This is a genomic window from Bradyrhizobium sp. WCU1 (genome assembly GCF_053474805.1).
On record NZ_CM130280.1, the window covers coordinates 1,602,419 to 1,657,537 of the forward strand.

The following is a 55,119-nucleotide window of genomic DNA, read 5'->3' on the forward strand; positions in this document are numbered from 1 at the left end:
TTGTCCTCGTCGCCGACGATCTCGTTGGCCGTGTTGATCTCCGCAAAGCGGGCCGCGGCCTTCGGGTCGTTCTTGTTGTTATCCGGGTGATGTTTCTTGGCGAGCTTGCGATAGGCGCTCTTGATCGTCGCAGCGCTGGCGCTCCGCTGCACCCCCAAGACCTCATAGGGGTCGCGCATCCGTCACGTCTCCTTCACGGGAAAAGTCCGTCCTGACCGGGAACCCATCGGGGCCCACTTTGCCTCTATCTGGGGGCTCAGTGGCATTTTTGCAACTAGGGAGGTGCCGGCTTCTGCCGGAACTCTCAGGACTTTCTCCAAGGCTTCAAACTATGGATTTCCCACCGTCCCTGTCCCGCCTTGCAGGCGGCCCCCTGCAGCCAGCTCTCGGTGGCTCCATTGACATAGCTGGCGAGGAAATCCCGGCACGTCTTGCCGTCCTCGCCGGAATAGGCCTGGGCCAGCGGCGTCACCGAGCCGCGCGCACCGGTTTCGGGATTTTCCCAGGGCTGGCTGGAATCCTTGTCGCCCTTGGTCAGCACGTCGGAGGCCGCGTTGCGGGCGAAGGCGAGATCGCTGTCGGTCGGCATGACAGCACTCACCGGCGTCGGGCTGATCGAGCCCGTCACGTCCTTGTCGTCGATCTTGGCGAAGGCATCGCTGCGCGACAGGCTACAGCCGCCGGCGCCGACGCCGATCAGGATCAATGTCACCACCGCGCCCGCGGGGTGGATCGCCGATAGGCCAACGCGCTCCCATGCCCTATATAGGGCCAGCAGCGCGTTCTCGGACGCGGGCGGATGCAAATCGGGACTCCTGACATGACCGACACGACCTCCATCAAACACCCGACACCGTTAACATCGGGTGATTTCACCGCGGCGGAGGAGCCGTTCGCCCTGTTCGCAGAATGGTTTGCGGAAGCGGTCAAGTCCGAGCCCAACGATCCGAACGCGATGGCGCTCGCAACGGTCGATGCCGATGGCTTGCCCGACGTGCGCATGGTGCTGATGAAGGGCTTCGATGCCGACGGCTTCGTGTTCTACAGCCACATTGCGAGCGCCAAGGGCCGCGAATTGGCCGCAAATCCTAAGGCCGCTTTACTGTTTCACTGGAAATCGCTGCGCCGCCAGGTGCGGATCCGCGGGCCGGTGACGCCTGTGACCGACGCCGAGGCCGACGCCTATTTCGCCACGCGGCCGAAGCAGGCGCAGATCGGCGCCTGGGCCAGCAAGCAGTCGCAGCCGCTGGAGAGCCGCTTCGCCTTCGAGCAGGCGATCGCCAAGACCGGCGCGAAATACGTCATCGGCGAGGTGCCGCGGCCGCCTGGCTGGAGCGGCTGGCGGATCACGCCGCAGCGCTTCGAGTTCTGGCACGACCGGCCGTTCCGCCTGCACGACCGCATCGAATTCCGTCGCGATGGCGCGGGTCACGCGTGGTCGAAGGTCCGGCTCTATCCCTGAAACACTGCGACTGTCATGGAAGGGCGAAAGCGCGAAGCACGTCTTCGTGTAAGATGCGCCCTGCCATCGACGTCCTGATCTCTTACCGTTCGAAGACGTCGATGCCCGGCACGGCGCCGCGCATGGCGAAAACGAAAGAAACCGTCGATGACCCGCCCATCCAATGCACCGCGGCGCACGCTGCTCCTGACCGGCGCGAGCCGCGGCATCGGCCATGCCACCGCGATCCGGTTTTCATCCGCCGGCTGGCGCGTCATCACCCTCTCGCGGCATGCGTTTCCGGAGGTTTGCCCGTGGGGCGCCGGGCCGGAAGATCACATCGAGGTCGATCTCGGCAGCCATGACGACACCGTGCGCGCGATCTCGGAGATCCGGCAGCGGCTGGACAATGACGAGCTGCATGCGCTGGTCAACAACGCCGCGATCTCGCCGAAGGCGGTGGGCGGCGGCCGGCTCGGCACCATGGACACCGACATCGAGACCTGGACCCACGTTTTCCACGTCAACTTCTTCGCGCCGGTCATGATCGCGCGCGGGCTGATCGAGGAATTGAAGCACGCCAGGGGCGCGGTGGTGAACGTCACCTCGATCGCCGGCTCGCGCGTGCATCCGTTTGCCGGCGCGGCCTACGCAACGTCGAAGGCGGCGCTTGCGGCACTGACGCGCGAGATGGCATCGGACTTCGGCCGCGTCGGCGTTCGTGTCAACGCGATCGCCCCCGGTGAGATCGACACTTCGATCCTGTCGCCGGGCACCGAGAAGATCGTCGACCAGCAAATCCCGATGCATCGCCTCGGCACCCCCGACGAGGTCGCCAAGATCATCTACGTGCTGTGCACGGAAACGAGCTCCTACGTGAACGGCGCCGAGATCCACATCAATGGTGGCCAGCACGTCTGAGCTTCGGCTTGGATGTGATTTCGGGGGAGAGAGGTTCGAGGCGATCCCGGCCGCCGCCGCGGCCGTAGTTTGAGGGATTGCTTCGATGGCAGGCGTAACGACGCAGACGAGGCTTCTGCCTCCAGAAGGCCTCAGCCTCTAGTCCGCATAGAACCGACGCGACTTCTTCTCAGTCCGCTGCAGCGCGACGTCATTCAGCGCGCTGGAGCAGTCGTCTTCGTCCTCGCCATCAAGCAGCGCAGCGTCACAGTAACGGCAAAGTCTCGGCGAGATCGCCTGCACCCTGCCTGCGGCGCGGTCCTGTTGATAGCGCGCAAAGTCGATGACGTTACGCCGTGGCGTTATGATCTTCTCAACCATTGCTGTCCTCCGGCTTCGAGGCGGGCGTTATCGCAGACAAAATTCGCCCAAACGTTCAGCGCAACGCTCAAATTTTAGGAGAGGAAATAAGGCAGAAAACGCGTCCCAAAACGCGACGTATGGAACTGTGTTTACAGCCACTTCTTCCACTTGAAGATCCAGTACGGCACAACGGCTGCGATCAGCATCATCACCAGCGCCAGCGGATAGCCGTTCACCCATTCGAGTTCCGGCATCACCTTGAAATTCATGCCGTAGATCGATGCAATCAGCGTCGGCGGCATCAAGACTACCGCCATCACCGAGAACAGCTTGATGATGTTGTTCTGTTCCAGATTGACCACGCCGAGCATGGCGTCGAGCACGAAGGTGATCTTGTTGGAGAGATAGGAGGCGTGGTCGGTCAGTGAGGCCACGTCACGCTGCATGGTCTTGAGCTGCTCGCGCATGTCCTTGGACCACTTCACCCCTTCCACGACCGCCGAGAGGAAGGTGACGAGGCGGCCGATCGAGACCAGGCTTTCGCGGATCTTCGAGGTCAGGTCGCCTTTGCGGCCGATCGCGATCAGGATCTGCGAATATTGCTTGGCGTGGCCGTGGCGCGCGCTCTCGGGCTCGAAGATGTCGTGCGAAACCTGGTCGATGTCGGCCCCGCAGCGCTCCAGGAGATCGGCGCAACGGTCGATCACCGCATCCAGCAGTTCCATCAGCACCTGCTCGCCGGTGATGCCGGGGGCGCAGGCGCGAGCCAGCTTGTTCTCGACCAGCGCGAACGGCTTCGGCAGATCGTAGCGCACCGTGACCAGCCGGTGGCTGGTCAGGATGAAGGTGACCGCGGTGGTGCGCGGCATGTCGGTGTCAGACTGGCACATCAGCGTCGCGGTCATGTAGCGGGCGCTGTTCTCGATATAGAGCCGGCTGGAGATCTCGATCTCCTGCATGTCTTCCCGGGTCGGAACCGCGATCCCCGCCAGCCTCTCGACGGCCCGGTCCTCCTCGACGGTCGGGTTCACCAGATCGATCCACACCGCGCCCTCCGGCAGCGCGCCGAGGTCGGTGGCGGCGGCCTTCTTGAGGGAAAGGTCGGAGGGAACGAACACCGACAGCATCACGAACTCCGAGATAAAGGGCTGGAAACAGGAGGCAGGGCCCGCCGGCTTAGCGCGATTCTGGCTGGCGCTTCATGACCGGGGCATTAACCGGGCGTCCATATTTGGGGCAGCCGGTTGGGAATACGTTAGCCTCCCCTCGACGACCGTTGCCTGTTTGCACAAAAAACCAACCCGCGCCAGAACAGTTGCGGCAAAAAAGCCACAGATCACGTCCCGCGATGCAGGAAAGCCATCTAAAGTCTGGGAAGAATGGCGGGTTTCAGGCAATAATGCCGCTCATGGAATCGTGGCGTTTGGGGCGTATTTTTGGCGCTTTCGGGCGCGGGTTTTCGATTGGAATGTAATCATGTCGTCGTTCAAAATTACCCTCGGAATCCTGGCCGCGGGCCTGATGTTGTCGGGCTGCATGCAGGCCACGACCTATGAGGCAACCAATACTGCAGCCTTCAAGCCGCGTGACAAGGAACTGCTGGCCAAGACCACCTACGTCAAGACGCCGGTGGCCGAACCGTTCCGCCGCGCCATCGTCGAATATCACCGCAAGGAAGCCGCCGGCTCGATCGTGGTCGATTCCGACAATCATTACCTCTACTACGTGCTGAACGACGGCAAGGCGATCCGCTACGGTATCACCGTCGGCGAAGAAGCCATGGCCTGGTCCGGCATTGCCAAGGTCGGCAGCATGACCGAATGGCCGGCTTGGCACCCCACCCCCGGCGAAATCTCGCGCCTCGGCGTTCCGACTTTCGTGGCACCGGGCCCGGACAATCCGATGGGCTCGCGCGCGATGTACCTCTACTCGGGCGGCAAGGACACGCTGTTCCGCATCCACGGCACCAACCAGCCGGAATATATCGGATCGTCGATTTCCTCGGGCTGCATCCGCATGACCAACGAGGACGTCATCGACCTCTACAACCGCGTCAAGCTCGGCACCATCGTCGTGGTGCTGGAGCCCAAGCACGGCGACTCGCCCTACAAGCCGCAGATGGCGCTGCAGGGCGGCGGCAACGTCCCCTACTGACGCCGATCACGTCGCAACCGCGATCAAAAGCGCCGGCTTTGCCGGCGCTTTTTTGTTGGCTGCGGCTTGGTCTCCGCCGCACTCTCGGGCGCGGCTGCATCATCTGATTTCGCGGCGTCCGGCTCATCGGCCTTGCCGTGATCCGCCTTGGGAGCGTCCGGCCTGGATGCATCCGATTTCTGGGCGACCTCGCGCGGCGGCGCCTCTTCCGGTCGCTCGGCCGGCAACAGCGGCGCGACCTGCGGCAGCGGGTCGTACACGTTCCATTGGCAGATCCGGTAATTGCTGCGGCGCTCCGCGAGGTCGAGATGGATGTGGTCCTCATGGTACCAGTCCGAGCCCGGACCGAGCACGGTGGAGAAGCGAGCGCACACCGAATGCAGCACGGTCTCGCGCAGATCACGCGGCACGCTGCGGTCGGTCAGCGAGATCGATTTGCCGTTGGCAAGACCGAACGCGCGCACGTCGAGCGCATTGGCGCGGCCATGCTCGGAGAGCTGCGCGCCGACGATGCGGTTGCGGCCGCGGCATTCGAACGAGTCGAAATTGTCGAGATTGCTGATCCCGCCCCCGAGGCGCTGCGCCAGCGGCGCGATATCGGTGCGGACCCAGTCGGCGACCGCAGCTGCCATCTTGCAGCGGAGGATCGCCGCGGGCTTGACCGCGACCTTGCGCTTGTCCGGCAGCACGATGGCCTCGAGCCGCACCAGATCCTCGCCGCCGCAGCCGCCGGCGCCGTGGATATCGGGAATGCTCGGCGCGAGCGCGACGTCCTCCGAGAGCGCCTGCCGGCAGGCCGAAAGCTGTGGCCTGGGCGGCTCGGTCGATTTTGTCACTTCAGCCGGCTTGGCGGTCTCGGCGGGCGCGCCAGGTCGTTGCGTCTCGGCTGCGGGCGGCTCAGGCGCTGCGGCCGGCGGCACTTCCGATGCCGCCGGCGTCTCGTTTGCCGCCGGTGCCTCGGCAGGCCTGGGCTTCGGCAGCGGCACCGCTGAACGGCGCACCGCCTTGTGTGACCGCTGCGGCCGGGTGCCGAACAAATCGTCCCACGGAAGGCTCGGCCCACCGCGGGCGGCTGCTGCGGGGCCTGCCTGCATGCCAAGGCAAAGCAGCCCGGCGGCGGTAACCATTGCCGCACCCCCGCGACGAAACGCGCCAACAGGCCATTTTCGGCTTGCTTTCTCCGCGCTACAGTTCATGTCAATTCCATGATTTTACTGCCGGCCGTCCAAGATGCCGGCAGATCATGCGTGAGGATCGAGGAGGGATTTGCGTATGCTTGGTTTGATGCAAGATTGGCCCTTGCTGTGCCACAAGATTATCGAGCACGCCGCGAAATATCACGGCACGCAGGAAGTCGTGACCCGGTCGGTCGAAGGCCCCATTCATCGCACCAACTACGCCCAGATCCATGCTCGCGCACTGAAGGTTTCGCAGAGCCTCGAACGCGACGGCATCAAGCTCGGCGACCGCGCCGCCACCATCGCCTGGAACACCTGGCGCCACCTCGAGGTCTGGTACGGCATCATGGGGATCGGCGCGATCTGCCATACCGTCAATCCACGGCTGTTTCCGGAGCAGATCGCCTGGATCGTGAACCACGCCCAGGACCGCATCGTCATCACCGACCTCACCTTCGTTCCGGTGCTGGAGAAGATCGCGAGCCAGCTGCCGAGCGTCGAGCGCTACGTGGTGCTGACCGACAAGGCGCACATGCCGCAGACCACGCTGAAGAACGCGGTCGCCTATGAGGACTGGATCGCGGCGTCCGACGGCAAGTTCGAGTGGAAGACCTTCGACGAGAACACCGCCGCGGCGATGTGCTACACCTCCGGCACGACGGGCGATCCCAAGGGTGTACTTTATTCGCACCGGTCCAACGTGTTGCACGCGCTGATGGCCAACTCGAAGGACGCGCTCGGCACCTCCGCCTCGGACACAATGCTTCCGGTGGTGCCCTTGTTCCATGCCAACAGCTGGGGCATCGCGTTTTCCGCCCCGTCGATGGGCACCAAGCTGGTGATGCCGGGCCCGAAGCTCGATGGCGCCTCGGTGTACGAGCTGCTGTCGACCGAGAAGGTCACCCATACCGCGGGCGTCCCGACGGTGTGGCTGATGCTGCTGCAATACATGGCCGCCAACAATGTCAAGCTGCCGGATCTGCAGATGGTGATCTGCGGCGGCTCGGCGATGCCGCGCTCGATGATCAAGGCGTTCCTCGACATGGGCAGCCAGGTGCGCCACGCCTGGGGCATGACCGAGATGAGCCCGCTCGGCACGCTGGCGACACTGAAGCCGCCATTCACCGAACGCACCGGCGAGGAGCGGCTCGACATCCTGCAGACCCAGGGCTATCCGCCGTTCGGCGTCGAGATGAAGATTACCGACGATGCCGGCAAGGAGCTGCCGTGGGACGGCAAGACCTTCGGCCGCCTCAAGGTCTCGGGTCCGGCGATCGCGAAGGCCTATTTCCGGGTCGATGCCAACATCCTCGACGATGCCGGCTTCTTCGACACCGGCGACGTCTCGACGATGGACGAGCACGGCTACATGCGGATCACCGACCGCTCCAAGGACGTGATCAAGTCCGGCGGCGAGTGGATCTCCTCGATCGATCTGGAGAATCTCGCGGTCGGTCACCCCGCGGTCGCGGAAGCCGCCGTGATCGGCGTCCATCATCCCAAGTGGGACGAACGGCCGCTGCTGATCGTGCAGCTCAAACAGGGCGAGAGCGCGACGCGCGAGGACATCCTGAAGTTCATGGACGGCAAGATCGCCAAATGGTGGATGCCCGATGACGTCGCCTTCGTCGACGGCATTCCGCACACCGCGACCGGCAAGATCCTGAAGACGGCGCTGCGCGACCAGTTCAAGGACTACACCTTCCCGACCGCCGCGGCGTAGGCGGATTCTCCCTCTCCACCCTTCTCCCCTTGTACAAGGGGAGAAGGGAAGAAGGCACCCAAATCCCTTGAATTCGCCGCAGGTCCGTGGTCTCACACGGACATTGGCGGCGGCTGAGGTCGCCCAAGGACATCTCAACCGGCAGATTTTTCGACGATGGCGCGCAGGTTTTCCGCTCCCTACCAGCAGGAGCCCGTGTCCGGTCTCGCCACCTGGTCGCGCAATCTCGCGATCTTTTCCATCGTTGCCGTGGTGGTCTCGATCCTGATCGTCCGGTTCGGGTTCCTGGAGGTCAAACCGGCGCTCGCGACTTTCTTCGGCGCGCTGGGCCTCGCCGGCCTGTCGATCCTGCTCGGCCTCGCCGCCTTCGCGGCGATCTGGCAGAACGGCACCCGCGGCATGGGCCGCATCCTGCTCGCGTTCCTGATCGACGCCGCGATCCTCGCCTACCCAGCCTACCTCACCTATCAGTACAACAGGCTGCCGCGGCTCTACGACGTCACGACCGACCCAATCGACCCGCCGCGCTTCGAGGCGCTGGCGCGATTGCGCACCGGCGAAGGCACCAATCCCGCCGCCTACGCCGGCCTCGCTTCGGCCGAGCGGCAGCGTATCGCCTATCCGGATATCGAGACCGTCGAGCTCGAGGTCCCGGCTGACCGCGCTTATGAGATGACGCTGCGGCTGGTGAACCGCCGCAAATGGCTTGTCATCGACGCACGCGCGCCGCAGCCGCCGCGCAATGTCGGCCGCATCGAGGCGGTGGCGCGCACGCCGATCATGGGCTTTCGCGAGGACGTCTCGATCAGGGTCACGCCCGACGATGAGGATTCGCGCATCGATATCCGCTCGGCCTCGCGCTATTTCGACACCGATCTCGGCAGCAACACCGCGCGGGTGAGGAAGCTGATCGAGGACCTCAATTCCGCCGCCGAAAACGACAATTCCAAGCCGGCGAAGAAGGCGGCGCCTGCCGCACCGAAGGCGCCGCCGGCGAAGACGGTGAAGAAGTAATCTCTCCCCGTCATTCCGGGGCTCGCGAAGCGAGAACCTGGAATCCATTTTGCTGCAGAACCTGCGGCCCGATGGATTCCGGGTTCGTGCTTCGCACGCCCCGGAATGACGAATGAGGGAGGCTTACACCATCCGATACGTGCCGCCGATCACCGGATCGCCATCGGTTGCCACGACCCCGCGCGCGACCAGGTCTTCCAGATGCGCCAGCACGGAATAGCCGGCGGCATTGGCGAGGCGCGGATCGAGCCCGATATAGATCGCCCGCACCATGGTCGGGATGTCGGCCTCGCCCTTGCCGAGACGGTGCAGGATCGAAGCCTCGCGCGCCCGGCGGTGCCGCGCCAGGAAGCGGACGTAGCGCGGGCCCTCCGGAATCTCCGGGCCATGGCCCGAGAAATAGAGCTGCTCGGGGCGCTGCTCCAGCCGTTCCAGCGAGGCCATGTAGTCGATCATCGAACCGTCGGGCGGCGCCACGATCGAGGTCGACCAGCCCATCACATGGTCGCCGACGAAATTGATGCTGCGTTCGGTCCAGGCAAAGGCCAAGTGATTGGCGGTGTGGCCGGGGGTGGCGACCGCCTCCAGTGCAAAGCCCGCGCCTTCGATGACGTCGCCGTGCTTGACCTCGACGTCGGGCCGGAAATCGCGGTCGGCGCCGGATTCCGGATTGTGCTTCTCGCTCTCGAAACGCGGGCGCGAGGCGCGGTGCGGGCCTTCGGCGTAGACCGGCGCGCCGGTCGCGGCCTTGATCCGCGGCGTGTTCGGCGAATGGTCGCGATGGGTGTGGGTGACCAGGATATGCGTCACGGTCTCACCCTTGACCGCGTCGAGCAACGCCTTGGCATGCGCCTCGTCGTCGGGACCGGGATCGATGATCGCGACCTTGCCCTCGCCGACGATATAACTGACCGTGCCGGTGAAGGTGAACGGACTCGGGTTGTTGCAGAGCACGCGGCGCACGCCGGGCCGGACCTGTTCGACCACGCCGGACTTCAGCGGGAAATCGCGGTTGAACGGGATGTCGTCATTGTCGGCCATGGGACCGCCCCTATTGGCTCTCGTAGGATGGGTAGAGCGAAGCGAAACCCATCACGCGACCGCGCGCTGGGCGGCAAGATGGGTTTCGCTGCGCTCTACCCATCCTACGCTGTCGGTGCGGCGCGTCCTTACGAGAACGCCTGGATGCCGGTGATGGCGCGGCCGAGGATCAGCGCGTGGACGTCGTGCGTGCCCTCATAGGTGTTCACCGTCTCGAGGTTCGCGGCGTGACGCATCACGTGATACTCGATCTGGATGCCGTTGCCGCCGTGCATGTCGCGCGCCATGCGGGCGATATCGAGCGACTTGCCGCAATTGTTGCGCTTGACGATCGAAATCATCTCGGGCGCCATCTTGCCCTCGTCCATCAGGCGGCCGACGCGCAGTGAAGCCTGCAGGCCGAGCGCGATCTCGGTCTCCATGTCGGCGAGCTTCTTCTGCACCAGCTGGGTGGCGGCGAGCGGCCGGTTGAACTGCTTGCGGTCGAGCGTGTACTGCCGCGCGCGATGCATGCAGTCCTCGGCGGCGCCGAGCGCGCCCCAGGAGATGCCGTAGCGGGCGCGGTTGAGGCAGCCGAACGGGCCCTTGAGGCCGGAGACGTTCGGCAGCAGCGCGCTTTCCGGCACCACCACGTTGTCGAGCACGATCTCGCCGGTGATCGAGGCGCGCAAACTGAGCTTGCCGCCGACCTTCGGTGCCGACAGGCCCTTCATGCCCTTCTCGAGGATGAAGCCGCGGATCTGGTTGTCGTGTGCGGTCGACTTGGCCCACACCACGAACACGTCGGCGATCGGCGCATTCGATATCCACATCTTGGCGCCGTTCAGCTTGTAGCCGTCGGCGACCTTCTCGGCGCGGGTCTTCATGCCGCCGGGATCGGAACCGGCGTCCGGCTCTGTCAGGCCGAAGCAGCCGACCCATTCTCCGGTCGCGAGCTTGGGGAGATATTTCTTGCGCTGGTTCTCGTCGCCATAGGCGTAGATCGGATACATCACCAGCGACGACTGCACCGAGTTCATCGAGCGATAGCCGCTATCGACGCGCTCGATCTCGCGCGCGACAAGGCCATAGGCCACGTAGCTCGCATTGGCGCAGCCATATTCCTCGGGCAGCGTCACGCCGATCAGGCCGAGCTCACCCATCTCGTTGAAGATCTCGCGATCGGTCTTCTCTTCCAGATAGGCCTTGGTGACCCGCGGCAGCAGCTTGTCCTGCGCATAGGCCCGCGCCGTGTCGCGGATCAGGCGCTCGTCTTCGGTGAGCTGGTCGTCGAGCAGGAACGGATCATCCCACTGGAAGCTGGCGGCAGCCGGCTTGTCCTTGGCCTGGGGGCGCACGCTCATGAAACATCCTTTCGCATCGTCACTCGGAAATTGGCGGATAAATTAAAGCGCTATGCCGCGAAGCGCAATTGAATTGGGCGAATGCCGTGGCCGGGGGCAATGCGCGCATCACCCCGGAATGACCCGCATCAGACGTCGAACTTCTCGTTCGACACGATCTCGATGCCGAAACCGGACAGGCCCTTGTAGTCGTGCACCGACGAGGTCAAATGCCGGATCGAGGTGATGCCGAGATCGCGCAGGATCTGTGCACCGACGCCGACCTCGCGCCATTGCTTGTTGCGATCGGCCTCCGCGGTCTTCTGGTCGCCAACCGGCTGGACCGGAACACCGGCGGCACCATCGCGCAGATAGACCAGCACGCCGCGGCCGGCATCCTTGAAGTGCCGCAACACGGCTTCCATCCGCGCCGGCCCGGTGAACAGGTCCTTCACGATGTTGGGCTTGTGCAGCCGGGTCAGCACGTCCCGGCCATCGCCGATGCCATTATAGACGAAGGCGGCATGCATGATCTCGTCGAACGGCGAGCGATAGGCATAGCCCTGCAACGGACCGATCGGGCTTTCGGTGGTGAAGGTCGCGACCCGCTCGATCAGCTTCTCGCGCGCCTGGCGATAGGCGATCATATCAGCAATCGTGACATGCTTGAGCTTGTGCGCGGCGGCGAATTTCGCGACCTGTTCGCCCTTCATCACGGTTCCATCGTCGTTCATCAGCTCGCTGATGACGCCGACCGGCGGCAGGCCGGAGAGCCGGCACAGATCGACCGCTGCCTCGGTGTGGCCGGAGCGCAGCAGCACACCACCGTCGCGCGCGATCAGCGGGAAGATGTGGCCCGGCCGCGCAAAATCATTGGCGCCGGCGTTGGGGTTGGCGAGTGCGCGGCAGCACGAGGCGCGTTCCTCGGCCGAGATGCCGGTGCCCCCATCGGGCTTGTAGTCGATCGAGACGGTGAAGGCCGTGGTGTGGTTGGACTCGTTGTGCGCCACCATCGGGTCGAGCCGCAGCCGGCGGGCGTCCTCGGTGGTGATCGGCGCGCAGACGATGCCGGAGGTATGGCGGATGATGAAGGCCATCTTTTCCGCTGTGCAGAACGACGCCGCGACGATCAAATCGCCCTCGCCTTCCCGATCGTCATCGTCGGTGACGACGACGAGTTCACCCTTCGCAAAGGCTTGCAGCACTTCCTGGATCGTATCGGCCATTGTCCTGACATCTCGCTTTATGCAGGCAGTGGATTAGCCGGGTTCCGATGTCGGCGCCAGTATCATTATGCAACCCGCCATGCGTCCGGCAGGCATACCAGGGCGGTATCGGCACCCGTTGGCTCCATCCGGACTACGCAGCGGCCTCTAAGGCAGCACCTCGCGCCGGTCGGCGAGCTGGGCGTCCATTTCGGCGCGCTTGTCGTCGAGAAGGCCGGCGTCGGCGGCCTCGATCACCGAATAGAGCTCGCCGGCGTCGCTGAGCCGCGTCACCGTGACATAGTCGGCACCGGCCTCGTAGAGATCCGCGACGCCGGACAGCAGGTCCGCGGTGGCGACGATCCGCGCGTCCGGATTGAGGGCGCGGACGTGGCGCACCAGCTTCTCATTGTCGGCGCCGACCAGGAGGAAATCCGGCACGCTCAGGATGATGATCTCGGCCTTGCCGATGCCGGCATGCACCAGCGTATCGACATTGCTGATGTCACCATAGATCACGTGCATGCCGCGGTCGGACAGCGTGCGGAACACCAGCGGGTTGAAGTCGATGACGCTGATCTGCTCGAGCAGCGACTGGTTCTGCCGCTCGATCTGGCTGATCAGCGCGCTCGCGGCGCGGAAAAAGCCGAGGATGACAATGCGCCGGATCTCGCCATGTCCCCCCTCCTGGCTGCCCTCACCGCGGCCTTCGCCCACGTGGTCGAGATCGCGCAGCCCGATCCGCTTCAGCGGCCCGATCAGGCCGCGTACGATCTGGTCGCTGCGGCCCATCGCGAAGGTCGAGAGCACCGCCAGCACCACGAAGGCGAACGAGGCCGCGCTCGCGGTCTCGGTCCCGATATGGTTGGCGGCGACGCCGGTCTGGATCACCACCAGCGAGAACTCGGAGATCTGCGCCAGGTTGATCGCCGGCAGCAGGCTGGCGCGCAGGCCCTGCTTCATCAGGTAAAGCGGTGTGAACGTCGTGACCAGGCGGCTCACCACCGTGAAGGCTGCGATGACGAGCGCCAGTCCGATCACCTGCAGGCCCGGGATCGGGATCGTCATGCCGAGCGCCACGAAGAACAGCGTGATGAAGAAATCCCTGAGCGTCGTGACCTTGGCGGTGACGTCGAGCGCGTAGGGAAATGTCGAGATCGAGACGCCGGCGACCAGCGAGCCCATCTCGCGCGACAGATGCAGCCGCTCGGCGATCTCGCCGATCAGGAAGCACCAGGCGAGCGCGCCGAGCAGCACGAGTTCGGGCCTGCGCGCGATCTGGTGGAACAACCGCGGCAGCACATAACGGCTCAACACCAATGCGGTCGCGACCAGTACCGCGACGCGGGCGATCGACAGCAGCACGACGCCGATCTGCAGATTGTCGAGGCTCGGCTGCACCGCCAGGAACAGGATCGCGAAGATGTCCTGCAGCACCAGCACGCCGAGCGTGATCCGGCCTGGCAGCGTGTCGAGCTCGCGCTTCTCGTAGAGCACCTTGACGATGATCACGGTCGAGGACAGCGCACAGGCGACGCAGAGATAGACCGCGTCGAACCTGCCGCCGCCGATCGCGAGCCCGATTCCGGCAAAGAACGCGATGCCGATCAGGCAGCCGCCGAGGAGTTCGCCGGCGCCGGCGAACAGGATGACCTTGCCGGCGCGGATGATCTTCTTGAGGTCGATTTCCAGCCCGATCATGAACAGCATGAAGATCAGACCGAGCTCGGAGATGACGCTGATCGACTCCTGGGACTTGACCCAGCCCATCCCGAATGGACCAATGAAAAAGCCGGCGATAAGATAGGCCAGTATCAGCGGTTGCCGGGAGAAATGGGCGAGCAGCCCGATCCCCCAGGCAAACAGGATACAGAGCGTGATATCGCGAATGAGTTCATGCATGCGTCAAAGACTTCCGTTGCCGCAACCTAGAGGGCCGGGCGTGAGGATCAACCGAGCAATGTGTCACATCCGCGCAGGCGGCATTTTTCTGGCAGTTTTGCTCTGCCTGCTCACCGTGCGCGTGACCGAGGCGCTAGCACAATCCTCCGCAAGTATTGAACAAAATTTCGCGAACTCGCTGACCGCGGTACCATCGGAGGGCCTCACCGCAACAGGTGCATTCTATGTGCCGGTGTATTCCAGCGTGTCGATGAGCCAGGGCAAGCTTCGGGCCGATTTCTCGGTGACGCTCAGCGTGCACAACGCCTCCGAAACCAGGCCCCTGGTGCTGAAGCGGATCGCCTATTTCGACACATCAGGCAAGATGGTGGAGAGCTACCTCAAATCGCCGATCGCGCTAAAACCGTTTGCTACGATCGAGGTCGCGATCGCCACCACCGATACCCGCGGCGGCACCGGCGCGAATTTCATGGTCGATTGGGCGGCCGCCGGCGAAATCGCGGAACCCGCGGTCGAGGCCCTGATGGTCGGCAGCGTCGGCGCCGGGCATTACGCCTTCATCAGCCAGGGCCGCCCGATCCGGCTGGTCGGCAAGAACTGAATTGAACTGACTTCACGGAAGGCCGCTTCCCGCGGACCTTCTCAACGACAACAACACGGAGCGAAACGTCCATGTCCACCTCAGCCCAGTTCGACTTTGCACCGCTGCTCCCGGCCGGCCTGCCTGCGCCGGCCGCGCGCTGGACCGGGCTCGCCAAATACAGCTTCGTCGGCGGCAACAACGATCCCGAGCAGGTGCCGGTCGACGGCTTGCTCGAAGCAATGAATGCCGTGCTGAAGCGTGAGGGAAGGAGTCTTGCGACCTACAACCTCGCGCATGGACCGCAGGGCTATCTGCCGTTGCGCCAGTTCCTGACCGAGAAGCTGAAGCGCGATGCCGGGATCGCCTGCACGGCGGACGAGATCATGATCGTCTCCGGCTCGCTGCAGGCGCTCGATCTGGTCAATCAGACGCTGCTTGCCAAGGGCGACACCGTGCTGATCGAGCAGGAGACCTATCAGGGCTCGCTGAACCGGCTGACCCGGCTCGGCGTCAATGCGGTCGGCATTCCCCTCGACGGCGAGGGCATCCGGATCGATGCGCTGGCCACAGCGCTCGCCGATCACAAGCGACGCGGCATCACGCCGAAATACATCTACACCATCCCGACCGTGCAGAACCCCACCGGCTCGATCCTCCCCGAGAGCCGCCGCGCCGAGATGCTGAAGCTGTCCAGGGAATACGGCGTGCCGATCTTCGAGGATGATTGCTATGCCGACTTGATCTGGAACGGCGAACGGCCGCCCGCGATCTACGCCATGAGCCAGCATGGCGGCGTGATCCATATCGGCTCTTTCTCGAAATCGATCGCACCGGCGCTGCGGGTCGGTTTCATGGTTGCGCCCTGGGAGATCATGTCGCGGATGCTGCCGCTGAAGACCGATGCCGGCTCGGGTGCGCTGGAGCAGATGGTGCTCGCCGAATACTGCGCGCCGCATTTCGCGACCCACGTGCCCAAACTGACACGAGGACTGCGCGCAAAACTCGACACGCTGATGGAGGCGCTCAACGAGCAGTTCGGCACCGCGGCCGAGTTCGAGGCGCCCAAGGGCGGCATCTTCCTCTGGGTCAAGCTGCCCGACAATGTCGATACGTTGAAGCTCTACCAGGCAGCGCTCGCCGCCGGGGTCTCGATCAATCCAGGCCCGGAATGGTCGACCAGCAAGGCCCATTCCGGCAGCCGGCTCCGGCTCTGCTTCGCGAGCCCCTCGCACGACCAGATCCGCGAAGGCGTCGCCGTGCTGGCGGAAGTGTGCCGCAAGGAATTCGGCGTGCCCGCGCGCAGCGGCAATGTGGAGAAGCGCGGCTAGAGCGTTTTCGAGCGAAGTGGATACCGGTTCGCGTGAAGAAAACGCGTCTAGATAAGAATCTAGAGTCCCGTTCCGATTCAATCGGAACGGAGCTCTAGGCAGACACCGCCGAGCCAAGTTCACGGGGCCAAGTGAAACTCCACGTTCACCTGGCCGCTTCCGCTCGACGGGAAGTAGTCGCAGAGTTGCTCGGCGGGGCCACGGAAATCGTACCAGCCGAGCGCCGCGAACAGCATGATGGTGTCGGCCATCCCGCCTTCGCCGTGGCACCGCGTGGCGTAATCGGGAAGCATATCGAGAAACTCCCGATAGCGACGCTGCTGCCAAAGCTCCAGCACGCGCAAATCGACCTGGCGGTTGAACTCGCTGGCGATCGACGTCCAGGCATCGGCGCCGAGCTTCTTGTTCGGCAACAACCGATGCGACAGCGATCCGCTGGCAAGCAGCGCAACCCGCTCGCCGGATCGGGCGATCGCACGGCGGGTCGCTTCGCCCAGCAGCCGGCTCTCCTCGATCGATGTGAACAGCGGCGACGCGACCGAGACCACCTTCGCCCAACCCTCCGGGTTGAGGTAGTGCATCGGGACGATGGTGCCGTATTCCAGACCAAGGCTCTCGATCTGATGCGCCATCACATTGAGGCCGTCGCTTGCCGCCTCGCGTGCGATCGCTTCGGCAAGCGACGTGTTCTCCGGCAAATCGTAGCCCAGATCCTTGATCATCTGCGGCGCTTCGTGGCTCGTGAACGAGCCGCGATGCCAGGCATTGGCGTTGATGTGGTAGCCGAAATTCGATAGCCAATGGGTATCAAATACCACAAAGGACGATACCCTGCGATCCCTGGCTCGGCGGCCGAGTTCGCACAATGCTGCCACCGCGCCCGCTCTCACATCGTGCAGCGGGTGATCGGCAGGCTCCGATAGCATCAGAGACGGTACATGGCTGACTTTGGCGGCAAGTACGAGTTCGCCCATCGAAGCAATATCCTCTTCCGGTCAGGCTGCCTTGGTGGCGACGTCGCGGAACGCGTTCAAGATGCGCAGCAGCAGCACGATCGAGACGTTGCCCTTGCCCGCTTCTATGAGCGCAATATAGCGCTGCGACACGCCAGACCGGCGGGCCAGTTCGCGACGCGTCATACCGGCATTCGCCCGCGCGCCGCGGACAGCCGCGCCCAGCTGCAGCAGGAAATCACTTTCGGAGAACGGTGCGCCCGGCGCGGAAGAACGTACCGATCGGTCGATGGAGGAATGATTCCCGGTCACGACGTGCCCCTTTATGATTGCTCATCATCGACCAGCGGGATTTGCTGTCGTTGATGCGGATCAATGACAGGGGTCGCCGGGGCAGGCGGCCTACCGCACCGAAAATGGCGCCTGGTAGGGCCGGCCGAACGGCACGCCGTTGACCACGGTCTGCACCGGCTTCAGCTGCAGGTTGCCGTCGCGCTTGTTGTTGCGGGTGTCGACGAAGGTGACCGGGCCCTCGACGAGGTCCATGATCGCGACATCGGCGGGCGCGCCACGCTGCAGCGTGCCGATCTTCGGGGTGCGGTTGATGATCCGCGCCGGCACCGAGGTCGCCATCGCGACGACCTGATCCAGCGACGAGCCCATCGCCAGGAACTTGCTCATCACGTTCGGCAGGAACGGGACGCCCGGCGAGTTGCCTGAAAAGACGTGGATGTCGGACGAGATCGTATCGGGCGTGCAGCCGGCAGGGATCGCGACCTCCGCCACCGTAAAATCGAAGCTGCCGCCGCCATGGCCGACATCGAACAGCACGCCGCGCTGCTTGGCCGCGAGCGCCGCCGGCAACAGCTTGCCGTCCTGCACGATGTTGGTGAAAGCCCCCGACATGTTCGGCGCGCCCGAATAGGCATGGGTGAGGATATCGCCCGGCCGCAGCAGATCGAGGATGGCGGACATCAACTCTCTGGTCTCGACGCCGCCGATATGCACCATCATCCGCGCCGGCCAGCCGCACATCTCGCAGGCCTGGATGCCGCGCTTCAGCGGCTCGATGCCGTGCTTGAAGATGACGTTTTCCGACATTCGCACCTTGACCCCGATCAGGAAGTCCGGGTTCTCGGCGAGTGCCATTGCGCAGGCTTCGACCTGGGCGTTGTCGATGTTGTAGAGCTCGGCCACCGGAAAGGCCGACAGGCCGTTGTTGGCGATATGGACGAAGGCGTAGATCCGCGTCCGCGACTGCGCCACGATGAAGCGCCGCAGCGCCGCAAGATTGTTGACGCCGGCATCGCCGGCCGAGACCACGGTCGTGGTGCCCTGGAATTGCACCAGCTCGTCGGCGGGAATGCCGATCGCCGATCCGTAAGGGTAGACGTGGCAGTGCAGATCGACCAGCCCCGGCATCACGAGCTTGCCCGACGCGTCGATGGTCTTGCTGGCGCGGGCGACCGGGATCTCGTCGTCGATCGCCTCGATCAGGCCCCAGCGGATGCCGATATCGCGCTTGCCGCGCAGCGACTGGCTTGGATCGATCACGTCGCCGCTCTTGATGACGAGGTCGAACTTGTCGTCCGGCCCCATCGCCGCAGCGGCCGGTCCTGCAATGGCGGCGGCAGCGGCCGATCCCGTAGCTTTCAAAAAAACGCGGCGCGAAATTCCACTCACGGCAACGTCCCCCGAACATTGATTTTTATGGTGTGATGATGCGTCGGACGCAGAAGTTAGGCAAGGCCACCTGAACAGCCGTTAAGAAAACTCCGCCAGTTCCTGAGGAACGTTTCGATGCCTGCACGGTTTCCTCCTCGCATCATTTGAGGAGGACGAAATGAAAAAGATTGGTTTTGTTCTTGCAGCGATCGGCACGCTTGCAGTGGCCGTTCCGTCGATCGCGAACGCCGAGACCGTCGTGATCAAGCGCGGCCATCACCATCACTGGGATCGCGGCTGGGGCACGCGCGCCGAGATGCGCCACGACCGTGGTTGGCATCGCGGCTGGCATCACGACCATGACCGAGCGGTCGTGATCCGGCGCGACCGCTACTAACCACCGACACGTCCAAGAGGTCGACACAACGGAAAATGGCTCCTTGCGGAGCCATTTTTCTTTTTCAACATTCACATCGGATGGTCGACGGCTCAATCCCACGCCGGGGCAAAACCCGGATTGACGCAGCGCATGTCCTTGCGCAGCGCGGCGATCACCTTGCGGTCGTCGTCATCGAGCTCGACCTTCAGCGCATCGAGATTGGCGCTTTGGCTTTCTGCGCGTGACGCTTTCGGGATGGCCGCAACGCCATCCTGATCGAGCAGCCATTTCAACGCCACCTGGGCTGCGGTCGCATCATGCTTGCGGCCGATCTTTGCCAAGGTCTCGTCGGTCGCGAAACGGCCCTGCGCCAGCGGACAATAGGCCACCAGCGGGATCGATTTCGCGGCGAGATATTTCCGCACCGGCGTCTGATCCAGCATCGCGTGATACTCGATCTGGTTGCAGGCGATCGGCGCCCTGATATCCTCGACCACGGTCTTGAGCAGCGCGGTGGTGAAATTCGCGACGCCGATCGCGCGGGTGCGGCCCTCTTCCTTCAGCTGCATCAGCGTCTCGAACACGGCGGGCAGCTTCATGCTCTTCGACGGCCAGTGTACCAGATAGAGATCGACGTGATCGAGCCGCAGCTTGTTCAGGCTGGCATCGAACGCCTTCCGGATTGCATCGGGCGCCAAATTCTCGTGCCAGACCTTGGTGGTGACATGCAGGTCCTTCCGCGCGACCTTGGAAGCCGCGATCGCCTCTCCGATCGCTTCTTCGTTGCCGTACATCTCGGCGGTGTCGATGTGCCGGTAACCGAGCCCGAGCGCGCTCTCGACCGCCGCGCGGCAGGCATCGCCCTGCATGCGGAAGGTGCCGAGCCCGAGCTGCGGCAGGCTGATGCCCTGTGTCTGCAGATTGTCCATGGATAGCTCCTGACGCGTGGGACGCCGATGAAATCGACGACGCCACGCCAGCAAATCAGCTGAAAGGAATGAAATTGGCAGAACTGCCGAGACGCAGTCTGCCCGTAAACCGGCCCTGCGGGCAAGGCGCCTGCAATCAAGATGTCGCGACGGGATAAGGGACGGCTCTAGATGTGCTGCGCCATGATCTGGCCGGGCCGCGCGTCCGGCCGCGGTTCGATGTCGACCGACCAGAGATCATGATTGTCGACGTCCTTCAGCGTCACTTTCATCACGCCGGTCTTGCCGTCGATGTCGACACGGCCGAAGAATTGCAGGCCGAAGCACGGCGCGAGATTGTCGCCCTGCTCGGCCGAACAGCCCTTCTGGTACATCGCTTTCGGGCCGAAAGTGTTGTCGAGCTCGCCGGGCGACCAGGTGCCGGCATGCAGCGGGCCGGAGACGAATTCCCAGAACGGCTCGAACTCCTGGAACACCGCGCGGTTCGGATCGTAGTGATGCGCCGCGGTGTAGTGCATATCGGCGGTGAGCCACACCGTGTTGCGCACGCCGGCGCGCTTGATGAAGGACAGGAGATCGCCGATCTCGTGCTCGCGCCGCTCGGGCGGGCCGTCACCGAGCGCGACGGCATCGAGGCTCACGAGCCCGATCGGCAGGTCGGCCGCGATCACCTTCCAGACGGCGTCCGACGCCGCCAGCTCCCGCTTCAGCCAGCCAAGCTGGCTCTCGCCAAGGATGAAGGCCTGGTCCGGATCACCCTGCTTGTTCCAGCTGGAATCGCGATAAGAGCGCATGTCGATGATGAAGACGTCGAGCAGCGGCCCGTAGGCGATCTTGCGATAGACCCGGCCGTCGCGCTCCGGCATCAACCGCATCGGCATGAATTCATGGAAGGCGCGGCGTGCCCGCGCCACCAACCGCGAATTGCCGTCCGCATCATAGCCGGTCGAATCCGCAGTGCCGATCGGCGCCCAGTCGTCGGCCACCTCGTGGTCGTCCCATTGCGCGAACATAGGCACCTCGGCGTGGAAGGCGCGGAAATGCTCATCGAGCCAGTTGTATTTGTAGTTGCCGCGAAACTGCTCAAGAGTCTGCGCAACGACGGATTTCTCCTCGGTGACGATGTTGCGCCAGACCTCGCCGTTCGGCAGCGCCTGTTGCGGCGGCACCGTGCAATCCGCATAGATGTGATCGCCGGAATGGATGAAGAAATCCGGGCGCTCGTTCCGCATGGTGCGATAGCTACGCAGGCCACCGCGCGCAGGGTCGATGCCCCAGCCCTGCCCGACGACGTCGCCCGACCAGACGAACGAGACCGAGCGGCGGTCGATAGGCGCGGTGCGGAAATGCCCGACCCGGCTTTCGCCGACCAGGCCGTCACGATCCTCGAAGCTGACGCGATAGAACAGGTCCTGGCCCGGCGGCAGGCCGTCGAGCAGCAGTTTTGCGGTGAAGTCGCGCTCGGGCAGCGCATCGACCGACGCACTGCGCAGGACGGTGGCAAAGCTCTCGACGGCCGCGCATTCGATCCGCATGCGCGCGGCACGATCGGCGCGAGCCCAGATCACAGCGGAATCGCTTGCGACGTCACCGGACTGGATGCCCGCGATCGCGGGACGATCGGCGGCGCGGCTCAGATACGGTCTTGTCAGCGAGCCCAGCCCTGCCAGCGCGGCCGTCGACGCCGAGCGCACCAGAAGCTGACGCCTTGTGAGGCCTCGCCGCCTCGCGGAGATCGCTGTCGGCATTCAGTAACCTTCGTCATATCCTGACGAGGGTTTTGCCTGCGCCGTTTGACTCCGGGCTTACAGTTTCTTGACTCCCCGCCGACGGTTTTGCGACGGCGGGATGACTCTCGGGTCCCCAGACCCGTCATCCTTGAGGAGCGCGGAACGCGCGTCTCGAAGGATGAATCGGCGACCGACGGGGCCGTCGATCCTTCGAGACGCGCGCAAGTGCGCGCTCCTCGGGATGACGGGTCTTGTGCTGATGCGGTGCTCACGTGACCGGCGCGAGACCGCGAGCCGCCCTCACCGCTGCCAGTTGCAAATGCCGCCGGTACGGCACGGCCAGGTCTGGATCCTGGTGTCGCGGGCTTCCGCGTCTAGCGGGTTCGAGTGCCGGCGCGCGAGCTTGGCGCGGGTGGGAACGTGCGTGGCGGCACGCTTCCGCTCTTGCGGCGCGGTCACTCTGGTCGTCCGAACGGGCTTCTGCCGCTCGACCTTCGGCTCCTCGACCTTCGGGTCGACAGCAGCATGCTGATCCGGACCGTGATCGGTCTTTGCCTCGACCGGAACCGGCTCGAACTGTGCCGGCGGGCCGAGCGGCTTCGGCGACAGCACGGCCCGGGAGAGATCGAGGCTGAAGAACTCGCTCGGACGATAGTCGTCAGCCAACGCCACGCCACCCAGAGCCAGGCAAGCGGTACAAACGGTTGCAACGAAAACGCTTTTCAGGACCGTCAAAAAGGCCTCCTGAAATCACTCGAACAGAACAGCCATCATGTAGGGACCCGGCCGCGCGAATCCAGCCGCTGGTTGCAGGCAGGGTTACTGGTCAACCAAGGCGGCCGTGGAAAGTTCCCGGCCCCTATTCCGCCGCCTGTGCCAGCGGCTGGCCGATCGCGCGCTCCAACCGCGCGCATTCGGTGCGGTAGCGGGCGACATTGCCTTCCTTGATATGGCCGTATCCGCGCACGAGGTCCGCGGCCTTCGCCAGCGCCACCAGGCGCGGCAGATCGAGCGGCTTGTTGCCGTCGAGGTGGCGCAGGATCATCGCCGAATAGTCGACCGGCAGCGCGCGCTCCATCTTGCGCTCGGCGGTGTAGCCGAAGATGTCGAACGCAGTGCCGCGCAGGCCCTTCAGGCCGGCCAGCAGCCCGAATGCCTTGAATATCCACGGCCCGAATTCGCGCTTCTGCAACCGCCCGGTGACCGGATCGCGCTGTGCCAATAGCGGGGGCGCCAGCAGGACCTTCAAGCCGGAATTGCCCTCGAACTGCTCGCGCAACGCCCTGCTGAATTCGCCATCGGAATAGAGCCGCGCGACCTCGTATTCGTCCTTGTAGGCCATCAGCTTGAACAGGCCCTTCGCAAACGCCTCGGTCAGGTCTTGCGAACCCGGCGCCGCCGCGGCCTCGGCCGCGCGAACGCGCGCGACATCGTCGAGATAGCGCTTTGCGTAGGCCGCGTCCTGATAATCGGTGAGGAACTTGGCGCGGAACGCGATCGCCTCATCCAGCGTCTTCTTTGCCAGCGCTGCGCCCGCGTTCTTGAAGCGCGCGGCGCTGACCACGCGTTGCAGATCGTGCGCGGCGAGCCGGCCCCACGAGAACGCGGTCTTGTTCATCTCGATCGCCGCGCCGTTGAGCTCGATCGCTTTGAGGATCGCCTCGAGCGACAGCGGGATCGCGCCGCGCTGGAACGCAAAGCCGAGCATGAAGGCGTTGGTGGCGATGCTGTCGCCCATCAGCGCGGTCGCAAGCCCGGTGGCATCGAGGATGTCGAGATCGTCAGGTCTCACCGCACCGTTCAGCGCATCGCGCATCGAGCTGGCCTCGAAGTCGATATCGGGATCGATCACGAAGCTCGCGGTCGGCAGCAAATCGGCGTTGACGACGGCGCGGGTGAAGCCGCGCTCGGCGCGGCTCAGCGCCGGGACGCTGGTTGCAACCACGAGGTCACAACCTAGGATCAGGTTGGCATTGCCGGGCGCGATGCGGACCGTGGTCAGCATGTCGGAGGCCGGCGCCAGCCGGACATGACTCATGACCGCGCCGTTCTTCTGCGACAGGCCGGTGAAGTCGAGCGTCGAGCAGGCGAGCCCTTGGACATGCGCGGCCATGCCGAGCAGCGCACCGATGGTGATGACGCCAGTGCCGCCGATGCCGGTGATCAGGATGTTGTAGGGCGCGCTCAGCGCAGCCGCCGGCGGCGTCGGCAGGTCGGCGAACAGCGCCTTGGGATCGGCGGCGGTGCGGTCGGCCTTGCGCAGCTTGGGATCCTGCACCATCACGAAGCTCGGGCAGAAGCCCTCGATGCAGGAGAAATCCTTGTTGCAGTTCGACTGGTCGATGCGGCGCTTGCGGCCGAGTTCGGTCTCCAGCGGCTGCACCGAGACGCAGTTCGACGCCACCGAGCAATCGCCGCAGCCTTCGCAGACGCGCTCATTGATGAAGACGCGCTTGGCCGGATCGGGAAACAGCCCGCGCTTGCGGCGGCGGCGCTTCTCGGCGGCGCAGGTCTGGTCGTAGATCAGGACGGTGAGGCCCTCGATCTCGCGCAAGGTGCGCTGCACGGCGTCGAGCTCGCGGCGATGGTGGATGGTGGCGCCGGACGGGAAGTAATTGGCGGGATATTTGTCGGGATCGTCGGAGACGATCGCAAGCTTCTTGGTGCCTTCGGCCCAGACCTGGTGGGCGATCTGCGCCACCGTGAAGCCGCCTTCGGCGGGCTGGCCACCGGTCATTGCGACCGCGTCGTTGTAGAGGATCTTGTAGGTGATGTTGACGCCGGCAGCCGCGGCGGCGCGCAGCGCCAGCAAACCGGAATGCGTGTAGGTGCCGTCGCCGAGATTCTGGAACACATGCTGTTCGCTGGTGAACGGCGCCTGCCCGATCCAGCTCACGCCCTCCGCGCCCATATGCGAGATGGTCTGGGTGTTGCGGTTCGGCACCGACAGCGCCATGCCGTGACAGCCGATGCCGGCCATGGCGCGGCTGCCCTCGGGGATCTTGGTCGACGAATTGTGCGGGCAGCCCGAGCAGAAATACGGCGTGCGCGACAGCTTCGCGGCGCCGGTGCCCTCGGCCGGGCGATCGAACGCCTCGAGTTTTGCCAGGCGCTGCTCCAGCAACGGACTGCGATGGCCGAGCTTGCGCAGCCGCGCCACCACGGCGGCAGCGACCATCGTCGGCGTCAGCTCGCCTTCGCTCGGCAGCAGAGGCGCGCCGCTCTCGTCGCGCTTGCCGACCACCGACGGACGCTTCGACGCGTCCATGTTATAGAGGATGTGGACCAGCTGGTCCTCGACGAAGCCGCGCTTCTCCTCCACGACCAGTACGTCCTGCAAGCCTTCCGCGAACGCGCGCGCGCCGTTGGCCTCCAGCGGCCAGGTCAACGCCACCTTGTAGATGCGCAAACCCAGCTCCTGCGCCTCGGCATCGGTGATGCCGAGATCGGCGAGCGCCTGGCGCAGATCGAGATAGGCCTTGCCGGTCGCCATGATGCCGAGCCGCGCCGGCTTCGAATCCAGCACGATGCGGTCGAAGCGGTTGGCGCGGGCGAAGGCCGCGACCGCCTCCATTTTGGGCCCGTGCAGCCTGCGCTCGGCCTCCAGCGGCGGATCCGGCCACCGGATCGACAGCCCGCCCGGCGGCATCTCGAAATCGTCGGGCATGATGATCTTGATGCGATCGGGATCGCTGACGATCGAGGCCGAGCTCTCCACCGTCTCGGAGATCGCCTTGAAGCCGACCCAGCAGCCGGAATAGCGCGACAGCGCGAAACCGAGAATGCCGAGGTCGAGATAGTCCTGCAGCGTCGCCGGATTGACCACCGGCATCAGCGCCGAGGCGAACACCTGCTCGCTCTGATGCGCCAGGGTAGAGGACTGGCAGCCATGGTCGTCGCCGGCCAGCGCGATCACGCCGCCATTCAGCGAGGTGCCGGCCGAATTGGCGTGCTTGAGCGCGTCGAGCGAGCGGTCGACGCCGGGGCCCTTGCCGTACCAGATGCCGAACACGCCATCGACCTTGGCGCCGGGGAACATGCCGACCTGCTGGCTGCCCCAGACCGCGGTCGCCGCCAAATCCTCGTTGAGGCCGGGAACGAACGCGATGTCGTGCTCTTTGAGGAACGATTTGGCGCGCCACAGCGCGTGATCATACATGCCGAGCGGCGAGCCGCGGTAACCGGAGATGAATCCGGCGGTGTTCAGCCCGTGCGCGCGGTCGCGTTCGCGCTGCAACATGGGCAATCGGACCAGAGCCTGGGTACCGGAGAGGAAGATTCGCTTGGTGTCCAACCGGTACTTGTCGTCCAGTCCAACGTCCATCAACGCCATCAGTTTCCCCGTCAGTCAGCCACGCCGGTCCGAACCGGTCTCATTATCTTCGGAATGATCATGCATCAGCATGCACTGATTTTGTTATGCATGAACAGCCTCGTTCCATGGCCCCAACACATATCTCGATGTTGCGTGCGCGAGGCCTCGAGGCTTGCCGAACCCCGGCATCTTTGAAACGGTGCGCGCAAAGGGAGACCAAGGATGATAAGAGTCGAATCCGCGTTCACGACGGAAATCGTGGAGAACGGCGATCTGCTGGTGGGTCCCTGGCGCAGCCCGAAACAGATGCTGCAGGCCCAGACCTACGACTCCCACGCCTCGATTCACGACGACGCAACCGCGCAGAAGCTCGGCTTCCGCGGCGGCACCATCGAGGGGCCGACCCATTTCAGCCAGTTCGCGCCGCTGTGCGAGCGGATCTGGGGCCGCACCTGGTTCGAGACCGGCTGCCTGTCGGCGCATTACCGCAACCCGGTGTTCGAGGGCGAAGAGGTGCAGGCCCAGATCGAGAAGCCGAAACCGGGCCAGACGGTTTGCGCAATCGGAATGATCAAGCGCGACGGCACCGAGATCCTGCGTGGCACGGCCTCGATCGACGGCGACGGCACCGAAACAGCGCTCAGCCGCCGGCTCGGCGAGCTGAAGCCGCTGACCGATCCGGTGATCCTCGCCGACATCAAGGTCGGCATGAAGACGGCCCGGCAGGCGATCAAGATGGATTTCGACCAGAACATGGGCGACCTCTATCCGTTCTCGCTGGCCGACAAGCTGAAAGTGATCACCGAACCCTCGGATGGCTACTACGCGCAGGAGCACAATCCGTGGGGTCGCGCCGTCATCCCGATGGAGATGCTCAGCGTGCTGTTCCAGTACCGCGCGCGCGAGGACCGGCTGCCGGTCCGTGGCCCCGCGGTCGGGCTGTTCGCCGACCAGGAGATCCGGCTGCTGCGCGGGCCGCTGTTCCCGGGCGAGACCTATTGGGTGGAGCGCGAGGTCGTGGCGCTCTCCGGCAGCAAGCGCACCGAAAGCATGTGGGTGCGCTCGACCGTGTTCGACGCCGACAACGCCGTGGTCGCAACCATGCTGCTCAACGGTGCCAGCATGAAGGACTCCTACGCCAACTACGCCGGCGAGCACAAAGCCCTCTACGGCTGAAGCGCCGCCTCTCCCGCAAGCCGCCGAACAAGGACAACAACAATGGCCCGCCTGCCCTATCTCGAAGCCGACCAGGTCGCCCCCGAGTATCGCGACATGCTCAAGCGCAACACCAACCTGCACAAGCTGCTGGTGAACTCACCGGACATGGCACGCGCCTTCAATGGAATCGGCGGCTACATCCGCTTCAAGAGCAAGCTCGACCCGCGATTGCGCGAGCTTGCGATCCTGCAGGTCGGCTGGCTGGAGAAGTCGGAATATGAATTCACCCACCATGTGAAGATCGGCAAGGAGTTCGGCGTCACCGACGAGGACATCAAGGGCCTGATCGCGGAGACCGACGGCAAGCCGTCGCAGCTCGAGCCGCTGGCACGAGCGATCCTCAGGGGCGCCCGCGAGATGGTGCGCGAGCTCGCGATGTCGGAGGCGACCTTCGCCGAGATCAAGAAAGAGCTCTCCGACGAGCACATGACCGATCTGGTGCTGACGATCGCGTTCTACTGCGCCGTGGTGCGCGTGCTCGCCACCATGCAGATCGACAACGAACCCAGCTACAAAGAAGTACTGCAGCAGTACCCGATCCCGGGAGTGAAGTGACATGCGCCTTAGAGATCGCGTCGCCATCGTCGTCGGCGCCGGCCAGAGCCCTGGCGAGGGCATCGGGAACGGCCGCGCCACCGCGCTGACCTTCGCCCGCGAAGGCGCCAAGGTTTTGTGCGTCGATCACAATCTGGCGTCGGCGCAGGAAACCGTCGACCTGATCGTGGCCAAGGGCGGGACTGCGACCGCCTTCAAGGCCGACGTCACGAAAAACGCCGACATCAAGGCGATGGTGGCGGATGCGCATGGCCGCTGGGGCAGCGTCGATATCCTGCACAACAATGTCGGCGTCAGCCTCTCCGGCGGCGATGCCGAGTTGCTCGACATATCAGAGGAGGCGTTCGACCGCTGCGTCGCGATCAACCTGAAGAGCTGCATTCTTGCCGCCAAGCACGTGATCCCGATCATGCGCAAGCAGCAGAGCGGCTCGATCATCAACATCTCGTCGATGGCCGCGATCACGACCTATCCTTACGTCGCCTACAAGGCGACCAAGTCGGCGATGATCGCCTTCACCGAACAGCTGGCCTACCAGAATGCGCAATATGGCATTCGCGCAAACGTGATCCTGCCGGGATTGATGAACACGCCGATGGCAGTGGACACCCGCGCCCGCGAATTCAAGAAGACCCGCGCCGAGGTCGAGGCGGAGCGTGACAGCAAGGTGCCGCTGCGTCACAAGATGGGCACGGGCTGGGATGTCGCCAATGCCGCGCTGTTTCTCGCCTCCGACGAGGCCAACTTCGTGACCGGTGTCACGTTGCCGGTCGATGGCGGTGCCAGCGTGCGGCGCGGCTAATCGAGACCATTAACCCCTGTGACGCTGTGCAGTTAATCTCTGTGACGCAATCACGTGTTTTTGCGCCGCAATGATTCGAAAAAATTGAAGTATTCCAATGACACGGCGATGTGACGGCGTGTCCACATAAATCGAAATCCTGACTCGTTGTGGTCGCACGAAATTCATCTGCGCTCTGTATCTCGCACGCCAAGAACTTCTGGAGTGCCTGGACCAATGAGCGAAGAATTCGAACTCAGACCCGATCAGTGGGATGCGCTGAAAGCGCTGCGGGCTCCCGCAGCAAACCCGTCACGGCTGAACCGGTTCGCCGTCGAGAGCCTGATCACGCTCGGCTATGTCGCGATACGTGGCGACGCGTTTGAGCTGACGCCCGCGGGCCGCAAGGTGCTGGTCCGTGGTTCGTCACTTCTGCTGCTCGATATCGCAGCTTGATCCCTTCCAAGCTGACATCAAGCTTACACACGCGGCATCATGCCGCGTGTGCTTTTCCGGGGATGGTCGCCTCGCCGTGCTGGGTCAGCGGCTTCATGCCGGTGACGGTGCGCAGCAGCACATAGAACACCGGCGTCAGGAACAGGCCGAACACCGTGACGCCGATCATGCCGGAGAACACCGCGACACCCATCGCGCGCCGCATCTCCGAGCCCGCACCGGTCGAGAGGACCAGCGGCAGCACGCCCATGATGAACGCCATCGACGTCATCAGGATCGGCCGCAGCCGCAGCCGGCTCGCTTCGATCGCGGCCCTGATCGGCGAGCGCCCGGCGAATTCGAGCTCGCGCGCGAATTCGACGATCAGGATGGCGTTCTTGGCCGACAAGCCCACCAGCACGATCAGGCCGATCTGGGTGAACACGTTGTTGTCCCCCTTCGACAGCCAGACCCCGAACATCGCGGCCAAGAGCCCCATCGGCACGATCATGATGATCGAGAGCGGCAGCGCCAGGCTCTCATAGAGCGCGGCGAGCACCAGGAACACCAGCAGGATCGCCAGCGGGAACACCCAGATTCCGGAATTGCCGGCGATGAACTCCTGATAGGTCAGGTCGGTCCATTCGAAGGCAAAGCCCGGCGGCAGCGTTTCGGCTGCGATCCGCGTCGCCGCCTCCTGCGCCTGGCCGGACGAATAGCCAGGCGCCGCGGCGGCGTTGATATCCGACGACAGGAAGCCGTTATAGCGAATCGCCCGCTCCGGCCCCGCGCTCTGGCGGACCTTCAGCAGCGCCGACAGCGGCACCATGTCGCCCGACGACGAGCGCACCTTCAACTGCCTGATGTCGTCGGCCCGCGCGCGGAACGGCGCATCCGCCTGCACATAGACCGAATAGGTGCGGCCGAATTTGTTGAAGTCGTTGACGTAGTAGGAGCCGAGATAGATCTGCAGCGTGTTGAAGACCTCCGTGACCGGCACGCCGAGCTGCAGCGCCTTGGTGCGATCGATGTCGGCGAACAGCTGCGGCACGTTGACCTGGAAGCTCGAGAACACGCCGGCGATCTCCGGCGCCTTCTGCATCGCCGTCATGAACGCTTTGGTGGCGTCGTTCAGCGCTTCATAGCCGAGACCCGCACGATCCTCGATCTGCAGCTTGAAACCGCCGATGGTGCCGAGGCCATTGACCGGCGGCGGCGGGAACATGGCAATGAAAGCGTCCTGGATGCCGGCATATTTCTTGTTCAGTGCCATCGCGATCGCAGGTCCCGAGAGCGACGGGTCCTTGCGTTCATTGAACGGTTTCAGGGTCGAGAACACGATGCCGGCGTTGGACGAATTGGTGAAGCCGGAGATCGACAGGCCGGGGAATGCCACCGAGCTTTCGACACCGGGCTGGGTCAGCGCGATGTCGCTCATCTTGCGGATCACTTCCTCGGTGCGGTCGAGCGTGGCGCCGTCGGGCAGCCGCGCAAAGCCGACCAGATACTGCTTGTCCTGGCCCGGCACGAAGCCCGACGGCACCTGCTTGAACAGCACGCCGGTCAGGCCGATCAGCAGCACATAGAGGCCGATCACCACGGCCTTGCCGTAGATCACATTGGTGACGGTGCGGCCGTAGTTCTCGGACGACTTGGTGAAGACCTTGTTGAAGCCGCGGAAGAACCAGCCCAGCGACCTCTCCATGATCCGGGTCAGCCAGTCCTTGGGCTCGTGATGCCCCTTCAGGAGCAGCGCCGACAGCGCCGGCGACAGCGTCAGCGAATTGATCGCCGAGATCACGGTCGAGATCGCGATCGTGAGCGCGAACTGCTTGTAGAACTGTCCGGTGAGGCCGGAGATGAAGGCGAGCGGCACGAACACCGCTATCAAGACCAGCGCGATCGCGATGATCGGGCCGGACACTTCGCGCATCGCCTGGTTGGTGGCGTCGCGCGGCGACAGGCCGGACTCGATATTGCGCTCGACGTTCTCGACCACGACGATGGCGTCGTCGACCACGATGCCGATCGCCAGCACCAGGCCGAACAGGCTGAGCGCGTTGATCGAGAAGCCGAACACATGCATCACCGCGAAGGTGCCGACGATCGACACAGGCACCGCGATCAGCGGAATGATCGAGGCGCGCCAGGTCTGCAGGAACAGGATCACGACCAGCACGACGAGCGCGATCGCCTCCAGCAGCGTATGGATGACGGCCTCGATCGAGGAGCGCACGAACTGGGTCGGATCGTAGACGATCTGGTACGACACGCCTTCCGGCATGTTCTTCTTGATCTCCGCCATCGTCGCGCGGACATGGTCGGAGATCTCCAGCGCGTTCGAACCCGGCGCCTGGAAGATCGGGATCGCAACCGCCTGCTTGTTGTCGAGCAGCGAGCGCAGGCCGTATTCGGATGCGCCGAGCTCGATCCGCGCGACGTCGCGCAGCCGGACCACCTCGCCGGCCGAGCCGGTCTTGACCACAATGTCGCCGAACTGCTCCTCGGTCGACAACCGTCCCTCGGCGTTGACCGAGAGCTGCAGGTCAAGGCCCTTGACGCTGGGCGAGGAGCCGACCACGCCGGCCGCGGCCTCGACGTTCTGGGCCTGGATCGCCCGGACCACGTCGCTCGCGGTCAGCGAGTGCTCTGCGGCTTTCTGCGGATCGACCCAGACCCGCATCGAATAGTCGCCGGCGCCATAGAGCTGGACGTCGCCGACGCCGTCGATCCGCGCCAGCCGGTCCTTGACGTTGAGCACCGCGTAGTTGCGCAGATACGTCATGTCGTAGCGGTTGTTCGGCGACAGCAGATGCACGACCATGGTGAGGTCGGGCGAGCTCTTCTTGGTGATGATGCCGAGCTGACGCACCACGGCCGGCAGGCGCGGCTCGGCCTGCTGCACGCGGTTCTGCACCAGCTGGGTCGCCTTGTCGGGGTCGGTGCCGAGCCGGAACGTCACCGTCAGCGTCATCGCGCCGTCGGTGGTCGCCTGGCTCGACATATAGAGCATGCCCTCGACGCCGTTGATCTGTTCCTCGATCGGCGTTGCCACCGTCTCGGCGATCACCTTCGGATTGGCGCCGGGATAGGTCGCCCGCACCACGACCGACGGCGGCACCACGTCGGGATATTCCGAGATCGGCATCGCCACCAGCGAAATGAGGCCGGCGAGGAAGATCAGGATCGACAGCACACCGGCGAAGATCGGCCGGTCAATGAAGAATTTTGAGAGATTCATGGCTCCGCCCCCGCGTGCAGCGCCTAGCGCTGCACGACGTGCTGGTTGGTTTCAGTGGATGCCTGCTGCATGCCGCGCGCGCCCATCTCGGCGACTTCCGTCTTCAGAAGTGCGCCGGGGCGCACGCGCTGCAGGCCGTTGACGACGATGCGGTCGCCGGATTTCAGGCCGGCGGTGACGATCCGCAGGCCATCGACCGCGCCGCCGAGCGTGACGGAGCGATAGACCGCGCGGCTGTCGTCGCCGACCAGCATGACGAATTTCTTGTCCTGGTCGGTGCCGACCGCGCGCTCGTCGATCAGCACCAGCGTCTGCTGCTTGGGCTGGCCCATCCGCACGCGGGCGAACTGCCCCGGGATCAGCCGGCCGTCGTCGTTCTTGAACACGGCGCGGACGCGGATCGTGCCGCTCTGCCCGTTGACCTGGTTGTCGATCAGCTGGATGTGCCCCTTGGCGCTGAGGCCGCCCGAGGTGACCATGTCGACCGGGATCTGATCAAGATTGCCGCGCTTGCCGGAGGCGTCCGCGATCGAGTTCAGCGCCCGCAGCACGACTTCCTCGTCGGCATCGAAGCTCGCATAGATCGGATTGACCGAGACCAGCGAGGTCAGCACCGGCGACGAGGTGCCCGCCGCGACGAGATTGCCGACCGTGACCTCGATCCGGCCGACCCGGCCGTCGACCGGGGCGCGGACCTCGGTGTAGTCGAGATTGAGCTTTGCGGTCTGCAGCGCGGCTTCGGCAGCCTTGACGTTGGCGATCGCCTCACGATTGGCGTTGTCGCGCTGGTCGAAATCGCGCTTGGTGACGATGTTGTTGCCGACCAGCTGCGCGCCGCGCTCGACTTCGCTGGTGGTGAACACGACGCGGGCCTTGGCCGCCTCGAGCTGGGCCTGGGCGCGGTCGACCTCGGCGGCGTAGGGCGCGGGATCGATCTTGAACAGGATGTCGCCGGACTTCACCAGCGCGCCCTCGGTGAAGTTGGTCGACAGGATCGCGCCCGCCACTCGCGGCCGCAGCTGGACGCGGTCGACCGCCTCGAGCCGGCCCGAGAAGTCATCGAACAGGGTGGTCGACCGCGGCTGGATCACGGCGACGGTGACCGGAACTGCCGGTTCGGGCGCGGCGGCGGTGGCCGTCGCCTGCGCGGCATGGAAATAATGGCCGGTCGCGACCGAACCGGCGACGGCCACGGCGCCAAGGATCACGACGCCGCCGACGACGCGTCGGAACCGGCCGGAACGGGGATTTTGGGTTGACGGGGGCATTCACGCGCTCCAGATATCTGTAGTGTTCGCTACAAATGTGGAGCTGGACGCCGGTTCGCAAGATACTTATGTATCAGGCACTATGAAATTATTATCTCATTCATGGGGAAATGGGAAGTCGTGGAAAAACATCCGGTGCAACAATAGGATAAGCTAGGGACAGTCCGTCAGAGAAACGGCACCCCGCTTACGGAGCAACGAAAAATGGGAATGGGACGCCCCCGCGCCTTCGACGCGGACGCCGCCTTGGACCGGGCCATGGACGTGTTCTGGCGCCACGGATACGAGGGCGCGACGATCGCGCAGCTCACCGAGGCGATGAGCATCAATCCTCCGAGCCTCTATGCCGCCTTCGGCAGCAAGGAAGGCCTGCTCAAGGCCGCGCTCGACCGTTACAGCGAAAAGCGCGACGCCTGGATGGACCGGGTGGTCAGTGCCCCGACCGCGCACGAGGTGGCCGAACGATTTCTGATGGAGCATGCGGACGCCCAGACCGACCCCGCCAACCCGCCCGGATGTCTGCTGGTCCAGGGCGGCCTTGCCTGCGGCACCGGCTCGGAGAACGTTCCGTTCGAACTCGCGGCGCGCCGCACCCGCACCGAGGACCAGCTGCGCGAACGTTTTGTCCGCGCCAAGGCCGACGGTGACCTCGGCGCAAGCGTCGATCCGGTCACGCTTGCGCGCTATCTCTCCGCGGTCACATCGGGCATGTGCGTGATGGCCTCCTCGGGCGCGAACCGCGAGACGCTGCGTGAGATCGCAGCGGTGTCGCTGAAGGCGTTCGAGGAGCAGACCAAGGGCTGATCGCAGCTTCGGCGCAGCCGTTGCAACCGCCCCGCGAAGAGCGGGGCGAGGGAGGAAGACGTCACCACATCGTCTGGCGCGCGCGCTCCGGCCATTCCCGATCGTACTTCTCGCCGCCGACCGTGTGCTCGCTCATCTCGGCAAGGATCTGGCCCGGCGTCGGCAAGGCCGCCGGATCGATTCGCTTGTCCGGATTCCAGAGATCAGAGCGCACGATCGCGCGGGCGCACTGGAAGTAGATTTCCTCCACATTCATCACGATCACCGTGCGCGGCGCCTTGCCTTCCATCTTGAACGAGGCCAGCAGCTCCGGCTCGGCCGTGACAAAGGCGCGGCCGTTGACGCGCAGCGTGCTGCCCGATCCCGGGATCAGGAACAGCAGCCCGACGCGGGGATCGCGAACGATGTTGCGCAGCGAATCGCAGCGATTGTTGCCGCGGCGATCCGGCATCATCAGCGTCTTCGCATCATGGATGCGGACGAAGCCCGGCAGGTCACCGCGCGGCGAGCAATCGAGCCCTTCGGGGCCCGAGGTCGCCAGCGACACGAACGGTGATTTCTCGATGAGCACACGATAGAGCGGCGTCACGTGATCGGCGACCTTCACGGTCGACGCGTCGTTCGGGAAGCCGTAGATCGCCTCAAGCTGCTCGATCGTAGAGATCACCGACATCAGTGCTGTTCTCCTTTGTGGCTGCTCGTCCGTTGTCACGCGTCCCAGCGTTCGCCCCTGATGATGCGGACGAGCTGTCGCGCATGATATTCGGCGGTGCCGGAATTGACGATGGTGAAGTCGGGTGTCGCGGTGCTCTCGTCGACGGTGCGGGCCAGCCGCTGCGCGAGCAGACCGTCGCTGCTGCGTGCCCGCATCGAGAGCCGGGCGGCCAGCACGTCCGGCGGCGCCGTGACCAGCACGACCGTGGCACTGGCATAGTCGCGGCGGGCCGCCGCGATCACCGTGCGCGAGACGTTCGCGATCACAGTGCGTCCGGCGCGGATCTCGTCGTTGATCGCCCGCGACAGCGCATAGCGATGGCCATGCGCTTCCCAGTGCATGGCGTAGTCACCGGCGGCCGCCGCACGCTGGAACGCGTCCGCGCCGATCTCCTCATTGTCTTCCGACGCCGAGGCCTGGCGGGTGATCAGCCGGCGGGGAAACACGATGTCATGATCATCGGCGCAGGCCGCCTTCGCGAACCCAAGCAGCGTATCCTTGCCGGCGCCGCTCGGGCCGACCACCAGGATCAACCGGCCCGGCCCGATCGCAGCGCGCTGTTCGGCGATCACGGACGCATCGGTCACGCGACCCTCCTCCCCTCGCGCCAGACGCTGCGCACCACCGGCAGGTCGCGCGCGACGTGCACGCGGATCAGATCGGCGCGCCGGCCGACCGCGACCTCGCCGCGATCTGACAGACCGACCGCTTCGGCCGGCGTCTTGGTCACGGTGCGCACGGCGGAGGCAAGGTCGATCGCCGGCACATGCCGCGGCAGTTGCAACGCCGCCATCAACAGGCTGGACGGGATGTAATCCGACGACAGGATATCGAGCATGCCTTCATTGGCGAGATCGACCGCCGCGATATTGCCGGAGTGCGAGCCGCCGCGGACCACGTTCGGCGCGCCCATCAGGATGTCGATGCCGGCGGCGTGCAGGCCCCGCGCGGCTTCCATCGTGGTCGGGAATTCCGCCACCGCCACCTTGTCGTTGACGGCATCGACCACGTTCTCGTCGGTGGTGTCGTCGTGGCTCGCCAGCGGGATCCTGTACTCATGCGCCAGCGCGACGATCGCGCGGGTGTTCGCGACCGCATATTCCTTCTGATAGGCGAAGCGCCGCGCGAACAGCACGTCGAGCTGGGCGTCGGTCATGCCGCCGCCCTTGCCGCGGTAATAATCGCGCAACTTGACCTCGTCGCGGAACTGGCGCTGGCCCGGCGTATGATCCATCAGCGACATCAGCCGCACGTCCGGCCGGTCGATCAGCTCCTTGGCCTCGGCGACGACGTCAGGCATCGGTACCTCGCAGCGCAGATGCAGGAAGTGATCGGCGCGCAGCAGATCCTCCTCGCGTGCTGCCGAGATCGCCGCCGCCAGCACGCCGGCGCGGCCGTCGACGTCCTCGGCGCCGTCCTCGCGCCAGACCCGCAGCGAATCCAGCACCGTGGTGATGCCGGAGGTTGCGAGCTGCCCGTCATAGGAAATTACGGCGGCGACCGGGTTCCAGAACACCTTCGGCCGCGGCACGTAGTGCATCTCGAGATGGTCGGTGTGCAGCTCGATCAGACCCGGCATCAGGAGATCGCCGCCGGCGTCCTCCGCGCCCCCGGGCGCCCTGCCCTCGCCGAACTCGGCGATCTTGCCGTCAACGATAGCCACCCAGCCTTGCTCGACCACGCGATCGGCGAGGACCAGCCGGGCGTTGCCGATGATGGCGTCTTGCTTGGTGGTCATTTCAAACGGTCCTTCAGGCAGCAGCAGCGAACGAGGTCACATCGACGATGCGATCGGCAATCAGATGACGGATTTCGTCGTCATGGACAATGGCGACCATCGCGACGCCCCTGGTCTTTTTTTCCGCAATCAGCTCGACCACCACTGCGCGATTCGCCGCATCGAGCGAAGCGGTCGGCTCGTCCAGCAGCAGGATCGGCAGGTCCGAGATGAATCCGCGTGCAATGTTGACGCGCTGCTGCTCGCCGCCGGAGAAGGTCGACGGCGGCAAGGACCACAGCCGCTCCGGAATGTTGAGCCGGCGCAGCAGTTTGCCTGCACGCTCGCGGGCTTCCTCGCGCGCCACGCCGTTGACGATCAACGGCTCGGCGACGACGTCGATGGTCGCCACCCGCGGCACCGCGCGCAGGAACTGGCTGACATAGCCGATCGTCGAGCGGCGGATGCTCAGCACCTGACGCGGCTCGGCGGTCGCAAGGTCAACAACCCTGCCGTTGTGGCGGATGCCGATCCGGCCGCTGTCGCAGCGGTAATTGCCGAAGATCATCTTCAGGATCGAGGATTTGCCGGCGCCCGACGGGCCCGACAGCACCACGCACTCGCCGGGATCGGCGTGGAACGAGACGCCGCGCACCACGGGCAGCTCGACGCCGCCCTGCAGATGCATGGTGAAGGTCTTCTCGGCATTGGCAAGTTCGATCATCGCGGTCATTGGCAAGCTCATGGCGGCAGAATCGAGGAAACGAGCAGCTGGGTATAGGGCTCGCGGGGATCGTCGAGCACCTGGTCGGTGAGGCCGGTCTCGATGACGCGGCCGCCCTTCATCACCATCACGCGATGCGACAGCAGGCGCGCGACGGCGAGGTCGTGGGTCACGACGATGGCGGCAAGGCCAAGCTCGCTGACCAGATTGCGCATCAAATCGAGCAGGCGCGCCTGCACCGAGACGTCGAGGCCGCCGGTCGGCTCATCCATGAACACCAGCCGCGGCTCGGTGACGAGGTTGCGCGCGATTTGCAGCCGCTGCCGCATGCCGCCGGAATAGGTCTTCGGCGCGTCGTCGATGCGGCCGACATCGATCTCGACCCGTTCCAGCCAGGTCGACGCGGTGTCGCGGATTCGACCGTAGTGGTTCCAGCCGACCGCCATCAGCCGCTCGCCGACATTGGCGCCGGCCGAAACGCCCATGCGCAGGCCCTGCGCCGGGTCCTGATGCACGAAGCCCCAGTCGGTGCGGAACAGGAAACGCCGCTCCGCCTCGCCGAGCTCGGCGAGATCGCGCAGCACGCCGTCGCGCATCCGGTAGGACACCCTTCCTGCGCTCGGCGCGAGCTGCGCCGAGAGCAATTGCAGCAAGGTCGACTTGCCCGAACCGGATTCACCGACGATCGCCAGCACCTCGCCGGGATACAGCGCGAACGAGACGTCGCGGCAGGCCGGCAGCCGGCCGTAATTCTTGGCAAGCCCCTCGGCCACCAGCAGCGGCTGATCGGTGTCGAGGCTCGAAAGCTCAGACATTCGCCTTCTCCTTGTGCGGTGCTGCGCTCTCGGTGCCGTGATGGCCGGCGGCCTGGCGCTGCTCGCAGAAGTCGGTATCGGAGCAGACGAACATCCGGCCGCCCTTGTCGTCGGTGACGATCTCGTCGAGATATGAGTTATCGGCGCCGCACAGCGCGCAGGGCGCGTTGAAGCGGTAGCGCGTGAACGGATGGTCCTCGAAATCCAGCGAGACCACAGTGGTGTAGGGCGGGATCGCGTAGATGCGCTTCTCGCGGCCGGCGCCGAACAGCTGCAGCGCCGCGCAATTGTCCATCTTCGGATTGTCGAATTTCGGGGTCGGCGACGGGTCCATCACGTAGCGCGCATTCACCTTCACCGGATAGGCGTAGGCGGTCGCGATATGGCCGAAGCGCGCGATGTCCTCGTACAGCTTGACGTGCATCAACCCGTATTCGGCGAGCGCATGCATGCGCCGCGTCTCGGTTTCGCGCGGCTCGAGGAAACGCAGCGGCTCCGGGATCGGAACCTGATAGACCATCACCTGCCCCTCATGCAGCGTCGCCTCGGGAATCCGGTGCCGGGTCTGGATCACGGTCGCGTCGGCGGTCGAGGTCGTGGTCGCGACTCCAGCGGTCTTGCCGAAGAACTTGCGGATCGAGATCGCGTTGGTGGTGTCGTCCGAGCCCTGGTCGATCACCTTCAACACGTCGTCGGGGCCGAGGATCGCGGCCGTCACCTGCACGCCGCCGGTGCCCCAGCCATAGGGCATCGGCATCTCGCGGCTCGCAAACGGCACCTGATAACCGGGAATCGCGATCGCCTTCAGGATCGCACGGCGGATCATCCGCTTGGTCTGCTCGTCGAGATAGGCGAAATTATACGTCGGCGCGTTCATTCCGCGGCCTCCTGCAGTTCGACCGCCTGATTGGCCTCGGCGAATTCCTGCCGTAGTTTGCGCAGCAGGCCGAGTTCGGACTGGAAGTCGACGTAATGCGGCAGCTTGAGATGTTCGACGAAGCCGGTCGACTGGACGTTGTCGGAGTGCGACATCACGAATTCCTCGTCCTGTGCCGGCGCCACCGCCTCCTCGCCGAGCTCGCGCGCACGCAGCGCGCGATCGACCAGCGCCATCGACATGGTCTTGCGCTCGCTCTGCCCGAAGGCCAGCCCATAGCCACGCGTGAAGCACGGCGCCTCGGTGGTCGAACCCTTGAACTGGTTGACCATCTGGCACTCGGTCAGCTCGATCGAGCCGAGCGGCACGGCGAAGCCCGCATCCTCGGCAAAGAACTCGACCTCGACCTCGCCGAAGCGGATCTCGCCGGCAAAGGGATGGTTGCGGCCGTAGCCGCGCTGCGTCGAATAGCCGAGCGCAAGCAGGAAGCCTTCGTCGCCGCGCGCCAGGTTCTGCAGCCGCAGGTCGCGATCGGCCGGGAAGCTCAGCGGCTCGCGCGTGAGGTCGCCGACCGGCGCGTCGCCATCTGCCTGCGGCGACGCTTCGATCAAACCATCGCGACCGAGGATGTCGGTCACCCGCGGCGTCGCTGCCTGCGAAGCCTCCGCCGTCTCCGGCTGCTCCGGCACAAAGCCTTCCGCGAGCTGCGGATCGAGCAGACGATGGGTGTAGTCGAAGGTCGGCCCGAGGATCTGGCCGCCCGGGACGTCCTTGAAGGTCGAGGAGATGCGCCGCCGCACCTGCATCTCGCCGGTATTGACCGGCTCGGTGGCGCCGAAGCGCGGCAGCGTGGCGCGGAAGGCGCGGACCAGGAAGATCGCCTCGATCATGTCGCCGCGTGCCTGCTTGATCGCGAGCGCCGCAAGCTCGCGATCGTAGAGCGAACCTTCGGTCATCACGCGGTCGACGCCGAGCGCGAGTTGCTCGGAGATCTGCGCCAGCGTCACCTCGGGCACATCGCGATCGCCGCGCCGCTCATGCGCAAGCAACCGATGAGCGTTCTCGATGGCGCGCTCGCCTCCCTTGACCGCTACATACATCGCTCACACTCCGCTTGCGATCAGCCGCGTGGTGCGCGGGATCGCGACAATATTGTCGTCATGGACCAGCACGACATCGATGCCGCGCGGGAACAGGGCCTCGTTGATCGACAGCCGCTGGAACAAATCGCGCGGCTTGATCATCGCCTGCAGCACCGCGCTGCCGTCGATGCCGGGCCCCTTCAGCTCGAAGGCCGGCCCCTGCGTCAGGCTGTCGATCTGCAGGATCAGCGTGGTCGAGCGGTCCGGATATTCGCCGCTGCCGAACGCGAAGCACTCCAGTGCGGGCAGGTTCGCGGCATCTCCGATCAGCGCAAAGCTTGCGATCGAAGAATCCTCGACCACCGGCGCGCTGGCGTGAAACTTGAGCCAGCGGGCGACATCGGGCGTTGCGGACATCGCAGCGTCGAGCCAGATCGGCGTATCGTGATCGAACAGCGTCAGCGCGATCGCGGCCGCGCCGCGCATCAGACCGGCCGGCGTTCCGACGCTGGCGGCGACGCGCTGCACGCTGCCCGGGCGCGCCATCGCATCCATCACGGAGCGGAAGGTTGATTGCGCCGACAGCACCTTGTCGGCAAAGCCTGCGGGCATTTCGGCAATCGTCGTCATTGCATCATCCCTCACCGCGCACCATCGTGTAGAAATCGACCCGCGTCGCCGCGGTCTCGGCAGCCTTGCGGCTACGCTCGGCATTCATGGCGGCCCGCAGCGGCGCGATCACCTTGGCCTCCACCTCGCCGGACAACTCCGCCGACTGCACCATGGCGTCGCACAGCGCGATCATCCGTGCCTTCTCGGCATCGCGGCCGAGCGTGTAGCCGAAGCCGACCTCGCCGCTCGCAAGCCGCACCGCCGCGCGCGACACCGTCGCCTCGCCGAGATTGAACGGCGCGCCGTCGCCGCCGACCCGCCCGCGCATCATCACGAGGCCGTTCTCGGGCTCGCGCAGGTTCTCATGCCCGGGCAACGTGATCGCCGCCAGCCGGCCTGCGATGTCGCTAGCGGCGGAGTGCGCCAGCACCGACATCGCGGCCTTGCGCTGCGCCTGCTTGCTGTTTGGTCCGGTCGAATTGGTCGAACTCATGCGCAACCTTGCTTGCATCAAGTTGTCTATGATAATAGACAACTTGATAGCCGAGCGCCATGACTGTTTCGTGACAAACCGAAGATTTCTGGTATCACCGCGCGATGAGCATGCAGGAGAGTTCCGGCGTCGCCTTGTGGCGGCAGGTCGCCGACGGCATCGAGCGCGGCATCGCTGACGGCCGCTTTGCCGCCGGTGAAAAACTGCCGGGCGAGATGGAGATCGCCGAGACTTACCGGGTCAACCGCCACACCGTGCGGCGGGCGCTCGCCGCACTCGCGGAGCGCGGCCTGGTGCGCGCCGAGCGCGGCAGCGGCACCTATGTCGAAGCCCAGCGCCTCGCTTATCCGCTGCGCTCACGCACGCGGTTTTCGGAGATCGTCGGCGCCGAAGGTCACGAACCGCGCGGCCAGCTGATCGAGGCAAGCAGCGACCTCGCCAACCGCGAACTCGCGCGCGACCTCGGCCTGAAGACCGGCGCGCCGCTGATCCGGATCGAGGCCGTGCGCTTCGCGGATCGGACTCCGATCTGCGTCTCCACCACCTGGCTGTCGGCGGAGCGATTTCCCGATGCCGGCAGCGTGTTCGCCGATGTCCGCTCGATGACCAAGCTGCTGGCGCATTATGGCGTCCGCGATTACCGGCGCTCCTCGACAAGGATCACCGCGGCGATCGCCGACGCCACCGACGCGGCGCGGCTCGATCTGCCGCTGGGACGGCCCGTGCTCGTGGTCGATTCGACCGACGTCGATCTGACTGACCAGCCGCTGGTGACCAAGCGCTCGCGCTTCGCCGCCGAGCGCGTCGAGTTTCTGGTCGAGAACGGCTGACGTAGTGTGCTTCTGGCTCGCCCCGCTGTTGCGGGGAGAGGCAGAGGAGACGCTACACGACGGCGCGCTGGCCGATGATGGCAAAGCGCAGCTTGCTCGAGATGAAATCGATCGCGGCGACCGCGATCAGGATCATCAGGATCAGGAACGACACCTTCTGCCATTCCAGCACGCGGATCTGCTCGGCGAGCTGCAGGCCGATGCCGCCGGCGCCGACGATGCCGATGATGGTGGCAGAACGGGTGTTGGACTCGATGAAGTAGAGCACCTGCCCGGCGATCACAGGCAAGACCTGCGGCAGCAGGCCGAAGCGGATCTCGTGCAGCGCATTGCCGCCGGAGGCCCTGATACCCTCGACCTGCTTGCGATCCGCCGCCTCGATCGCCTCCGAGAACAGCTTTCCGAACGCGCCGAAGTCCGACACCATGATCGCCAGCACGCCGGCGAACGGGCCGAGGCCGACGACGTTGATCCAGACCAGCGCCCAGATCAGCGTATCGACGCCGCGGATCGAGTCGAGGAAGCGGCGCACCGGAAAGCGGATCAGGTTCGACGGGATGATGTTGCGCGCCGCGAGCAGGCTGACCGGCAGCGCCAGCAGCGCGGCAAGCGTGGTACCAAGCAGCGCGATCGACAGCGTCTCGCCGAGCGCCTGCATGTAGAGCGGGAACGACGAACCGGGATTCGGCGGGATCATCATCATGGTGATCCAGCCGAGCTGGCTCATCCCCGCGATCAGCCTGGTCGGCGAGAAGTCGAGATCGACCAGGCCGTAGACGAAGATCGCGAGCGCTGCCGCGATCATGGCCGGCATCGCCAGCCGCGCCGATGCGGGCCGCTCGAACACGCCGGGATATTTGGCCCGCAGCTCCGCAGCGTCCGGCTTCGGCATCTGGCTCATCGGCGGGTCTCCTTACCGAACAGCCGGCCGCGCAGCCAGCCGGTCGAGATGTCGATGATGAAGACGGTGACGATGATGGTGACGAGGATGGCGCTGACGTCGGAATAGTAGAACTTGCGGATCGCGACCACGAGCTCCTGCCCGATGCCGCCGGCGCCGACGAAGCCCATCACCGACGCTTCGCGGACGTTGATCTCGAACCGCAGCAGCGCATAGCTGGCGTAGCCCGCCGACACCTGCGGCAGGATGGCAAAGCGCATGCAGGACAGCCAGCTTGCGCCGGTGGAGCGGATGCCCTCTACCGGTTTCATGTCGGCGTTCTCGACGATCTCGGCGAACAGCTTGCCGAGAGCCCCGGTGGTGTGGATCGCAATCGCGAGCACACCGGCCATCGGGCCGAGGCCGAACGCGATCACGAAGATCAGCGCGAATACGATGCCCGGCACGGTGCGGGCGAATTCCAGCAGACGGCGGACGACGAAGCGCACCCACGGTCCGGGTGAGGTATTCTGGGCGGCGAAGAAATTCAGCGCGAAAGCGAGCACCGCGCCGGTCAGCGTGCCGACATAGCTGATCAGGATCGTCTCGCCGAGCATCCTCAGCCATTTATGCCAGCCCCAGAACCATTCGCCGGGATCGGTCCAGACCCGCGCGCCGGAATCGAGCGTGAGAATACGATCGAAATAGCTGACGAAGTTGCCGAAATAGGTGAACAGCGTGCGCAAATTCACTTCGGCGCCGAAGGCCGCGATGACCAGAACGATGCAAAACGCCGCGGTGGCCAGCGCGCCCTTCAGCCGCTTGCGCGCGACCGCCTTGCGGTAGGCGTCTTCCAGCACCGCCAATTGCTGGGCTGGAAGAATGGATACGGCAGTGGCCATCGTTCTGGTCGGTTTGGCTGGAGGTCAAATGCAACGGGCCGGGTTATTGAAACCCGGCCCGGTTCGTTTCCGGGAGGCGATCAGCTCGCCTTCTTGCGCAGCCTGTCGACGAACTTGATCAGCTCGATCGTGCTGTCCCAATCCTTGGTCGTAGCGGGATGGAAGCCCTTCTTCTGGCCGTCGGAGAGACGGTCGAAGGCGGCCTTGTCCTTGGTCGGCGCGTCGAAGAAGGCCTTGGCGATCGCCGCCTTCAGATCTTCCGGAAGGTCGGTGTTGTAGGCGTAGGGGCCGTTGATGATCGGCGACGACTTGTTGATGATACGGAAGTCGTCCTTCTTCATTGCCGAGCCGTCGGCGTTCTTCAGCATGCCCTTGGTCAGCATCTGAGCGAGCGTCGAGTCGTCCTCGTTGGTCCACTGGTTGGCCGCGATGTCGACGGTGCCCTGGGCCAGCGCCAGCACGGCGTTTTCGTGGCTGCCGGTGAACACGACCTTGCCGAAGAAGCCCTCGGCATCGTGGATGCCCATCTTGTCGAGCTCGAAGCGCGGCACGTTGTTGCCCGAGGTGGAATTCGGATCGACCAGGCCGAGGTTCTTGCCCTTCAGGTCTTCCACCTTCTTGTAGGGGCTCGAGGCCTTGACGAAGAACACCGAATAGTAGCCGGTCGAACCGTCGGCGTTCATGTCGTTGGCGAAGGCGTCGGTCTTGACGCCGGTCAGGCGGGCGCGGGCGAACGAGGCCGAGCCGTAGCTGGCAATCTGGATGTTGCCGGAACGCTGGCCTTCGATGACGGCCGCGTAGTCATTGGCGATGCGCAGCGTGACCTTCACGCCGAGCTCCTTCGACAGATACGCGACGAACGGCGTCCAGCGTTCGGTGACGCCCGAGGCGTTCTCGGCCGGCACCACCGCGAAGGTGAGCTCCGGATACTTTGCCTTCCAGTCCTGCGCGGAGGCCGAACCGGCAAAAGCCAGCGCGGCAGCGCCGGCCAGAATGATGCGACGAGTGATCATGACTACCCCTGTTCTGTAGTTGCACCTGTTGGCCGGGCAAAATGCCCGGCCTCTCGGATTGAAAATGACGCGACGCTCAGGCCGCGGCAGCGGTGCCGAGCGCCGGCGCGGTCGCGCCGTCGGGCGCCGGCAGCGGCGCCGCGCCGATGACGTCATTGGCCTCGAGGTCATAGAGCTCGCGGGCGATATGGTCGGTGAGCGCCGCAGGCGCTCCGTCGAACACCACGCGGCCGGCCGCCATACCGACCAGACGGTCGCAGTAGGTGCGCGCGAGGTCGAGCGAGTGCAGATTGCAGAGCACGGTGATGCCGAAATGCTTGTTGATGCGCAGCAGCGCATCCATCACGATCTTGGTGTTGCGCGGATCGAGCGAAGCGATCGGCTCATCGGCAAGGATGATGTCGGGCTCCTGCACCAGCGCGCGGGCGATGGCGACACGCTGCTGCTGGCCGCCGGAGAGCTGGTCGGCGCGCTGCGCCGCGAGCTGGGCGATGTCGAACTGCTCGAGTGCGGACAGCGCGAGCGCCCTGTCCTGCTCCGGCCAGACCTGCGCCAGCGAGCGCCATGACGGAATCTGGGCAAGCCGGCCCATCAGCACGTTGGTCAGCACGTCGAGACGGCCGACCAGATTGAATTGCTGGAAGATCATCGCCGAACGCGCCCGCCACTGCCGCAGCGCCTTGCCGCGCAGCGCGGTCACGTCAGTGCCTTCGAACAGGATACGGCCGGAGGTCGGATCGGCGAGACGGTTGATCATCCGCAGCAGCGTCGATTTGCCGGCACCGGAGCGGCCGATCACGCCGACAAAGCTGCCCGGCGCAATCGAGAAAGACGCGTTGTCGACCGCGGCTTTTGCGCCGAAACGGCACGTCAAACCTTCCACCACCAGCATGTAATGCTCCAACCGCGTCACGTTGGGCCATCGCTATCCCCGGCGTTTTACAGTTATGTGACGGTTGCGCTGCGGTGCGGCGATCGTTCACACCCGTCTTTGTCCACCCCTTGCTGTCACCGCGACGTCATGATGTTGTCATCAAGCATCCCGATGACGAGCGCACATCTCCCCGGAAGCCAACGATTTGCAAGATCAGCGGAGGCCCTGATGGCCGGAAAAACACTCTCGGTTGTGCCGACCGTCGACCCGACTGCGTCGGTTCGCGAGAGCAAGCTCGGCAAATATACCGAGGTCGGCGCACGCACGATCCTGCTTGAAGTCAGCATGGATGACTATTCCTACGTCGTGAACGACAGCCAGATCACCTACACGTCGATCGGCAAGTTCTGCTCGATCGCGGCGATGACCAGGATCAATCCCGGCAACCACCCGATGCATCGCGCGACCCAGGCGCATTTCACCTACCGCGCCAGCGCCTATTTTCCCGGAGAGAGCGACGACACCGACTTCTTCAACTGGCGACGTGCGCACCACGTGCATATCGGCCATGACGTCTGGATCGGTCATGGCGCGATCGTGCTCGCTGGGCGGAACATCGGAACCGGCGCGGTCGTCGCTGCCGGTGCGATCGTCACCAAGGACGTGCCCGCCTATGCCATCGTCGCCGGCAATCCCGCGCGTCCGGTGAAGCGGCGCTTTTCCGAGGATGTCGCGGATCGCCTCGCCGCACTCGCATGGTGGGACTGGGATCACGAGACACTTCGTCGTGTTCTGCCCGACTTTCGCAAGCTCGCGGTCGAGGAATTCCTCGACAAGTACGAGGCCGAAGCCGTATCTCAATCAAAAGCAAAACAACGGAGCGCGACATCGTGACGGACATTTTCATCGAGGGCGGGCGCGCGCTGGTTGACGGTGCATTCGTAGAGACCTCGCTGCGCACCGCGGGCCGCGACATCGGCGCGCTCGACACCGAACAGGGGCGCGCCGCGCTTCATATCGATGCCAGCGGCCTCCTGGTGCTGCCCGGCATCATCGATCTGCACGGCGATGCGTTCGAGCGGCAGATGATGCCGCGCCCAAGCGTCGACTTCCCGACCGACGTGGCACTGATCGACAGCGATCGGCAGGCGATCGCCAACGGCATCACCACCGTCTTCCATGGCACGACCTGGTCGTGGGAGCCTGGCCTGCGCAGTGCGGAAAATGCGCGGAAGCTGCTCGATGCGATCGAGGCGCTGCGGCCGCAGCTCGCCGCCGACACGCGTTTCCATCTGCGCCACGAGACCCACAATCTCGACGCCGAGACCGAGATCATTCAATGGCTCAGCGAAGGTCGGATCGACCTGTTCGCCTTCAATGACCACAGCAACGTGAAGCCGAAGAAGCGCAACCAGCTGGCCGAACGGGCCGGGCTCTCGGTCGAGGCCATCAACGAGATGCTCGACCAGGTGGTCGCGCGCCGTCCCGAAGTGCCGGCCTCGATCGCGCGGCTGGCCGCCGCGGCACGCGCGGCCGATATCCGCATGCTCTCTCATGACGACAACACTCCGGTGATGCGTCAGGAGTTTCGCGCGCTGGGCGCCACGATCGCCGAATTCCCCGTCAATGAAGAAACCGCGCGCGACGCCGCGGCCGCCGGCGACTTCATCGTGTTCGGCGCGCCCAACGTGGTGCGCGGCGGCAGCCACACCGGCTGGACCAAGGCGTCCGACATGATCGCACAGGGGCTCTGCTCGGTGCTGGCGTCGGACTATTACTATCCGGCGCAGCTGCTCGCCGCCTTCCGCCTCGCCGCTGACGGCATCCTGCCGCTCGCCAGGGCCTGGGACCTGATCTCGTCGGCACCGGCACGCGCGGCAGGGCTCGTCGATCGCGGCGTGCTCGCGGCGGGCCGCCGCGCCGACATCATCGTCGTCGACGACAAGGTGCCGCTGCGGCCGCGCATCGTCGCGGTGATCTCGTCCGGACGGCTGGTGCATCTGGCCGATGCGAGCTGCCTCGTTCATTCGATCGCGCCGCGCAAGACCGTTGCGGCGGCGTAGTTCGGCTCTGCTGTCATGACCACTACACCGCGCTACGCGATCTATTACGCGCCGTCACCCGACAGCGCCCTGCACCGCTTCGGTTCGGCACTGCTCGGCTATGATGCGGTGTCGGGCGACGACCTGCCGTTTCCCGATGGCGTCACGCCGGACTGGCGCGAGGTGACGGAGGACCCCCGCAAGTACGGCTTCCACGCCACGCTGAAGGCGCCAACCGCGCTCGCCGACGGCAGCAATGAGGCCGCGCTTCTCGATGCCTGTGCCGCCTTCGCCGGCCGCGCGCGGCGCATTCCTGTGATCGAACCGGTGGTCGATGCCATCAGCGGCTTCATCGCCGTGATTCCGGCGAGCCGTTCCGATGATCTGCAACAGCTTGCCGCCGACTGCGTCACCGCGTTCGACCCGTTCCGCGCACCACTGACGGCTGAGGATCGCGCGCGGCGCAAGCCCGAACGGCTCACCGCGCGGCAATGCGACTATCTCGACCGCTGGGGCTATCCCTACGTGATGGAGGAATTCCGCTTCCACATGACGCTGACGGGACGGCTGAGCGACGAGCGGCGCGGCCCTATCGTGGCGCGGCTGCGCGAGCGGTTCGCCGCAGTCGACCTCTCGACGCTCGCGATCGACCGCATCGCGCTGTTCAAGCAGGCGGAGCCGGCCTCACGCTTCCGGATCATCGGAAGCTGGCTCTTGCAGGCGAGCTAGTCCCGCTTCGCGAGTTCGGCCAGAAGCCACTTCTTGAACGTCTGCAGCGCGCGATTGCGCTGCGCGCCGGACGGATGAACCAGCCAGTAACTGCCAGTGACGTGACCGACCGGCAAGAGCCGGCGGATGGTGCCGCGCCGTTCGCTTTCCGCGATGAACGGCTCGAGCGCGAGCGCAACGCCGGCACCCCGCTCGGCGGCCTGCAGCGCGGCGACAAAGCTGTCGACCGAGATCGCGCGCATTGCCGGCGGCATCGGTTCACCGGCATGCTTGAACCAGAGCGGCCAGGCCGCCGGGAACGTCGTCACATGGATCAGCACGGCACGCCCGAGGTCGGCGGCAGTGCGCAGCTTCAACCGCCGCGCCAGCGCCGGCGCGCCGACTGGAACGGTGCTCACATCCATCAGGCGATGCGCGACGACGCCCTCGGGCTTGTCGGGCCCGAAGCTGATGCCGGCATCGAACGTCTCGGTGTCGAAATCGACGTTGCGGTTCGAGGTCTCGATCGCGAGATCGACCTCGGAATGCCGGGTGAGGAACGAGGATAGCCGCGGGATCAGCCAGGCCGACGCGAATTGCGGCAGCACCTTCAGCCGCAGCCGGCGTTGGCCGGCCGCCTCGACCGCGGACTCCGCCTGTGCCAATGATGCGAACGCGCGGCCGGTTGCGGCCGCCAGCTTCTCCCCTGCGTGGGTCGGCCGAACCACGCGGTGGGCACGGTGAAACAGCGCAACGCCGAGATGGGCTTCGAGATTGCGGATGCGGTGGCTGATCGCCGAGGCGCTGACATTCAGCGCGCCCGCAGCCTCCTTGAAGCTGCCGAGCCTGACCGCGACATCGAACGCCTGCAGCGCCAGCAGGTGCGCCGGCCGAAGGCTCGCCGCGGCGAGGTCGTCCCTTCCCCGCGAGGCTGACCGGCGCCGCGGTCGTGGATTGTTCCTGCTCATCGGCCGATCCTAACGGCGAGCCGCCCCCGATGTCGCGCGAAAAATCAGGTTCGGATGAATGCCATTCATCCGAACCTGGCAGCTTTCGCTTGTCGCGCGCGGCGCAATGCGAAATCCTGTCCCACGAACCAGACCGGCGGCAAGCCCGGCCAACCGAGCGGGAGAACGGCGATGACGACACAGCTCGCGGACGAAGCATCCATCGTCGATCGCATCCTCAACCATATCGACGCGAAATCGACCGATCTCAGCGACGGCGTCTGGCATGAACCCGTCGCGCATTATCTGTCGCAGGATCGCTTCGCGGCCGAAATCGACCACGTGTTCCGCCGCACGCTGACACCGTTCTGCCCGTCGGCCGCGCTCGCAGAGATCGGCGCCTATGTCGCGCGCGATGCGGCGCTGACGCCTGTTGTCGCGATCCGCGGCGCCGACGGCGTCGCACGCGCCTTCCGCAATGCATGCCGGCACCGCGGCGTGCAGCTGGTCGACGGCGCCGGCTGCCGCAAGGCGCTGACCTGCCGCTACCACGGCTGGACCTACGGCCTCGACGGCCGGCTGCGCGGCATCCCCGACGACCATGGTTTTCCCGGGCTCGACAAGACCACGCATGGTCTCGTGCCCGTCACCTGCATCGAGCGCGATGGCCTGGTGTTCGTCTCGCAGGACGATCCCGCCGCGGCGACAGATGCCAGCGACTTGCCGGCCTTGTTCGGCGACGACTGGACACTCTATTCGACCGTCATGCAAGAGGTCGAGGCGAACTGGAAGATCGTCGCCGAAGGCTTCCTCGAGGGCTACCATATCCGCTCGACGCATCAGGATACGTTCTATCCGTTGCAATACGACAACCTCAACGTGATCGAATCGTTCGGCCGCAACAGCCGGATCAGCTTCCCCTATCGACGCATCGAGAAGCTGCGCAACGTGCCGCCGGGTGAGCGCCGGACGGCCGGCATGCTGACCCACGTCTATCACCTGTTTCCGAACGTGATGCTGTCGACCTTCCCGACCAACCGGTTGATGACGGTGCTCGAGCCGCTCGCCGTGGACCGCACCCGGCTCGTCACCTACACGCTGTCGAACCAGATCGCGGCGGACGATGGCCGCGCCGCGGTCGCCCAGGGACGCGACTTCGTCACCGCGGGCGCGGCCGAGGATCGCGAGATGGCCTGCGCCGCACAGCGCGGGCTCGCAACGCGGGCCAACGATCACTTCACCTTCGGCCTGTTCGAAGGTGCGATCAGGCACTTTCATCAGAACCTGGCCGCGATCATCGAGCGCGGCGCAAGCGCCCGCTGATCTGCATCAATATTGCGCACCGAGGACCGAGCATGCTGAACCACCCGACCGTCAAATATCGAACCGAGCAGGCGATCGCGATCGTGACCATCGATCGCTATGACGAGGCGCGCAACGCGGTCAATCCGGAGACCGCGCAGGGGCTGGCGCAGGCGTTCCGCGCGTTCGATCGCGATCCGTCGCTGTCGGTCGCGATCCTGACCGGCGCGGGCGGCGCGTTCTGCGCCGGCTTCGACCTCAAGCGCACCGCGACCGGCCATCGCGGCCATCGTGTCGAGAACGGCGACGGCCCGATGGGCCCGACCCGCATGAAGCTGTCGAAGCCGGTGATCGCCGCGGTCGAGGGGCCGGCCGTGGCGGGCGGACTCGAGCTTGCGATCTGGTGCGATCTCCGCGTCGCCGCATCCGACGCCACCTTCGGCGTCTATTGCCGGCGCTTCGGCGTGCCGCTGATGGACCTCGGCACCGTGCGCCTGCCGCGCCTGATCGGGCACAGCCGAGCGATGGACATGATCCTCACCGGCCGCGGCGTCTCCGGCGAGGAGGCCGGGCGGATCGGGCTCGTCAACCGCGTGGTCGCACCGGGCACGGCGCTCGCCGAGGCGCGCAGCCTCGCCGACGATCTCTGCCGCCTGCCGCAGGCGGCGCTACGCAGCGACCGACTCTCCGCCATCGAGCAATGGGAGCTCGGCTGGGAACAGGCCACGCTGAACGAATTCCGCCTCGGGCTTGCGACGGTCGCGACCGGCGAGACCGAGGCCGGCGCCCGCCGCTTCGCAAGCGGCAAGGGCCGGCACGGCGATTTCGCCGACATCGGCTGAGCAGCGCGTTACTCGTCCACCCGGGTGCGCGCGATGATCTCGGCGGCGCCCTTCTCCAGGAGCTCCATGCCGACGGCGCGGCCGAGTTCGCGCGGCCGCTCGGCGGGCCCTCGTCGCGTCACCTCGATGAAGCCGGCGCCGGCCTCATCCAGCACGGCAGCACGCAGCGTCAACTCGCTGCCCGCGAGCGTGGCGTGGCCGGCGATCGGCGAATTGCAGTGGCCGTTGAGCACCCAGAGCACCTCGCGCTCGGCCTCGGCGGCAAGCCGCGACGGCGCGTTGTCGATCGCAGCAAGCCGCGCACGCGTCGCCCAATCGGTGTCGACGCATTCGACCGCGACGATCCCCTGGCCGACCGCGGGCAGCATCTCGGCGACGGAGAAATCATGTGCAACGCGCGCCGTCATGCCGATGCGCTCGAGGCCGGAGCGCGCCATGACAAGCGCATCCGCCGGCCCCACCTCGCCGCCATCGGGCAGCCGCTGCTTGTCGCCGCGATCGAGCTTTGCAACGCGTGTGTCGGCGGCGCCGCGATAGTGGATCACGGTCGCTTCCGGAAACAGCCGGCGCAGATAGGCGGCGCGGCGCACCGCGTTGGTGCCGATCATGAAGCCCTTGCCGCGCGCGGCGCGGATCGTGTCCAGCGACAACCCGGGACGCAGCACGAGGCTGTCGTTGGCGGCATCCCGCGCCAGCATCGCCGCGAGGACGAGCCCCGGCGTCTCCTCATTGCCCGGCACGTCCTTCAGCGAATGCATCGCGGCCTGCAGCGTGCCGGCACGCATCGCCTCGCGAATCTCGGCGACGAAGGCGCCGCCCTTGCCGCCGTGTCGCAGCAGCTTGCTGGTCTGGTCCGCATCGCCGCGGGTCTCGAACTTGACGATGTCGACGGCAAGGTCGGCCGCCGAGGCGCGCAGCAGCCGCGCGACCTCGTCCGTCTGCGCGAGCGCCATCGCACTCTTGCGCGTCCCGATCCGCAAAACCTGTCCCGACACGAAAGCTCCGCTGCGTGGTCATCAACGGCTGGGGATTAGAACAAAAGGCCAGTCAAAACAATGGTTTTTGCCCCCGCTTGGCCGGCTCAGGCAATCTCCTCAACAAGCGCGACGCCAGCCTCGCGCATCGCGGCGGTGGCGACGGCGAGCGAACCGCCGAGATCGATGGCGCGGCAGCCGGATAACACGACCGTGGTCTCGAAGCCGAGCCGCCGCGCATCGAGCGCCGAATACTGCACGCAAAAGTCCGTCGCCAGCCCCGCCATCACGACGCGCTTCAGGCCGCGCTCGCGCAGATAGCCGGCGAGCCCGGTCGGCGTGGTGCGATCGTTTTCGAAGAACGCCGAATAGGAATCAATCGCGGCCCGGAATCCCTTGCGGATCACGAGCTCGGCCCGGTCGGCCGCAAGCCCGCGGTGAAGCGCGGCGCCCGTCGTGCCCTGGATGCAATGATCCGGCCACAGCGTCTGCGGCCCATAGGGCATCGTGATCGAGGAGAACGGCGCCGCGCCCGGATGCGAGCTCGCGAACGAGCTGTGAGCCGCCGGATGCCAGTCCTGGGTCAGGACAACATGGTCGAACCGCTCCGCGAGCCGGTTGACCACCGGCACCACGGCATCGCCGTCCGCGACCGCCAGCGCGCCGCCCGGGCAGAAATCGTTCTGCACGTCGATAATCAGCAGCAGGTCGTCGGGCCCGATCTTCATCAGGTGCCGATCCGCAACGACGCGCGCAGCTTGCGCAGGCAGGCGATCACCGAGAGCGCGGTGATGCGGCCGGTCTTCGGATTCTCCGAGGGGATGTTCTCGATCATCATCGAGAACCGCGCAGAATCAGAATCGACCTCGATCCGGTGGGTGTTGCGCGTCACCGTCGGGTCGGCCCAGATCTCGACCCGTGTGCGATCGGGTCCGATGCCGGCGAGCGACAGCGCCACCGCGACGTTGAGATTGGCCGGAAAGCCCTTGGCAGCGTCGCGTGCGCTCCCCTCGAAGATGCGTAGCGGCGCGGTGATGCCCTCGATCCGGATGTCGTTCTCGACCAGATGCGGCGCGCCGAGCAGGCCCGCGACTGGCTTTCGTGTCACCAGTTTCACGGAATGGATGGTCCCGATCGCCGCGGCCGTCACCGCATCGAGCCCGATCAGCGCGCCCGTCGGCACGATGATCTGGCCGCCATGCGCGTTGGCGAGATCGACGAGGTCGCCGTTCTGCAACAGCGCACCGACGCTGAGCACCACTGCGGTCTTGCCGCGCTCCACAACCGGCGCCACGATCGAGCGAACCACCCTGCTCGGCGCGCACTCGACCACGATGTCGGCGACATCGGCCAGCTCAGCGATCGGCACCAGCTTCGGCGCGGATTTGAGCTCCGCAATCCAGCCGCGATGCTTGTCGGGGCTGTTCGCGGAGACCGCAACCAGCGTCAGGCCCTCGATGCCCCGATCGAGTGCCTTGACGACATCAGTGCCGATCGCGCCAAGACCGGCGACCGCTACCCGCAATTTTGTCTTGTTGTCAGCCATCATTTCCCGCCGGCGAGCATCTTGACCAGGCGATAGAGATACTCCTGGCCTTCGTAGAACGACTTGACGAGCACGCGCTCGTCCTTGCCATGATTCCGGTTGTCGTCGACATCGGCGCCGAGCCCGGAATGGCCGTAGGTCGGAATTCCGGCATTGCGCAGGAACAGGCCGTCGGTGGCGCCGGTGCTCATGACCGGCACGACCGCAGCGTCCGGCCAGAACTCCTTCGACAGCTTCTCGATCGATCCCATGATCTCCTCGTTCAGCGGCGACGGCGGGCTCAACGTCGCCTTGCCGCCCTTCACCTCGATCCGCTTGTCGGCGAGCGCACGCTCGATCTGGGCCTGCACGCCCTCGACCGGCTCGCCGGGCAGGATCCGGCAATTCACCCCCGCGGTCGCAAGCTGCGGCAGCGCATTGATGGCGTGGCCGCCATGCAGCATGGTCGCGACGCAGGTGGTGCGGAGCTGCGCGTTGTAGCCGGGAATCTCAGACAGCCGCGCCAGCGCCGCCGGATCCGGCTGCGGCGCCAGAATGGCGCGGATGTCGTCGGCGTTCTGCTTGCTCTCGGTCTCGGCGGTCTTGGCGAAATAGATCCGCGTGGTCTCGTTGAGATTCATCGGGAAGTCGTATTTCGACAGCCGAACCAGGCCTTCGGCGAGGCGATAGATCGCGTTGTCCTTGCGCGGCAGCGATGAGTGGCCGCCGCGGTCCGTGACCGTGAGCTGGTAGGCAGTGGAGATCTTCTCGCTGGTCTGCACGCTGTTGCGGATCGCCTTGCCGTTCTTCAGGCCGAC

55 protein-coding genes (2 of these 55 only partly in view) are annotated in these 55,119 nt (G+C 65.3%); 19 read left to right on the top strand and 36 right to left on the bottom strand.

The window, feature by feature from the left end:
* Both ACTUWL_RS07195 and ACTUWL_RS07200 read right to left on the bottom strand, forming a co-directional pair.
* Positions 1–179, bottom strand: partial view of a DnaJ C-terminal domain-containing protein gene (locus ACTUWL_RS07195; RefSeq protein ID WP_021076765.1) — the 5' portion only. 793 nt of this gene lie to the left of the window's left edge; only the first 179 of its 972 coding nucleotides appear in the window; the start codon lies at positions 177–179; the stop codon falls past the left edge of the window.
* Between the two features lie 125 nt (positions 180–304).
* Entirely contained in the window at positions 305–805 is a 501-nt protein-coding gene (locus ACTUWL_RS07200) for an RT0821/Lpp0805 family surface protein (protein WP_021076766.1), read from the bottom strand.
* Between the two features lie 15 nt (positions 806–820).
* Between ACTUWL_RS07200 and pdxH the strand changes: the two genes are divergently transcribed.
* Complete coding sequence (gene pdxH / locus ACTUWL_RS07205) at positions 821–1,462, top strand: pyridoxamine 5'-phosphate oxidase (RefSeq protein ID WP_021076767.1); 642 nt, start codon at positions 821–823, stop codon at positions 1,460–1,462.
* Positions 1,463–1,609: 147 nt separating this feature from the next.
* On the top strand, positions 1,610–2,362 hold the full coding sequence (locus tag ACTUWL_RS07210; RefSeq protein WP_021076768.1) for an SDR family NAD(P)-dependent oxidoreductase: 753 nt from the start codon (positions 1,610–1,612) through the stop codon (positions 2,360–2,362).
* A 138-nt stretch (positions 2,363–2,500) separates the two neighbouring features.
* Here the strand turns inward: ACTUWL_RS07210 and ACTUWL_RS07215 are convergent, their stop codons facing one another.
* The gene (locus ACTUWL_RS07215) at positions 2,501–2,722 is read right to left on the bottom strand and encodes a hypothetical protein (RefSeq protein ID WP_021076769.1); all 222 of its coding nucleotides are present in this window, start codon (positions 2,720–2,722) and stop codon (positions 2,501–2,503) included.
* 131 nt (positions 2,723–2,853) lie between these two features.
* Entirely contained in the window at positions 2,854–3,831 is a 978-nt protein-coding gene (locus tag ACTUWL_RS07220; RefSeq protein ID WP_021076770.1) for a magnesium transporter CorA family protein, read from the bottom strand.
* 349 nt (positions 3,832–4,180) lie between these two features.
* On the opposite strand from ACTUWL_RS07220, the gene ACTUWL_RS07225 reads away from it, so the two are divergent.
* Positions 4,181–4,858, top strand: coding sequence for a L,D-transpeptidase (locus ACTUWL_RS07225; RefSeq protein ID WP_021076771.1), 678 nt, complete (start codon positions 4,181–4,183; stop codon positions 4,856–4,858).
* Between the two features lie 23 nt (positions 4,859–4,881).
* On the opposite strand, the gene ACTUWL_RS07230 is transcribed toward ACTUWL_RS07225, so the two are convergent.
* The gene (locus ACTUWL_RS07230; protein WP_035649952.1) at positions 4,882–6,054 is read right to left on the bottom strand and encodes an extensin family protein; all 1,173 of its coding nucleotides are present in this window, start codon (positions 6,052–6,054) and stop codon (positions 4,882–4,884) included.
* Between the two features lie 76 nt (positions 6,055–6,130).
* On the opposite strand from ACTUWL_RS07230, the gene ACTUWL_RS07235 reads away from it, so the two are divergent.
* Together ACTUWL_RS07235 and ACTUWL_RS07240 are read left to right on the top strand one after the other, a co-directional pair.
* Positions 6,131–7,759 carry a fatty-acid--CoA ligase gene (locus tag ACTUWL_RS07235; protein WP_021076773.1) on the top strand — a complete coding sequence of 543 codons (1,629 nt, stop codon included), beginning with the start codon at positions 6,131–6,133 and terminating at the stop codon, positions 7,757–7,759.
* Positions 7,760–7,915: 156 nt separating this feature from the next.
* Positions 7,916–8,773, top strand: a complete 858-nt coding sequence (locus ACTUWL_RS07240; RefSeq protein WP_021076774.1) for a DUF1499 domain-containing protein — start codon at positions 7,916–7,918, stop codon at positions 8,771–8,773.
* A gap of 123 nt (positions 8,774–8,896) precedes the next feature.
* Here ACTUWL_RS07240 and ACTUWL_RS07245 read toward each other — a convergent pair whose 3' ends face one another.
* From ACTUWL_RS07245 to ACTUWL_RS07260, 4 genes are all read right to left on the bottom strand, one after another.
* The gene (locus tag ACTUWL_RS07245; protein ID WP_021076775.1) at positions 8,897–9,814 is read right to left on the bottom strand and encodes an MBL fold metallo-hydrolase; all 918 of its coding nucleotides are present in this window, start codon (positions 9,812–9,814) and stop codon (positions 8,897–8,899) included.
* A gap of 128 nt (positions 9,815–9,942) precedes the next feature.
* The gene (locus tag ACTUWL_RS07250; RefSeq protein WP_021076776.1) at positions 9,943–11,157 is read right to left on the bottom strand and encodes an acyl-CoA dehydrogenase; all 1,215 of its coding nucleotides are present in this window, start codon (positions 11,155–11,157) and stop codon (positions 9,943–9,945) included.
* 128 nt (positions 11,158–11,285) lie between these two features.
* Positions 11,286–12,362 (bottom strand): 3,4-dihydroxy-2-butanone-4-phosphate synthase, encoded by a 1,077-nt coding sequence (gene ribB / locus ACTUWL_RS07255; protein ID WP_021076777.1) that lies wholly within the window; start codon positions 12,360–12,362, stop codon positions 11,286–11,288.
* 147 nt (positions 12,363–12,509) lie between these two features.
* Entirely contained in the window at positions 12,510–14,243 is a 1,734-nt protein-coding gene (locus ACTUWL_RS07260; RefSeq protein WP_021076778.1) for a cation:proton antiporter, read from the bottom strand.
* Between the two features lie 58 nt (positions 14,244–14,301).
* On the opposite strand from ACTUWL_RS07260, the gene ACTUWL_RS07265 reads away from it, so the two are divergent.
* Positions 14,302–14,844, top strand: coding sequence for a DUF3124 domain-containing protein (locus ACTUWL_RS07265; RefSeq protein WP_021076779.1), 543 nt, complete (start codon positions 14,302–14,304; stop codon positions 14,842–14,844).
* Between the two features lie 71 nt (positions 14,845–14,915).
* Positions 14,916–16,154, top strand: coding sequence for an aminotransferase-like domain-containing protein (locus tag ACTUWL_RS07270; protein ID WP_021076780.1), 1,239 nt, complete (start codon positions 14,916–14,918; stop codon positions 16,152–16,154).
* Between the two features lie 119 nt (positions 16,155–16,273).
* Here the strand turns inward: ACTUWL_RS07270 and hpaD are convergent, their stop codons facing one another.
* From hpaD to ACTUWL_RS07285, 3 genes are all read right to left on the bottom strand, one after another.
* A complete protein-coding gene (gene hpaD, locus ACTUWL_RS07275; protein ID WP_021076781.1) occupies positions 16,274–17,128 on the bottom strand; it encodes a 3,4-dihydroxyphenylacetate 2,3-dioxygenase in 855 nt (284 codons plus the stop codon).
* A gap of 21 nt (positions 17,129–17,149) precedes the next feature.
* Entirely contained in the window at positions 17,150–17,419 is a 270-nt protein-coding gene (locus ACTUWL_RS07280) for a helix-turn-helix domain-containing protein (RefSeq protein ID WP_021076782.1), read from the bottom strand.
* A 90-nt stretch (positions 17,420–17,509) separates the two neighbouring features.
* Positions 17,510–18,790 carry an amidohydrolase family protein gene (locus tag ACTUWL_RS07285; RefSeq protein ID WP_035649955.1) on the bottom strand — a complete coding sequence of 427 codons (1,281 nt, stop codon included), beginning with the start codon at positions 18,788–18,790 and terminating at the stop codon, positions 17,510–17,512.
* Between the two features lie 160 nt (positions 18,791–18,950).
* Here ACTUWL_RS07285 and ACTUWL_RS07290 point away from each other — a divergent pair, with 160 nt between their 5' ends.
* Entirely contained in the window at positions 18,951–19,169 is a 219-nt protein-coding gene (locus tag ACTUWL_RS07290) for a hypothetical protein (RefSeq protein WP_021076784.1), read from the top strand.
* 92 nt (positions 19,170–19,261) lie between these two features.
* On the opposite strand, the gene ACTUWL_RS07295 is transcribed toward ACTUWL_RS07290, so the two are convergent.
* The 4 genes from ACTUWL_RS07295 to ACTUWL_RS07310 form a co-directional block, all read right to left on the bottom strand.
* The gene (locus ACTUWL_RS07295) at positions 19,262–20,080 is read right to left on the bottom strand and encodes an aldo/keto reductase (protein ID WP_021076785.1); all 819 of its coding nucleotides are present in this window, start codon (positions 20,078–20,080) and stop codon (positions 19,262–19,264) included.
* Between the two features lie 167 nt (positions 20,081–20,247).
* Positions 20,248–21,828, bottom strand: coding sequence for an alkaline phosphatase D family protein (locus ACTUWL_RS07300; RefSeq protein ID WP_021076786.1), 1,581 nt, complete (start codon positions 21,826–21,828; stop codon positions 20,248–20,250).
* 282 nt (positions 21,829–22,110) lie between these two features.
* Positions 22,111–22,482 carry a hypothetical protein gene (locus ACTUWL_RS07305; protein ID WP_035649959.1) on the bottom strand — a complete coding sequence of 124 codons (372 nt, stop codon included), beginning with the start codon at positions 22,480–22,482 and terminating at the stop codon, positions 22,111–22,113.
* A gap of 187 nt (positions 22,483–22,669) precedes the next feature.
* Positions 22,670–26,143 carry an indolepyruvate ferredoxin oxidoreductase family protein gene (locus tag ACTUWL_RS07310; protein WP_021076788.1) on the bottom strand — a complete coding sequence of 1,158 codons (3,474 nt, stop codon included), beginning with the start codon at positions 26,141–26,143 and terminating at the stop codon, positions 22,670–22,672.
* 204 nt (positions 26,144–26,347) lie between these two features.
* On the opposite strand from ACTUWL_RS07310, the gene ACTUWL_RS07315 reads away from it, so the two are divergent.
* The 4 genes from ACTUWL_RS07315 (at position 26,348) to ACTUWL_RS07330 (ending at position 29,135) form a co-directional block, all read left to right on the top strand.
* The gene (locus ACTUWL_RS07315) at positions 26,348–27,301 is read left to right on the top strand and encodes a starvation-inducible DNA-binding protein (protein WP_021076789.1); all 954 of its coding nucleotides are present in this window, start codon (positions 26,348–26,350) and stop codon (positions 27,299–27,301) included.
* A 42-nt stretch (positions 27,302–27,343) separates the two neighbouring features.
* Positions 27,344–27,898, top strand: coding sequence for a carboxymuconolactone decarboxylase family protein (locus ACTUWL_RS07320; RefSeq protein WP_021076790.1), 555 nt, complete (start codon positions 27,344–27,346; stop codon positions 27,896–27,898).
* A 1-nt stretch (position 27,899) separates the two neighbouring features.
* Complete coding sequence (locus ACTUWL_RS07325) at positions 27,900–28,700, top strand: SDR family NAD(P)-dependent oxidoreductase (protein ID WP_021076791.1); 801 nt, start codon at positions 27,900–27,902, stop codon at positions 28,698–28,700.
* Between the two features lie 216 nt (positions 28,701–28,916).
* Positions 28,917–29,135: a hypothetical protein gene (locus tag ACTUWL_RS07330; protein ID WP_021076792.1), complete on the top strand. Its 219-nt coding sequence runs from the start codon at positions 28,917–28,919 to the stop codon at positions 29,133–29,135.
* 37 nt (positions 29,136–29,172) lie between these two features.
* Here ACTUWL_RS07330 and ACTUWL_RS07335 read toward each other — a convergent pair whose 3' ends face one another.
* Positions 29,173–32,355 (bottom strand): efflux RND transporter permease subunit, encoded by a 3,183-nt coding sequence (locus ACTUWL_RS07335; RefSeq protein WP_021076793.1) that lies wholly within the window; start codon positions 32,353–32,355, stop codon positions 29,173–29,175.
* Positions 32,356–32,378: 23 nt separating this feature from the next.
* Positions 32,379–33,623 (bottom strand): efflux RND transporter periplasmic adaptor subunit, encoded by a 1,245-nt coding sequence (locus ACTUWL_RS07340; RefSeq protein WP_021076794.1) that lies wholly within the window; start codon positions 33,621–33,623, stop codon positions 32,379–32,381.
* 204 nt (positions 33,624–33,827) lie between these two features.
* Between ACTUWL_RS07340 and ACTUWL_RS07345 the strand changes: the two genes are divergently transcribed.
* The gene (locus tag ACTUWL_RS07345) at positions 33,828–34,427 is read left to right on the top strand and encodes a TetR/AcrR family transcriptional regulator (RefSeq protein WP_021076795.1); all 600 of its coding nucleotides are present in this window, start codon (positions 33,828–33,830) and stop codon (positions 34,425–34,427) included.
* A 61-nt stretch (positions 34,428–34,488) separates the two neighbouring features.
* Here ACTUWL_RS07345 and ACTUWL_RS07350 read toward each other — a convergent pair whose 3' ends face one another.
* From ACTUWL_RS07350 to phnG, 9 genes are read right to left on the bottom strand one after another with little or no spacing between them, the layout of a single operon-like run.
* Positions 34,489–35,100 (bottom strand): pyridoxamine 5'-phosphate oxidase family protein, encoded by a 612-nt coding sequence (locus ACTUWL_RS07350; RefSeq protein ID WP_021076796.1) that lies wholly within the window; start codon positions 35,098–35,100, stop codon positions 34,489–34,491.
* 35 nt (positions 35,101–35,135) lie between these two features.
* On the bottom strand, positions 35,136–35,729 hold the full coding sequence (phnN, locus tag ACTUWL_RS07355; protein WP_021076797.1) for a phosphonate metabolism protein/1,5-bisphosphokinase (PRPP-forming) PhnN: 594 nt from the start codon (positions 35,727–35,729) through the stop codon (positions 35,136–35,138).
* The gene (locus ACTUWL_RS07360; protein WP_021076798.1) at positions 35,726–36,880 is read right to left on the bottom strand and encodes an alpha-D-ribose 1-methylphosphonate 5-triphosphate diphosphatase; all 1,155 of its coding nucleotides are present in this window, start codon (positions 36,878–36,880) and stop codon (positions 35,726–35,728) included. Before ACTUWL_RS07360 ends, phnN begins: the two co-directional genes overlap by 4 nt.
* Positions 36,881–36,893: 13 nt before the next feature.
* Positions 36,894–37,592 (bottom strand): phosphonate C-P lyase system protein PhnL, encoded by a 699-nt coding sequence (gene phnL / locus ACTUWL_RS07365; protein WP_021076799.1) that lies wholly within the window; start codon positions 37,590–37,592, stop codon positions 36,894–36,896.
* An 8-nt stretch (positions 37,593–37,600) separates the two neighbouring features.
* Positions 37,601–38,398, bottom strand: coding sequence for a phosphonate C-P lyase system protein PhnK (gene phnK / locus ACTUWL_RS07370; protein ID WP_021076800.1), 798 nt, complete (start codon positions 38,396–38,398; stop codon positions 37,601–37,603).
* Positions 38,391–39,275, bottom strand: a complete 885-nt coding sequence (locus ACTUWL_RS07375) for an alpha-D-ribose 1-methylphosphonate 5-phosphate C-P-lyase PhnJ (RefSeq protein ID WP_021076801.1) — start codon at positions 39,273–39,275, stop codon at positions 38,391–38,393. The genes phnK and ACTUWL_RS07375 overlap by 8 nt, the downstream gene beginning before the upstream one ends.
* Complete coding sequence (locus ACTUWL_RS07380; protein WP_021076802.1) at positions 39,272–40,375, bottom strand: carbon-phosphorus lyase complex subunit PhnI; 1,104 nt, start codon at positions 40,373–40,375, stop codon at positions 39,272–39,274. Before ACTUWL_RS07380 ends, ACTUWL_RS07375 begins: the two co-directional genes overlap by 4 nt.
* Positions 40,376–40,378: 3 nt before the next feature.
* Positions 40,379–40,987, bottom strand: a complete 609-nt coding sequence (gene phnH / locus ACTUWL_RS07385; protein WP_021076803.1) for a phosphonate C-P lyase system protein PhnH — start codon at positions 40,985–40,987, stop codon at positions 40,379–40,381.
* A gap of 4 nt (positions 40,988–40,991) precedes the next feature.
* The gene (gene phnG / locus ACTUWL_RS07390) at positions 40,992–41,462 is read right to left on the bottom strand and encodes a phosphonate C-P lyase system protein PhnG (RefSeq protein ID WP_021076804.1); all 471 of its coding nucleotides are present in this window, start codon (positions 41,460–41,462) and stop codon (positions 40,992–40,994) included.
* A gap of 104 nt (positions 41,463–41,566) precedes the next feature.
* On the opposite strand from phnG, the gene phnF reads away from it, so the two are divergent.
* Positions 41,567–42,292 (top strand): phosphonate metabolism transcriptional regulator PhnF, encoded by a 726-nt coding sequence (gene phnF, locus ACTUWL_RS07395; protein ID WP_021076805.1) that lies wholly within the window; start codon positions 41,567–41,569, stop codon positions 42,290–42,292.
* Between the two features lie 52 nt (positions 42,293–42,344).
* Here the strand turns inward: phnF and phnE (ACTUWL_RS07400) are convergent, their stop codons facing one another.
* From phnE (ACTUWL_RS07400) to phnC, 4 genes are all read right to left on the bottom strand, one after another.
* Complete coding sequence (gene phnE, locus ACTUWL_RS07400; protein ID WP_021076806.1) at positions 42,345–43,193, bottom strand: phosphonate ABC transporter, permease protein PhnE; 849 nt, start codon at positions 43,191–43,193, stop codon at positions 42,345–42,347.
* Positions 43,190–44,074, bottom strand: a complete 885-nt coding sequence (gene phnE / locus ACTUWL_RS07405; protein ID WP_021076807.1) for a phosphonate ABC transporter, permease protein PhnE — start codon at positions 44,072–44,074, stop codon at positions 43,190–43,192. The genes phnE (ACTUWL_RS07400) and phnE (ACTUWL_RS07405) overlap by 4 nt, the downstream gene beginning before the upstream one ends.
* An 80-nt stretch (positions 44,075–44,154) precedes the next feature.
* Positions 44,155–45,087 (bottom strand): phosphonate ABC transporter substrate-binding protein, encoded by a 933-nt coding sequence (gene phnD / locus ACTUWL_RS07410; RefSeq protein ID WP_021076808.1) that lies wholly within the window; start codon positions 45,085–45,087, stop codon positions 44,155–44,157.
* Positions 45,088–45,163: 76 nt separating this feature from the next.
* Complete coding sequence (gene phnC / locus ACTUWL_RS07415; protein ID WP_021076809.1) at positions 45,164–45,979, bottom strand: phosphonate ABC transporter ATP-binding protein; 816 nt, start codon at positions 45,977–45,979, stop codon at positions 45,164–45,166.
* A gap of 210 nt (positions 45,980–46,189) precedes the next feature.
* On the opposite strand from phnC, the gene ACTUWL_RS07420 reads away from it, so the two are divergent.
* From ACTUWL_RS07420 to ACTUWL_RS07430, 3 genes are read left to right on the top strand one after another with little or no spacing between them, the layout of a single operon-like run.
* Positions 46,190–46,855 carry a transferase hexapeptide repeat family phosphonate metabolim protein gene (locus tag ACTUWL_RS07420; protein WP_021076810.1) on the top strand — a complete coding sequence of 222 codons (666 nt, stop codon included), beginning with the start codon at positions 46,190–46,192 and terminating at the stop codon, positions 46,853–46,855.
* Positions 46,852–48,024 (top strand): alpha-D-ribose 1-methylphosphonate 5-triphosphate diphosphatase, encoded by a 1,173-nt coding sequence (locus tag ACTUWL_RS07425; protein WP_021076811.1) that lies wholly within the window; start codon positions 46,852–46,854, stop codon positions 48,022–48,024. Before ACTUWL_RS07420 ends, ACTUWL_RS07425 begins: the two co-directional genes overlap by 4 nt.
* Positions 48,025–48,039: 15 nt before the next feature.
* Positions 48,040–48,732, top strand: a complete 693-nt coding sequence (locus tag ACTUWL_RS07430) for a DUF1045 domain-containing protein (RefSeq protein ID WP_021076812.1) — start codon at positions 48,040–48,042, stop codon at positions 48,730–48,732.
* Here ACTUWL_RS07430 and ACTUWL_RS07435 read toward each other — a convergent pair.
* A complete protein-coding gene (locus ACTUWL_RS07435) occupies positions 48,729–49,679 on the bottom strand; it encodes a LysR substrate-binding domain-containing protein (RefSeq protein WP_021076813.1) in 951 nt (316 codons plus the stop codon). The two genes, ACTUWL_RS07430 and ACTUWL_RS07435, sit on opposite strands and share 4 nt — an antisense overlap.
* A 171-nt stretch (positions 49,680–49,850) precedes the next feature.
* Here ACTUWL_RS07435 and ACTUWL_RS07440 point away from each other — a divergent pair, with 171 nt between their 5' ends.
* Entirely contained in the window at positions 49,851–50,981 is a 1,131-nt protein-coding gene (locus ACTUWL_RS07440; protein WP_021076814.1) for an aromatic ring-hydroxylating oxygenase subunit alpha, read from the top strand.
* A gap of 32 nt (positions 50,982–51,013) precedes the next feature.
* Positions 51,014–51,802, top strand: a complete 789-nt coding sequence (locus tag ACTUWL_RS07445) for a crotonase/enoyl-CoA hydratase family protein (RefSeq protein WP_021076815.1) — start codon at positions 51,014–51,016, stop codon at positions 51,800–51,802.
* Positions 51,803–51,810: 8 nt separating this feature from the next.
* Here ACTUWL_RS07445 and hemC read toward each other — a convergent pair whose 3' ends face one another.
* The 4 genes from hemC to ACTUWL_RS07465 all read right to left on the bottom strand — a co-directional run.
* Positions 51,811–52,755 carry a hydroxymethylbilane synthase gene (gene hemC, locus ACTUWL_RS07450; RefSeq protein WP_448214131.1) on the bottom strand — a complete coding sequence of 315 codons (945 nt, stop codon included), beginning with the start codon at positions 52,753–52,755 and terminating at the stop codon, positions 51,811–51,813.
* A gap of 128 nt (positions 52,756–52,883) precedes the next feature.
* A complete protein-coding gene (gene pncA / locus ACTUWL_RS07455; RefSeq protein ID WP_021076817.1) occupies positions 52,884–53,504 on the bottom strand; it encodes a bifunctional nicotinamidase/pyrazinamidase in 621 nt (206 codons plus the stop codon).
* On the bottom strand, positions 53,504–54,322 hold the full coding sequence (locus tag ACTUWL_RS07460) for an aspartate dehydrogenase (protein WP_035649963.1): 819 nt from the start codon (positions 54,320–54,322) through the stop codon (positions 53,504–53,506). Before ACTUWL_RS07460 ends, pncA begins: the two co-directional genes overlap by 1 nt.
* Positions 54,322–55,119 carry the 3' portion of a M20/M25/M40 family metallo-hydrolase gene (locus ACTUWL_RS07465; RefSeq protein WP_021076819.1) on the bottom strand. The gene runs 621 nt beyond the window's last position, so the window shows 798 of its 1,419 coding nt (coding positions 622–1,419); the start codon falls outside the window, past its right edge — the gene reads right to left on this strand; it ends in the stop codon at positions 54,322–54,324. Before ACTUWL_RS07465 ends, ACTUWL_RS07460 begins: the two co-directional genes overlap by 1 nt.

Excerpts from the sequence above, each read along its gene's own strand:
- pdxH (WP_021076767.1), top strand. The coding sequence starts at position 821 with ATGACCGACACGACCTCCATCAAACACCCGACACCGTTAACATCGGGT.
- ACTUWL_RS07210 (WP_021076768.1), top strand. The coding sequence starts at position 1,610 with ATGACCCGCCCATCCAATGCACCGCGGCGCACGCTGCTCCTGACCGGC.
- ACTUWL_RS07215 (WP_021076769.1), bottom strand. The coding sequence starts at position 2,722 with ATGGTTGAGAAGATCATAACGCCACGGCGTAACGTCATCGACTTTGCG.
- ACTUWL_RS07220 (WP_021076770.1), bottom strand. The coding sequence starts at position 3,831 with ATGCTGTCGGTGTTCGTTCCCTCCGACCTTTCCCTCAAGAAGGCCGCC.
- ACTUWL_RS07225 (WP_021076771.1), top strand. The coding sequence starts at position 4,181 with ATGTCGTCGTTCAAAATTACCCTCGGAATCCTGGCCGCGGGCCTGATG.
- ACTUWL_RS07230 (WP_035649952.1), bottom strand. The coding sequence starts at position 6,054 with ATGAACTGTAGCGCGGAGAAAGCAAGCCGAAAATGGCCTGTTGGCGCG.
- ACTUWL_RS07235 (WP_021076773.1), top strand. The coding sequence starts at position 6,131 with ATGCTTGGTTTGATGCAAGATTGGCCCTTGCTGTGCCACAAGATTATC.
- ACTUWL_RS07240 (WP_021076774.1), top strand. The coding sequence starts at position 7,916 with ATGGCGCGCAGGTTTTCCGCTCCCTACCAGCAGGAGCCCGTGTCCGGT.
- ACTUWL_RS07245 (WP_021076775.1), bottom strand. The coding sequence starts at position 9,814 with ATGGCCGACAATGACGACATCCCGTTCAACCGCGATTTCCCGCTGAAG.
- ACTUWL_RS07250 (WP_021076776.1), bottom strand. The coding sequence starts at position 11,157 with ATGAGCGTGCGCCCCCAGGCCAAGGACAAGCCGGCTGCCGCCAGCTTC.
- ribB (WP_021076777.1), bottom strand. The coding sequence starts at position 12,362 with ATGGCCGATACGATCCAGGAAGTGCTGCAAGCCTTTGCGAAGGGTGAA.
- ACTUWL_RS07260 (WP_021076778.1), bottom strand. The coding sequence starts at position 14,243 with ATGCATGAACTCATTCGCGATATCACGCTCTGTATCCTGTTTGCCTGG.
- ACTUWL_RS07265 (WP_021076779.1), top strand. The coding sequence starts at position 14,302 with ATGTGTCACATCCGCGCAGGCGGCATTTTTCTGGCAGTTTTGCTCTGC.
- ACTUWL_RS07270 (WP_021076780.1), top strand. The coding sequence starts at position 14,916 with ATGTCCACCTCAGCCCAGTTCGACTTTGCACCGCTGCTCCCGGCCGGC.
- hpaD (WP_021076781.1), bottom strand. The coding sequence starts at position 17,128 with ATGGGCGAACTCGTACTTGCCGCCAAAGTCAGCCATGTACCGTCTCTG.
- ACTUWL_RS07290 (WP_021076784.1), top strand. The coding sequence starts at position 18,951 with ATGAAAAAGATTGGTTTTGTTCTTGCAGCGATCGGCACGCTTGCAGTG.
- ACTUWL_RS07295 (WP_021076785.1), bottom strand. The coding sequence starts at position 20,080 with ATGGACAATCTGCAGACACAGGGCATCAGCCTGCCGCAGCTCGGGCTC.
- ACTUWL_RS07300 (WP_021076786.1), bottom strand. The coding sequence starts at position 21,828 with ATGCCGACAGCGATCTCCGCGAGGCGGCGAGGCCTCACAAGGCGTCAG.
- ACTUWL_RS07310 (WP_021076788.1), bottom strand. The coding sequence starts at position 26,143 with ATGGCGTTGATGGACGTTGGACTGGACGACAAGTACCGGTTGGACACC.
- ACTUWL_RS07315 (WP_021076789.1), top strand. The coding sequence starts at position 26,348 with ATGATAAGAGTCGAATCCGCGTTCACGACGGAAATCGTGGAGAACGGC.
- ACTUWL_RS07320 (WP_021076790.1), top strand. The coding sequence starts at position 27,344 with ATGGCCCGCCTGCCCTATCTCGAAGCCGACCAGGTCGCCCCCGAGTAT.
- ACTUWL_RS07325 (WP_021076791.1), top strand. The coding sequence starts at position 27,900 with ATGCGCCTTAGAGATCGCGTCGCCATCGTCGTCGGCGCCGGCCAGAGC.
- ACTUWL_RS07330 (WP_021076792.1), top strand. The coding sequence starts at position 28,917 with ATGAGCGAAGAATTCGAACTCAGACCCGATCAGTGGGATGCGCTGAAA.
- ACTUWL_RS07335 (WP_021076793.1), bottom strand. The coding sequence starts at position 32,355 with ATGAATCTCTCAAAATTCTTCATTGACCGGCCGATCTTCGCCGGTGTG.
- ACTUWL_RS07340 (WP_021076794.1), bottom strand. The coding sequence starts at position 33,623 with ATGCCCCCGTCAACCCAAAATCCCCGTTCCGGCCGGTTCCGACGCGTC.
- ACTUWL_RS07345 (WP_021076795.1), top strand. The coding sequence starts at position 33,828 with ATGGGAATGGGACGCCCCCGCGCCTTCGACGCGGACGCCGCCTTGGAC.
- ACTUWL_RS07350 (WP_021076796.1), bottom strand. The coding sequence starts at position 35,100 with ATGTCGGTGATCTCTACGATCGAGCAGCTTGAGGCGATCTACGGCTTC.
- ACTUWL_RS07360 (WP_021076798.1), bottom strand. The coding sequence starts at position 36,880 with ATGACCACCAAGCAAGACGCCATCATCGGCAACGCCCGGCTGGTCCTC.
- phnL (WP_021076799.1), bottom strand. The coding sequence starts at position 37,592 with ATGACCGCGATGATCGAACTTGCCAATGCCGAGAAGACCTTCACCATG.
- phnK (WP_021076800.1), bottom strand. The coding sequence starts at position 38,398 with ATGTCTGAGCTTTCGAGCCTCGACACCGATCAGCCGCTGCTGGTGGCC.
- ACTUWL_RS07375 (WP_021076801.1), bottom strand. The coding sequence starts at position 39,275 with ATGAACGCGCCGACGTATAATTTCGCCTATCTCGACGAGCAGACCAAG.
- ACTUWL_RS07380 (WP_021076802.1), bottom strand. The coding sequence starts at position 40,375 with ATGTATGTAGCGGTCAAGGGAGGCGAGCGCGCCATCGAGAACGCTCAT.
- phnH (WP_021076803.1), bottom strand. The coding sequence starts at position 40,987 with ATGACGACGATTGCCGAAATGCCCGCAGGCTTTGCCGACAAGGTGCTG.
- phnG (WP_021076804.1), bottom strand. The coding sequence starts at position 41,462 with ATGAGTTCGACCAATTCGACCGGACCAAACAGCAAGCAGGCGCAGCGC.
- phnF (WP_021076805.1), top strand. The coding sequence starts at position 41,567 with ATGAGCATGCAGGAGAGTTCCGGCGTCGCCTTGTGGCGGCAGGTCGCC.
- phnE (WP_021076806.1), bottom strand. The coding sequence starts at position 43,193 with ATGAGCCAGATGCCGAAGCCGGACGCTGCGGAGCTGCGGGCCAAATAT.
- phnE (WP_021076807.1), bottom strand. The coding sequence starts at position 44,074 with ATGGCCACTGCCGTATCCATTCTTCCAGCCCAGCAATTGGCGGTGCTG.
- phnD (WP_021076808.1), bottom strand. The coding sequence starts at position 45,087 with ATGATCACTCGTCGCATCATTCTGGCCGGCGCTGCCGCGCTGGCTTTT.
- phnC (WP_021076809.1), bottom strand. The coding sequence starts at position 45,979 with ATGCTGGTGGTGGAAGGTTTGACGTGCCGTTTCGGCGCAAAAGCCGCG.
- ACTUWL_RS07420 (WP_021076810.1), top strand. The coding sequence starts at position 46,190 with ATGGCCGGAAAAACACTCTCGGTTGTGCCGACCGTCGACCCGACTGCG.
- ACTUWL_RS07430 (WP_021076812.1), top strand. The coding sequence starts at position 48,040 with ATGACCACTACACCGCGCTACGCGATCTATTACGCGCCGTCACCCGAC.
- ACTUWL_RS07435 (WP_021076813.1), bottom strand. The coding sequence starts at position 49,679 with ATGAGCAGGAACAATCCACGACCGCGGCGCCGGTCAGCCTCGCGGGGA.
- ACTUWL_RS07440 (WP_021076814.1), top strand. The coding sequence starts at position 49,851 with ATGACGACACAGCTCGCGGACGAAGCATCCATCGTCGATCGCATCCTC.
- ACTUWL_RS07445 (WP_021076815.1), top strand. The coding sequence starts at position 51,014 with ATGCTGAACCACCCGACCGTCAAATATCGAACCGAGCAGGCGATCGCG.
- hemC (WP_448214131.1), bottom strand. The coding sequence starts at position 52,755 with ATGGCGCTCGCGCAGACGGACGAGGTCGCGCGGCTGCTGCGCGCCTCG.
- pncA (WP_021076817.1), bottom strand. The coding sequence starts at position 53,504 with ATGAAGATCGGGCCCGACGACCTGCTGCTGATTATCGACGTGCAGAAC.
- ACTUWL_RS07460 (WP_035649963.1), bottom strand. The coding sequence starts at position 54,322 with ATGGCTGACAACAAGACAAAATTGCGGGTAGCGGTCGCCGGTCTTGGC.